The organism is Anaerocolumna sedimenticola, from assembly GCF_009931695.1.
Taxonomy (GTDB): domain Bacteria; phylum Bacillota; class Clostridia; order Lachnospirales; family Lachnospiraceae; genus Anaerocolumna; species Anaerocolumna sedimenticola.
The window spans coordinates 1,724,043-1,781,713 of sequence record NZ_CP048000.1; the positions used below are offsets into that span (position 1 = coordinate 1,724,043).

Below are 57,671 nucleotides of genomic sequence, written 5' to 3' on the forward strand. Positions count from 1 at the left end.
CAAACAATTTAATATTACAAAATTACGATGGATTACAGAAGGCGGAGAAAACGGACAGGCATCCATTTGTAATGGGATTAAGATATTGAAAGAAAATTGTGATATGCAAGATATGGTGTTAATTCATGATGCGATACGCCCCATGGTTTCACAGGAAATAATTTCAGACTGCATCAGTAAATGTAATCGGTATGGTTCGGCTATAACGGTTATTCCTTGCGTAGAAGCTGTGTTATACAGCGAAAATCATGTAAAAGCAGAAGAAACAATAGATAGAAGTGCATTAATGAGAACCCAGACACCTCAGGCATTTTATTTATCGAAACTTTTATGGGCGCATGAAGAAGCAAAATCAAGAGGAATAATGAATTCTGTTGCTACCTGTACGTTAATGATTGAATTAGGAGAACAGGTCCACTTTTCTACAGGTTCTGAAAAGAATATTAAGTTGACAACAACAGATGATATAGAGATATTTAAAGCTTTACTGCAGTCAAAGAAAGATGAATGGTTGAAGTAAATAGTACATAATTAGAAAAGAGACCATTATGTTAAAACATAAACTGTATATTGAGGATTTAGAACAAATTAATAATATTGATATTCCCTGGAAGCAATTAGAGAATCATTCTATTCTTATTACAGGTGGAACAGGTCTGATTGGTTCTGTGTTGGTTGATTCCCTAATTTACCGTAATGAAGAAAAGAATGCCGGAATAGATTTATGGGTATTGACACGAAATGAAGAAGTACTAAGAGAAAGATTCGGAGAATACCTAGATAAGGAATATTTTCATTATCTGATACAGGATGTATCTAACCAAATTGATATCGATGACCCGATTGATTTTATTATTCATGGTGCAAGTAAGGGAGATCCTTATTCATTCGCTCATGATCCGGTTGGCGTGATGAATGCTAACTATTTAGGGACATATCAGGTATTGGAATTGGCAAGAAGAAAAAATTGTACAAAGGTTTTATTTATTTCAAGTGGTGAAGTATATGGTATAGTAGATGTTAAATCTAGATCTATTATAGAAAATGGTGAAAGAGGTATTAAAGAAACTGAATATGGATATCTAGATGTATTAAATCCAAGATCCTGTTATGCTTCTTCAAAAAGAGCAGCAGAAACTCTTTGCCTTGCTTACATTAATCAATATAGTATGAATGTCTGCATAGCTAGACCTTGTCATACCTATTCAGCAACTATGTTATATTCAGATAAACGGGTGATTGGAGAATTTATCAGACATGGTTTGCAGAAACAGAATATTATAATGAAAAGTGAAGGAACCCAATTGAGGTCATACTGTTATGTAGCTGATACGGCTACTGGTGTATTCTGTATTTTATTAAATGGAGAAAGCTGTTTAGCTTATAATATTGCTAATAGAAATTCTATCGTTACAATAAAGGAACTAGCTTATATAATTGCAAAAAAATCAGCAGTTAAGGTTCGAATTATAAAACCTGGCGAGGTTGAAAAGAAAGGATACTCTGGTATCGAACATGCAGTCTTAGATCCTGCTGAACTTGAGAAATTAGGTTGGCAGCCCAGATATGATTTACCAAATGGTATCGACAGAATTGTACGGATATTATCAGAGGAAAATAAGCAAGAAAGATAAAGGGCTGAGAAATTATGAATGATATTGGAGTTATAATCTGTAATTATAATAAAGAAGAATATGTTATAAACTGTATACGGTCAGTTATGAAGTCTTCCATAAGTAATTTTGATGTATATGTAGTGGATAATGCTTCCACAGATAATTCGGTTGAAAGGATAAAGGAGGAATTTGGTAAAGAGGTTACTCTAATAGTAAACAAAGATAATTTAGGCGGTTCCGGAGGTTTTAATACAGGGCTTAGAGAAGCATTAAAACACGATTATAAATATATAATGTTGCTAGATAATGATATTGAGATGGATAAATATTCGATTGAAGAATTATATAAATTCATGGACTCACATGATGAAGTAGGAATGGTGGGTTCAAAGGTTTATTTTATGGATTATCCTGAACGTATCTGGGGCTATGGTGGAAATATTAATTTCAAATCATATAGACAAGAAGACAATTTTAAGAACTGTACGGATAGTGAAAGCATACCAGAGGTATTATATTGTGATTATGTTGCAGCATGTTCATTAATGGCAAGAGCAGATGCAATTAGAAAAGTAGGGCTGATGCCTGAAGATAACTTTATATATTGGGATGATATGGAATGGGGATATCGATTCAACCAGGCTGGTTATAAGGTGGCGGTCTGGGGAAAATCAAAGGTTTGGCATAAGGCTGGAGGAAGAAACGCTGGTAATACATTTATAAATTATTACATGTGGAGAAATAGAATTCTTTTTTTCTTAAAAGTTTTACCAATAGAAAAAAGAGATCATTTTTCAGAAATGATTTTATCAGATATGTTCCAATTGATTTACAGCTGTAATCTTAAAAGTGAAACAAACATCGTTAAATCGGTTATGTTTGCATTTGATGATGCGATACATAAGGTTTCTGGAAAAGCAGCTGATTATAAGATATTACCTCGAAATGGACAGTATGACCGTATGGAAAAGGCAATAGGTAGTGCTAAAAATGTGTTAATAAAGTTTAGTGGGGATTTTGAGGGATTAGGCAATATAATACGTAAAGTGGGCAAAATCGGCTCTGTTTCTAAAATTACTATTAGTACGATAGATATAAAAGATTTGACACAGCAAGTTAGAGCACAGTTCCCTAGTTGTGAAGTTATGGAAACGTATGAACCATTTAATTATGATTTTAATATGGAAATGTGTAGTCATATTTTTAATGCTGATTTGAATGCCAATACTGAAGTTTATGTTGACCCATGGTGTAATATCATTAATGGAAAAGAAGAGCATGCGTACTGCGAAAATTATGAAAATACAAAAAAGATTTTTACATTATTATTTAAAGAATTAATGCTCGTAAAGTAATTATAAATTGGAGTGGAACATATGGAAAAACCTATAGTTATATTTGGAGCTTCTGGTGCTGGCCGAAAAATATCTGAAGTAATAGATAAACTTAATAAAGAAATTGAGTTTTTTGTTGATAATGATAGTAATAAATGGAATACCTTGTTTTGCGGGAAAGTCGTGAAGTCGCCACAATCCTTATTGTTACATGATTATACAATAGTTATGGGTAGTACACATGTAGAAGAGATAGAAAATCAACTGGAGGAAATGGGCCTTATTAATAATCTTGTATATGGAGATTGTTTTAAATTAGAATATATAATAAAGAGTATTAAAGAATTTCAAGCTATGCCAGTTGGCATTAATAGTGCAGTCAGTCCGGAAGTTATTATTGATATTAGTACAGGACCACCAATGTGTGGTGTATGGACCTGGTCATTTCAACAGGCTGAGATGTTGTATAAAAGAAATCATAAAGTTGCTTTTTTTTATTCAAACGATAGAGATAATATACCTAAGAATGTTGCAGCTCATACTTACATTTTTGATTTTCCTGAAAAAGGATATATTGAAACTATTATGGACATGGCTCGCATCGTTATTGATAATTTACCATGTACAGTAATAATTAATTTTCAAGGCGAAATGATGTATGCGGCTATAGCTGCAAAAATTTTATATCCTAATGATATAAATATAATATCTATCATTCATAATGATGACCGAGATGTATGTTATAAAAATAAATTGATTGCAGAATATATTGATAAAATAGTAGCTGTCAGTATAGATATAAAGAATAAAATGATAATGGATTACGGAATTTCATGTGAAAAATTGTTTTATAAAGAAACCCCAATATTTTATAATAAAAAATTTATAAAACAATACAATATTAATGCATCACAACCTATTGTTATAGGATATGCGGCAAGATTGGAGATTTACCAGAAAAGAGCGGATTTACTTATCCCGTTTATTAATATTTTAGACGAAAATAAATGTAATTATCAGTTATTAATAGCAGGAGATGGTACATTTCATAAGAAATTAGAAGAATATGTTAACGGCAGAAAAGATAATTCAGTTCGATTATTAGGAAGAATTGAACGAGAAAATATGGAGGAATTCTGGGAAAAGTGTGATATATTCATTAGTCTATCAGAATTTGAAGGTTCTTCAATATCACTTCTGGAGGCCATGTCGAAGGGGGTAGTTCCTGTAGTAACAGAAGTAAGTGGGACAAATGAATTTATCATTAATGGAGAAAATGGATTTGTGTACCCAATAGGTAATATTGAGAGTATTGGGAAAAGAATTATAAAGCTTGACAATAATCGAAGTGCATTGATAAAATTGGGTGATTGTGCTAAGAAAGTTGTGAGGATGAAATGTAATCCGGATGATTATATTAATTTTATCGAACAATTATTATAAGGTATTATTGGAGGATGAACATATTGGACTATACACCACTTATATCAATAATTATACCTACTTATAATAGAGCTAAAACAATAGTAGCTGCTGTTAAAAGTGTGTTAGAACAAACTTTTATAGATTTTGAAATTATAGTTGTAGATGATGCTTCGATAGATAATACGGGAGAATTAATACAAGAGTTACAAGATCAGAGAATTCGATACATAAAAAATGATCATAATAAAGGGGCTAATGCTTCAAGAAACATAGGTATTTTACATTCAAAAGGTAGTTATATAGCTTTTCAAGATAGTGATGATGTTTGGCGAAAAGACAAATTAGAGAAACAGATAGATCTAATTATAAAAGCGGATAAAAATGTTGGAGTGGTATATACAGGATTTATGCATCATAGAGGAAAAAGAATTGATTATATACCATCAAAGAGTATATCGCTTTATGATAAGAATGGTGGTATATATCAATATTTACTGCTTACAAAGATTAATATTGTATCCACTCAAACAATATTAGTAAAGAAAGAGTGTTTTGATACTGTTGGGGTCTTCGATGAAAATATGCCTAGGCTGCAAGATTGGGAAATGTGTATACGATTAGCACAGAAGTATGAGTTTATTCTTATCGATGAACCATTGGTAGATGTTTATTTTACCAGTGAAAGTATATCTGCTAATCCATTAGCTTATATAAAAGCTAGATGTATAATGCTTAGGAAGTTTTATGATTACAAAAATAATCTAGAAATGTTTAATTACGTTTTAAAAGACATTTTATGTTTTTCTGCTGAAAATTTCTTAATTAGAGATTGTATAGACATTTTAGATGAGTATTTTAATAAACAGATTTTAAATACTGGGATTTTAGTTGATTGCATGATTTCTATTAATGAAAAAAGGGAAAAATTCAGAAGTAATTATTATACTATAAATAAATGGTTAAATTTAATCGAAAAAGGCTTACGTATCGACCAATATTTAATATCAAAAGGTTATAAAAATATTGCGATATATGGCTTAGGAGAGTTGGGCAGGCATATATATAATGGATTTAGGGATTCTGAAATTATAATAGATTATGCAATTGACAAATTAAAAGGAAATTATTCAGATATTAATATTAATGTTTATTCTTTAGAGGAAAAATTAAAACCAGTAGATGTAATCATAGTGAGTGTAATATATAATTTTAAACAGATTGAAAAAGAACTGCAGAAAAAAATTACATGTCCAATTTTATCATTTGATAGTATTATAGACGATATGCTAAACGAATATTAGGTGCAAGGAGGAAGAATTGAAGAAAATAGCATTAGTTATACTTAATTATTTGAATTATATTGATACCTTTGATTGTGTAAACAGTATTATGCAATATGATTATAATATATGTGGAATAGTTATAGTTGATAACGGCTCAAATAATCAGTCATATCACATTATAAAAAATAAGTATATACATAATCCATTAATACATGTATTAAGAGAAACTAGTAATTTGGGTTTTGCTAAAGGAAATAATATTGGCATCAATTATGCTAGAAAAAAATTACTGGCAGAATATGTATTAGTCGTTAATAACGATACTATTTTTATTAATAAAGATTTTATAAAAAATATGTTGCAAGAAGTAAAACCAGGAATCGGGGTATTAGGTCCGAAAATTTTACTTAAAAATAGACGTATACAAAATGAATATAGTATTTATACAAACTTTTCGGATATTTTAGCTTTTTATTTAGTATTATGGTCATATTACTTTAATGTGGATGTGATAGGACATATAATTGAAGAAAAAATGTTAAAAAATAAGACAAAAACTAAAGTTTTACATGGATGTGCGTTACTATTTACACCGGAGTTTTTTAAGTATTATAAAGGATTCTATCCAAAAACATTTTTATATAACGAAGAAGCCATTCTTTATAATATGTTGAAAAAAGTAAAACTTAAACAGGTATACGTTACAAATGCAATAATATTGCATAAAGAAGATAGATCATCAAAACTAAGTTATAAGAATGCCAATAATATAAGACTGAAACATAATATAAAGAGTTTTAAATATATATTTGTTACAATGTTGTTACCATATAGTAGATTAATACAAGATAATTAAAGGAGAATGTTAATATGAAAAAAGGAATAGTTGGTTTATTATCATTAATTTTAGGAACAGCATTTGGTGCATCGGGGGTTAATTATTTAAAAAATAAAACAATATTAGAAAAAGAAAAGAAAGTGGACAAGTTTAAAAGTTATTATAATATGCTAAATCAGTGGTTGATATTAAAACAAGAAAATAAATCTTTTGAAAAATATTTTATCGATAACGAATTTAAGACAATTGCCATTTACGGAATGGGGGAAATGGGTAATCGCTTATATGATGAATTGAAAAATTCCAACGTTGAGGTTAAATATGCCATTGATAAAAATGCAGAATCTACCTATTCTGAATTAAATGTAGTGAACTTGGATGATGATTTAGAAGAGGTTGATGTAATTGTTGTAAGCGCAATATTTGCTTTCGATGAGATAGAAGAGCAATTGAAGGATACGTTTGATTGCCCTATTGTCTCTCTGGATGATGTAGTTTTTGAATTATAGTAAAGTTTTTACCCATTACAATTAAAGAAGGGAAAAATGTTTTTAAAATGAAAATGAATAAAACTAAACTTATTGCATATTATTTGCCACAATTTCATGAGATTGAAGAGAATAATAGATGGTGGGGTAAAGGCTTCACAGAATGGTGTAATACAAAAAAAGCTAAACCCTTATATTGGGGGCATTATCAGCCTAAAACACCTCTAAATAAAAATTATTATGATTTATCAAAGCCAAAAGTTATGGAAATGCAGGCTAAAATGGCAAAGGAATATGGTATTTATGGGTTTTGTTTTTATCATTATTGGTTTAACGGTAAAAAACTACTTGAAAAACCTGTGGAGGATTTATTTAAAAACAAGGAGATAGATATTAATTATTGCTTGATGTGGGCTAATGAATCATGGACGAGGACCTGGGATGGTATTAATGGTAATAATAGTACCCTTATAAAACAGGAATATGGAAAGGAAGAAAACTGGAAGAATCATTTTTTATACCTAAAAGAATTTTTTATGATAAAAGATATATTTGTTGTGATGGAAAACCGGTTTTTTTGATTTATAAAGCAAAAGATATTCCCAATTGTGATGTCATGTTGGAATATTGGAATAGTTTAGCCATACAATATGGATTTCAGGGTATATACTATATCCAGGGAGATTCATTTAATGGTTATTGTAGAAAAAGTAAAAAATTTGATGCTATCGTAGAGTTTGAACCTAGAAAAACAGTTGCGGGAATCAAAGATAACAGATGGAATGAAATTATAAGAAAGGCTGCATACCCACTGCGAAAGTTACCTATTATCGCAAAACATTATTATATTCAAAGAAACTACGATGAAATTTATCATAATATAATAAAACGTAATTATAAGAGAAGAGGAAAAAAGGTATATCTAGGGGCATTTGTCAACTGGGATAACACACCAAGAAAAGGAGACAAAGGAGAGATATTTATTGGAGCATCACCATCTAAATTTAAAGCATATCTCTCTAAGCTTATTTCTATAAGTAATAAATATGATAATGAGTATTTGTTTGTTAATGCATGGAATGAGTGGGCTGAAGGTGCATATCTAGAACCAGATGAAAAAAATGGTTTTGAATATCTTAATGCAGTACATGAAGCTTTAAATAATAGAAAGAATTATAATTGTGAATCAATGAATAGATATGGCATATAGCGTAATTTTTTATTAATGGAGGAGTTATGAAAAAGAAGATTAATGTTTTATTGGTTTCTCATGATTCTTGCTTAAATGGAGCTCCAAGATCAATGGTTAATCTAGCTACATCGCTAAGGAAATATGGTGTAAATCCTTATATATTAATACCTTATCATGGGGACATAGAAAAAGAATTAATAAGACATCGACTTAAATATTTTATTATTCCGTATAATAAATGTTTTAGAGTGATTGGAAATAAAAACCTATTCTATGAGTGTTTTAAAGAGTTTAATAATTATGTATCATTAATAAAAATTATATCACTTATAAAAAAATTGAAAATAGATATAATTCATTCAAATTCCCTAGCGGTAGATGTAGGTGCTATGGCTTCTTATATTTGCAGGTGCAAACATATATGGCACATAAGGGAATTTATGGAAGAAGATTTTGGATTTGAACATTATTTTAAAAAGAAAATTGAATATCTAATAGGAAAATCAGATAAGGTTATTGCAATATCGGAAGCAATAAATAAAAAATATAGTAAGTTATACCACTTGTCTGATATTATAACAATATATAATGGCTTACCAGTTGATAAGTATGAGATTAAAAATAAAGAATTATTTCCTGAACCATATATAAATCTTATAATATCTGGAACCATATGTGAAGGCAAAGGGCAAATAGAAGCTATTGAAATGATGGAACAGTTAATGATTTTAGGATATAAAAATATATATTTATATATAGTTGGTTCGGGTAGTATAGATTATGTAAATCAGCTGAAAAATACAGTTAAAAATAAAGGACTTTTAAATAATATTAGATTTCTTGGTTTTAAAAATGATATGCAGCAAATAAGAAATAAAATGGATATAGAATTAGTCTGTTCCAAGAATGAAGCATTTGGCCGTGTAACGGTAGAAGCTATGCTAAGTAACCTATTAGTTATTGCTGCTAATACAGGAGGAACGAGAGAAATTGTTAAAGATAAAGTTAATGGATTATTATATAAACAGGGAAGTGTTACTGATTTAGAAAAGAAAGTACTCTTTGCTTTAGAAAATAGAAATTTAATCACTCAATATATTCATAGAGCAAAAGTCGATGCAAACAATTTATTTAATATCACTAATACTGTACAAAATGTAATAAAAGTATATGAAAGTTTAATAGGCAGGTAGTTATATGTATGGATAAAACGATTATTTTAATTCATATGTTAAAAATATATAGTGACTTATAAAATCAAATAAGTACTTGGAGATGGAAATAAAAATGAAACCTGATGAGACATTAGAGCAATTTATTAGATTTGAAGCGGAACAAGAATTTTTTAAATTGAAGATTAATGATATAAATTATTGGCATTATATTAGATTTTTTTTCTTTATGGCAATTTTAGAGGCTAAACATGGTATAATCAATAGAAATAATTATCAAAAGAATGCCAAGACTACTAATAATATAATTAAACAAAGTGATAAATTTATTTTTAAAAATCCTTTATTTGTAAGACATAAGGATGTTTTGGTATTTAACCATCCTAGACGAATTAAGCAGAATAATTTTTATAAATGTGTATATACGGATGAGTGGCTTAAGGAATGCGAATTCTCATATTATGTCTTTGAGGAACCCTATTTAGGAACAAATTTAGTACCTATAAAAACAAAAAATATAAAATATCTCGATATAAATTGGTATGGAAAGTTTATAAATCTAAAAAAATCAAAATTAGATTATAAAACATCTACTCCTCTTTCTATAATTTTTAATAAACTTGAAATTGAATTTGCTATTAAATTTACTAACCAACAAAAGAAAAATATTGCAAAGACAATGAATGATCAAATTGCAAATAGAGATTTTTTGAAGAAATGTTATAAACATATTTTAAAGAAAATTAGCCCCCAAGTCATAATATTAGTAGTTGCATATAATTTTGGACATATGATGATAATTGAGACTGCTAAAGAGATGGGAATTCCCACTATAGAACTGGAACATGGTATAATAGGGAAAGGGCATATTGCATACAATTTTGCTGAGAAATTAAACTTGGAATCATTTCCGGATTATATATTTGCATTTGGAAAATATGATATTGACACTCCAAGATATCCGATTAATAAAAAATATATAATTCCGGTAGGATCTACTGAATTAGAAATGCAGGCTTTGAACTATAAAAATAAAATTAAGAAAAGAAATAAAAAAGTAATTACTTTTTTATCTGATGGCACAACCGAATTGATGCAATGTGCTGCAGAGCTATCAAAAATCATAGATAATCTTGAACTTGAAATTATTATTAAATTACATCCATCTGAATATGCAAATTGGAGAAAAATATATCCATTTTTATTAAATACCAAAATCCAAGTTGCTGATGATTCTAATCATAATATTTATTATTATCTTGCTGTATCAGATTTTGTCGTAGGATGTGCTTCTACAACAATGTACGAAGCAACTATTTTTGACACTGAAATTTTAATATTCAAATCAGGTCAATATTATCGGTCTGCCGCATTGGTAGAGAATAATATGGCTATTTATGTTTCTTCGGCAGAAGAAATAATAGAATATATTATTGAACCAAATAATATTAAGAAATTAAAAAAACAAAATTATTTTTTTTGTAATAACAGTAAAAAATTAATATATGATGCGATAAAGTCTATTTTAGCAGAAAGAAAATAGAGGTTTGCCAGCATACATTTTAGTAAATAAGTATACTTAAAATATAAAACTTATAATATAAAACAAAATAAAGGAATTAAAAATGCCAGAACTTAAATTATACAGAGATTGTACAATAATGGAAAAACCTCCATTCCCTAAAAATATTATGATTGAATTAACAAACGCATGTAATCATAAATGTATTTTCTGTGCGCATGATAAAATGAAAAGAAAGATAGGAAACTGTGATAAAAATTTCATTTTTGACATCATGAAGCAAGCAAGAGATGCAGGAGCAGAAGAAGTGGGATTTTATATGACAGGAGAGCCTTTTTTAGTTAGTGCTTTGCCAGATTATGTCGAAAAAGCTAATCAGCTAAAATATTCATATATATACATTACTACAAATGGTGTTTTGGCTAATGCTAATAAAGTAATGGAGTTATATAAAAAGGGGCTGAAAAGTTTAAAAATCTCAATAAATGCTGGAACAAAAAAAACATATGAGATTATTCATGGTAAAGATGATTTTGATAAAGTTATCGAGAACTTAAAAAATATAAAAGGGTTAAAAAAAGATAATAATATAAATTTACCTATTTTTGTATCATTTGTTCGAAATAAATTAAATATGAATGAAATTGATAAATTAAGGAATCTAATAGAAGATTATATTGATCAATTCGTTATATATGATGCATATAATCAAGGCGGTAATATGTATGAATTGAACGACACTATAATGGTTGACGATTTTCATGGTGGGATTCAAATGCCTTGTAATATGATTTTCAATAGAATACATATTACATATGAGGGATATCTAAATGCATGTTGTGTTGATTTTGATAATTTTATGGCAACCTCTGATTTACATAAAATAAAATTAATTGATGCGTGGAATAGTGATCTTATGATTAATCTAAGAAGACAACATATGTCAGGAAATTTGAAAAGTAATATGTGTTACAATTGTATTAACAATAAAAATACAAAAATTGCACCATTAAATAAAGAACTCTATGAAAGAGAAATTGAAAAATGCTAAAAAATAAAGTAATTTTAATTACTGGCTGTGCAGGATATTTGGTAAAGAGTTTTTGAAATGATATTCGAACAGTATTCACCTAAAAAAGTGATAACATATTCAAGAGATGAGTATAAGCAGAGTGTAATGAAATCAGAATATGCTGATAAAATTGATATGAGCAAAGTCAGATTTTTTATTGGTGATGTACGAGATAAAGATAGATTATATAAGGCATTTGATGGGGGGGATTATGTTACACATGCTGCTATGAAGCAAGTACCTACATGTGAATATAACCCATACACCTATCAGTACAAACTATCCTATGCTTATTTTATACAGCATAATAGTTACTTTAAGATTATTAAATATGGTGAAGAGAAGGGGAAAAATTACCGATCATTAACATTTTCCTATATTCCGGCACTAGCAGAAAAAAACGATATATTAATGAAGTAGAAACTAAACATAGAGATATATTATTGTGGTATGGAGGAAGCATGAAAGTACTTATAACCGGAGCTGAGGGCTTTATCGGAAGCCATTTGACAGAGACACTATTAGATAAAGGATATGATATTAAGGCATTTACTTTCTATAATTCATTTAACTCCTGGGGATGGTTGGATACCTTGCCAAAGCAGAAGTTAAATCAGATTGAGATATTTGCAGGGGATATCAGAGATCCTAATGGAGTATATGAGGCAATGAAGGGAGTAGATCGGGTATATCATTTGGCTGCTCTAATTGCAATTCCATTTAGTTACCATTCTCCTGATTCATATGTTGATACGAATATAAAAGGTACATTGAACGTACTTCAGGCTGCGAGAAAGCACGAAACAAGTAAAGTATTAATAACGTCTACATCGGAAGTATATGGTTCCGCACTTTATGTACCTATTGATGAGAAGCATCCTTATCAAGGGCAATCTCCGTATTCGGCAACCAAAATTGGTGCAGACCGGTTGGCGGAAAGCTTTTATCGCAGCTTTAATATGCCTGTTACAATTGTTCGCCCCTTTAATACCTATGGGCCCAGACAATCTGCGAGAGCGGTTATTCCAACAATCATATCTCAGTTATTAGCTGGAAAAGAAGAAATTAAAATGGGCTCATTAACGCCAACGCGTGATTTTAATTATGTGAAAGATACTGCCAATGGATTCGTTGCCATAGCAGAATCGGATAAAACGACAGGAGAAGAGATTAATATAGCGACACAGCAGGAGATTTCTATTGGTGAGCTGGCGAATGAGATAATCATGCAAATAAATCCCAAGGCTAGAATTATTTGTGAAGAAGAGCGATTAAGACCGGAGAAGAGTGAGGTTAATCGTTTGCTGGGTTCAAATGAAAAGATTAAACAGCTTACAGATTGGACTCCTAACTATACACTTAAAGAAGGAATTAAAGAGACGATTGAATGGATTAGACAGAACTTAAATTCCTATAAAACAGATATTTATAACATTTAGGGAGATGGCCAGATGGGAAAGTTCATACCTTTATCAGTACCAAATTTAAAAGGAAATGAATTGGAGTATATAACCAATGCTATAGAGACAGAGTGGGTTTCTACGGCAGGGCCATATATCTCTGACTTTGAGAAAAACATAGCGTCTTATGTAGGGACGCAGGAGGCTATTGCATGTCAAAATGGAACAGCGGGACTCCATTTGGCTTTGCTTGTATGTGGTGTGACGGAGGAGGATATCGTTATTGTACCCACTTTAACATTTATCGCAGCAGTTAATCCGGTTAAGTACATAGGGGCAGAACCGTTATTCATGGATTGTGATGACAGCTTAACAATGGATCCTCTCAAGCTTGAGAAATTTTGTGATACAGAATGTGATTTTATTGAGGGGAAGTTAATTGATCGGTCTTCCGGTAAGCATATAAAGGCAATTGTTATAGTACATGTATTTGGTAATATGGCTGATATGGAGCGTATTGTGAACATAGCAAACAAATACCACATAAAGCTTATTGAGGATGCAACTGAGGCTTTAGGTTCTTACTATACAAGTGGATTATATCAAGGTAAATATGCAGGCACAATTGGCGATATTGGTGTTTATTCCTTTAATGGTAATAAAATCATTACCACTGGCGGAGGAGGAATGATTGTGTCTAACAATCAGGAATATCTTGATAGGAGCCGTTATCTCTCAACCCAGGCAAAGAATGATATTTTATATTTTGTACACGATGAAGTGGGGTATAATTATCGTATGACTAATCTTCAGGCAGCTCTCGGACTAGCACAATTAGAGCAGCTTGAGAAGTTTATCTCAACGAAAAGAGAGAATTATTTTGAATACAAAAAGCAGGGATTATTACTTCTTGGATTCCGTGAGGATATCCGCCCCAATTATTGGTTTTATTCTTATATAACAGATTATCGTGATGCTGTTCTTCAATTTATGGAAAGGAGTAGTATACAAGCCAGACCGATATGGAAATTAATTCATACCTTACAGCCATACAAAGGTGCACGAGCTTATAGGATAGAAAAGGCATATTACTACTATGACCATGTCTTAAATATACCTTGTAGCAGCAATCTCTCCAAGGAGGATGTTGAGTTTGTTGTTGACACAATTAAGGGGTATGGAGAGGAGAAACAATGAATCTTAATGATTTTATTGTTAAAGAAGAAGACACAGTATTGCAGGTAATGCAAGCAATTGACAATAACGGCAGGCGGATTGCTTTTATATGTAAAGATAAAATATTAATAGCAGTTATTTCTGATGGTGATATCAGAAGATATATACTAAAAAAAGGAAGCCTTGATGCTTCTATCAAGGAAATTGCCAATTATCATCCGCTTTATGTTACGAATGAGGAAGCAGTAGATTATCATGCGTTCATGAAAGAACGCCATATTACAGCACTCCCAGTGGTTAATAAAAAAAAGAAAATAATTACAGTGCATTTTTTAAATGAAAATTTACCTCTTAAAAATGAAAACCTGAATGTTCCGGTAGTTATTATGGCAGGAGGAAAGGGGACAAGATTATATCCGTACACCCAGATATTGCCCAAGCCATTAATACCCATTGGTGATAAGACAATTACTGAGATTATCATGGATCATTTTGAAGTATTTGGATGTAAGCATTTCGATATGATAGTAAATTACAAAAAGAATTTTATCAAATCTTTCTTTATCGATAATGAAAGAGTGAGAGATGTTGATTTTATAGACGAAGAGGAATTTTATGGAACTGGTGGTGGATTGAAATTATTATCAGGAAAATATCAGGATTCATTTTTTGTTACAAATTGTGATATTGTTATTGAAGAAGACTACGCTGACATTATGGAACATCATAAGCGGGAAAAAAATATTATAACAATTGTAGCTGCAATGAAAGAAACTACAATCCCATATGGAACAATTGAAATTGGTAATGAGGGTCAGGTTATAAAGTTAAAAGAAAAGCCAAGCTTTTCTTTCTTAACGAATACCGGACTGTATGTGCTTGAACCCCATTTTCTTGATTTAATTCCGAAGAATACCTTTATTCACATAACCGATGTTATTGAGGAGTGTATCACTAGAGGTGAAAAGGTAGGAATTTATCCGATAAGTGAACATGCATGGATGGACATGGGGCAAATGGAAGAACTGGAGAAAATGAGAGAGAGGTTGGGAATTGACTCAAGAGAATAATATAGCTCTAATGCTTGTATCAGAAGGAATGGTAAATAGGTATGGGATATCTTATGGTCATTTTTTTCATATTTCTAATATTATAGGAATGACAGCTGTGGGTGGCTCCTTTATTATGCTGGATAAAATATTTTATATGTTGCAATGGAAATGGTTACAACAATTGAAATAAATAGTTGAATAAACCAACACCATTATATCTTAAGGAAAGCAAGTAATATTATAAAAGGGGTTTTTGTATTGATTAAGAATAATACTGTAGTTTTAGGCTTCATATACCCCGGTATTGAGCCTTATATTGATGATTATTTTCATTCATTATTATTTCAGACATATGAATGCTTTGACTTATATTTATATAATGATGGAATGGATAATAGTATATTAAATTCATTGCTTATAAAATATCAAAAGTTAAATATTAAAATTATATGTATAGAAGAAAAATATACACCTGCCCAAATTAGAGAAATTGCAATTCTGGAGGTTGCTGACAAATATAACTATGTGATTTTTACCGATATAGATGATTTTTTTAGTGCCAATAGAATCGAAAAGAGCATTGAGGCATTACAATATTATGATTTTGTTATAATGAAATGTATTTAGTTGACAGCAATGGAGTCAATATTAGCCCAAAGTCATATTATGCTAGTAAGGACAATCCTAAGGAAGTTATTCAATATGAGCAATTGTTGGATAAGAATTTTTGTGGGTTGTCCAATACTTCCATTAACTTAAAGTCAATATGTTTAAATATATTAAAAATACCTCCTAAATTGATTGCTGTTGATTGGTGGATTTTCTCGATTTTGGTGATAAAGGGTTATCGTGGCTATTTTATTCATGATGCCTATACTTTTTATAGGCAGCATATGTCAAATACAGTTGGTGGACTAAATAGTATCAGCGAGAAACAATTAATTATGGGGATACAGTTGAAAAAAGAGCATTATAAATTGCTACTTGAGTACTATCCATCGAAATATAATGACATAATAAAAATGGAATATAGAAATATGATTAAGTTGGATGAGATGATTCTTAATAAAAAAATATTAGTTAATTATCTGTCTAATGTTAATGATGGAAATAAAGAATTTTTATGGTGGGAAAACATCAAATTAAATGAGAGGTGGATGCAAAAATGAAAGAAATAATGATTGGAAAAAGAATAATTAAAGATTATACTGAACCATATATTATAGCAGAAATAGGCGCAAATCATAATGGAAATATTGATTTAGCGAAAAAAATGATAAATGTTGCGAAGGAAAAAGGTGCTGATGCGGTTAAATTTCAATCTTGGACTAAAGACTCTATATTTGCCAGACAAGTGTATGATGATAATTATTTTCTTACTGATGACTATAGAAACAGAACGGATTATTCGCTTGAAGAAATTGTAGCTGCTTATGCATTAGGAAAAAATCAACAAAAGTTATTAAAAGATTATTGTGATGAGATCGGAATTACTTTTTCCTCAACCCCTTTTTCAGAGGACGAGGTGGATTTTTTAGTGGACGAGCTGGATGTAGATTTTATAAAGATTGCATCAATGGATTTAAATAATTACCCATTTTTGGAATATGTGGCTAAGAAAGGAAAACCCATTGTTCTAGCTACTGGATTGAGTACTTTGTCTGAAGTGGACGAAGCAATTAGAACAATATTAAAAACTGGAAATGATAAGATTATTTTACTGCATTGCGTATCAATATATCCCCCCAAAGATGAAGAAGTTAATATAAATAATATTGATATGTTACGTAATCTTTATGGATTCCCAACTGGTTATTCTGATCACACAATAGGAATTACAGCTCCGATACTATCAATCTCTAAAGGTGCTTGCATGATCGAAAAGCATTTTACCTTGGATAAAAATATGGAAGGATGGGATCATAAGGTATCCGCTGATCCCTATGAGCTTGATATCATTACCAGAGAATGTAAGAAAGCATATAAAATGTTAGGTTGTTATAATCGTACTGTTAATGAATCAGAAGAGAGGTTAAACGCCTTTCGAAGAAGTATCGTTACTACCAGAGCCATCAAGGCTGGTGAGGTAATTGAAAGAAAGGATATTTCTTTTAAGAGGCCGGGTAATGGTATAGAACCTAAGTATCTAGATTTTATCGTTGGAAAGACTGCAAAAAGAGATATTGGATTTGATGTTTTGATTAAAATGGAAGATTTTTAGGAGGGACTATGATAGCTATTATACCTGCGCGAGGGGGATCAAAAGGGTTACCAGGGAAAAATATTAAAGAATTAGCTGGCTATCCTTTAATATACTATACAATAAAAGCAGCAAAGGAAGCAAATAGCATTGATAGAATCATCGTGTCAACTGATGATAAAAAGATAGCAGATATAGCTTCAAACTTTGGAGCGGAAATTCCATTTTTAAGACCGGAAGAATTAGCCGCAGACCACTCAAAGGCAATTGATAATTATATTTATACTGTAGACAGGTTAAATCAGACAAGAACTATTGCAATTGATGAATTTATTGTTCTTCAACCAACCTCTCCATTAAGAACTTCTAAAGATATTGATAATGCTATTGAATTATTCTATAAAATGAAAGCTGAAACGGTAATATCTGTAGTAAAGGCAGAGCATCCTCCTACCTGGTATAAGAAAATATCACCAGATGGTATATTAATAGATTATTATACTTCAGTAGATAATAGCCAAAATCGGCAAGAAGAAGAAGTCACATTTTTACCGAATGGAGCAATTTTTGTATTTAATTTTAATGCTCTAAAGAAGAACTGTGGGTATTATAATTCAAAAACATATCCATATGTTATGCCTCAGGAAAATTCGGTTGATATTGATACACCCATTGATTTTCAACTGGCAGAATTATTATTAAAAAGTAAACGAAATGAATTAATATAAAAAAGAGGGGAATATGGAAGCAAAAAAGGATATTGTAATCATTGGAGCTGGAGGCTTTGCAAAGGAAGTTTTATGGCTGCTTAAAGAAAATAACAAAGTTTTTGAAGAATGGAATATATTGGGATTTGTTGATAAGTTATATAGGTCAGAGGATTACAGCATTCATGGATACCATATAATTGGTAATAATGAATGGTTGCTTGGTCGTAATGAACCTATTCATGCCGTTTGTGCTATTGGTAGCTCAGAGTTAAGAAAGAAAATAATAAGAACATTAGAGAATAATAAGAATATTATTTTCCCCAATATAATATCCCGTCATGCGACTATATCTGATGATATAGTTATAGGTAAGGGGTGTATAATCTGCGCAGGAAGTATATTGACAGTGGATATTCAGATGGGTAATTATGTTACAATAAACTTAGACTGTACTGTCGGGCATGATACCTATTTAAAAGACTTTGTTACCTTATATCCAAGCGTTAATGTATCAGGAGATGTATTTATTGATGAAGGGACAGAGGTCGGTACAGGAACCCAGATAATTCAAGGAAAATCTATCGGTTCATCTTCTATCATTGGTGCAGGTGCTGTTGTAATTAGGGATATCCCTGATTTTTGTACTGCTGTAGGAAATCCAGCTAAAGTTATCAAACAAAGGGAAAAAACTAATAATGAAGCATATTAATTATGCAACGGTACCTCTGATTTTATAGGTTCTGTCCCATCTTTATCTAATTTATCTTAGCAATCCGTTTACTAGAGAGAGCTGTTTATATGGGCTTTGGCGTTTTAAAATATATTATATAGAGAGGAAAGTATGATTAAGACTAATAAAATATATCATACAAAGTACATATGATAAAAACTATTACTGTTATTGGCGCAAATGGGACAATGGGTTATAATATATCTGGTATTTTTGCATCATTTGGTAATGCAGAAGTATATATGATATGCAGAAATTTGGATGATGCAAAAAGAGCAGTCAATATGGCAGCGAAGTCAGTAAAAGCCGAAGCGATAAAAAGTAATCTTATACCCGCAGATTATTCAATGCTAGAGAACTGTATTTCATCATCAGATTTAATATTTGAAAGCGTATCAGAAGATATTAAAATAAAAGAAATTATTAACAGTGAAATTGCAAAATATGCTAAAGTTGATGCAATTATTAGTACGGGAACATCAGGTCTGTCTATTAATAAGTTAGCCGAATCTTTGCCAGCTTCACTAAGAACAAATTATCTTGGAATACATTTCTATAATCCGCCATATAGTATGACTTTATGTGAGTTAATACCATCTAGCTATACGAATTCAAATATATTAAATAAAGTTAATAATTATGTCACAGAAATTTTATATAGAACAGCAGTAGTTGTCAAGGATTCGCCGGCTTTTCTTGGTAATAGAATAGGATTTCAATTTATTAATGAAGCTTTACAATATGCAGAAAAATATAAGGATAATGGTGGAATTGATTATATCGATGCTATACTTGGTCAATTTTCTGGAAGAAGTATGGCACCACTTATAACTTCTGACTTTGTTGGTCTTGATGTACATAAGGCAATTGTTGACAATCTTTATATAAATACAAATGACTATGCAAAAGATACCTTTATCTTGCCACAGTTTGCGTTCAATTTGATTAAGAATGGAAAACTTGGGAGGAAAACAAATGGTGGATTGTATAAATTAGAAGTATCTGATAGTGGACTAAAGAAGAGTCTTGTTTATGATATTAATACGAATAAATATAGAGATAAGTATAAATATAGTTTTCCATTTGTAGAAAATATGATACTTTCTTTAATGAATGGCGAATATGCGATTGCTTTTAGTATATTAATTAATAATCATTCTATTGAAGCTGAATTGTGCTTGGAATTTTTAATTAAATATGTCCTCTATTCTTTAAATTCAGCTATTTTTGTTGCTGATGATTTTCAAGCAGCGGATGATGTAATGGCTAATGGATTTAATTGGTGCCCTCCACTTGCAATCGTACAAGCATTATTTGGGGTTGATAATTTTAGATGTTTGGTACAGGAAAGAATTAATCATCAAATATTAGAGCATATAGATATGGATAGGTTATTTAATAACTTGAATACATCAACGTATGACTATCGTAGGTATTTTAAAGCGAAACATTAATTAACGAAAGAGGTGTATTATGAATAAGGTATATGTTTTAGGGGGGGCACAGACAGATTTTGAAAGGAATTGGACTAAGGAAGGGAAAGGTGTGATAGCATTACTTAGAGAAGTTATATCTGATGCTTTAAAATCTGTAGGCTTAACTTATCAGGATATCAATATTATAAATAAGAAAAATAAAATTGCTTGCTTTGTAGGTAATTTTATAGCAGAAGAATATATAAAGCAAGGCCATTTAGGGGCACTTTTAACAATGGTTAATCCTACATTTTACGGTGTTCCATCAGCCAGGTACGAAGCTGCGTGTGCATCAGGTTCAGTTGCATTAGATGCAGCAATAACCAAAATAAGAGCAGATGAATATGATTTATGTATTGTAATTGGTTGGGAATTGATGAAGACAGTTGACTCCAAAGTTGGAGGAGATATATTGGGAAGAGCAGCTTACTATCAAAGTGAAGCAAAAGGTATTGATTTTCCATTTCCAAAACTTTTTGGAAAACTGGCTGATGAAATTATATTGAAATATAAAATGGATGAGAACAGATTTTTAGATAGTTTAGCATTAATATCATATAATAATTATAAAAATGCAAAAAAGAATCCTTTAGCCCAAACACGTAAATGGTTTATGAGTCTAGAACAAGCAAAAATGAGAGGCAACGATACAAATCCATATGTCGGGGGAAGATTATCGGTATCAGATTGTTCACAAGTTACTGATGGAGCAGCTGTAGTTATATTAGCTTCTGAGAGGTTTGTTAAAGCAAATTATGATCAACAGTATCCTATTGTAAAAGGATATGGGCATAGAGTTGCACCAATGCTTTTTAATGAAAAGATTGAAGAGAATATCAAATCACCGTATTTATTATCATGGACACGTCAAGCAGTTCTAGATGCTTATCAACGGTCGGGCTTAAATGTTAGTGATATTGATTTTTTTGAAACTCATGATTGCTTTACTTCTAGTGAGTATGTTGCTATATCCTCATTTGGTATCACAGAACCAGGGAAGGAATATCAAGCTATTGAAGAGGGTATTATTTCAATAGATGGAAGTAAACCAATTAATCCAAGTGGAGGTTTAATTGGGTGCGGGCACCCAGTAGGTGCTAGTGGGACTAGGATGTTTTTGGATTTATTTAAGCAAGTAAGCTGTAAAGCAGGTGCTTATCAACTTGAAAAATCAAATAATGGTATGATGCTTAATATTGGTGGAAGTGCAACGACTAATTATGTTTTTATTGTGGGTAATGAATAATATTAATACAAAGAGATATCTCGCTTATGATACAATCTCAATTTCTTACCAATCCCAGTTTTTAAAGTAGGTTAAATACGGGAAGAATAAGGAATACGATCTCCTGCCGCAGATCGATCAATCTGGTACTTCTCTATGGTGAGGAATCAGGACTTATAAATGATCATTATAATCAGGAACACGAGAAGCAATACGCAAAAAATTTTGAGCAACATAAAACGCTAAAACAAGAAGTGATCGATAACATATTAAAAAACAGTGGATATTCTATACTTATTTCCAGTGAGATCAAAGATCCAATGGAAGCGCTCAGGACCTACCGTTCAGGGGATGTTCCTACTTTGTTACGGAAGCTTATTTAAGGAATTTAAGTGCCTTTACGACGACTCTATCTGGATGATATGGCTAACATTAGTTATCCGGTACATATGCTGCTTAACTATAACATATATGCAGGTATAAAAAACTTTGAGGACATCTATAGGTTTAAAAAACTGAGCGACTGAATAGTGATACTTATAATATCTTATAAATTTTTGGATTTATTTAAAGTTTAGGAGGAAGAAATGAAAATAACAATAGCAGGAACCGGTTATGTAGGACTGTCTAATGCTGTTTTATTAGCACAGAAAAATGAAGTGGTAGCTCTGGATATAATACAGGAAAAGGTAGACCTAATCAATAACAGAAAATCGCCTATTATAGATAAAGAGATTGAAGGATATTTAATTGAAAAAGATTTAAATCTAATTGCTACAACAGATACTTACAAGGCATATAAAGATGCGGAGTATGTTATTATTTCAACACCGACGAATTATGATCCGGAAAAGAATTATTTTAATACCAGAACTGTAGAAGCAGTAATCGCTAATGTACTATCAATTAATCCGGATGCTGTTATGGTAATCAAATCCACAGTGCCGGTTGGTTACACTGAAAAAGTGAAGTCCATGTTTGAAACGGATAATATCATATTTTCTCCAGAGTTTTTAAGAGAGGGACGAGCTTTATATGATAATTTATATCCTTCCCGGATCATTGTAGGGGAACAATCAGAGAGAGCTCATAAATTTGCTGATCTGTTGGAGGAAGGGGCTATTAAGAAAGATATACCTATGCTTTTTACCAATTCAACAGAAGCGGAAGCAATTAAGTTATTTGCCAATACATATCTTGCGCTAAGGGTTGCTTATTTTAATGAACTGGATACCTATGCAGAAGTAAGGGGGTTAAATACCAAACATATTATTGAGGGTGTATGCTTAGACCCTAGAATAAATAGTCATTATAACAATCCGTCTTTTGGTTATGGAGGGTATTGCCTTCCCAAAGATACAAAACAATTATTAGCAAATTACTTTGATGTACCCAATAATATAATAGCCGCAATCGTAGATGCCAATCGCACAAGAAAAGATCATATTGCAGAACGTATACTCCTTAGAAACCCTAAAATTGTTGGGATTTACCGATTAACAATGAAGATGAATTCAGATAACTTCAGGCATTCTTCTATTCAGGGCATAATGAAACGCTTAAAAGCCAAAGGTGTTGAAGTTGTTGTATATGAACCAGCCTTAAACGATGATAATTTCTTTAATTCTAAAGTAATTAGAGATTTAGAAGAATTTAAACAGTTATCAGACGTTATTGTTGCTAATAGATGGTCGGATGAAATCTATGATGTGGAAGATAAAGTGTATACAAGAGATTTATATGGTAGAGATTAATTTATTAACTTTATGTATAGTTCAAATCATTAAAAGTAAGTATACGACTAATTAAATGATTGATTCTGATAGTATGCCAATTTTATAAAAGCAATAGAATATTATACGTTGTATACTACAGTTTCATTAGTTAAAATGTTTTCTGCTTCAAAAGTTTAAACAATATATAATACAATGTTAATATATTAACTATTAAAAATTATCTATAACTAATCTTAAAATCGATATCTTTATTATATTGTTCAAGCTACTGGTAAAACCTATGCAAGTTAAGATAGTAAATGTATATGGATGGAACTGATCTATTAATACTTTAAAAGGTAATTTTATGGATAATGATTGGGTAGGTAATATTTGATTGGAGGAAAAACCTTGGAATATAAAGTGAAAAATGTATACGACCAAAACATTCAATTACTAAATAACATAAACAAATTAATATATCATTTCCACTCCCAGAATTATGATTATGCTCTAAGGCTAACTTCCGATATAATTAATCTCTTTACCCAACACCTTAAAGTATTAAAAGAATATCAGTCTTATTTCAATCAGGAAATTTTGATTTATGACATGCAATCCACAATGGAAATATTTGAAGGTATTCTTAACGCCCAGGAAAATAAAGACTATATCCTATTAGCCGATCTCTATGAATTACAGATAATTCCCCTTTTAACAAAACTCCAGGAAATCCTCATAAGCAAAGAGGGATTTTCATTATTAGAGGGTAATTACCAGGCTATGCTAGAGATTATTGAAAAAAATTATAGTAATATTACTACGGAATTGAAAAAAATGCCGGAACCCTCTACATACGATAACAGATACCAAATTGAATTTACTTCCGTGGGATTAATGACCTTGGCAATAATAGATGAAAATAGTAATAAATATTATTTCCACAGTAACAATAACCCATCTTCGGAAGCTATGACATTAGCACATTCCTGGTATAAGGAAGATAAGACAGAATATGTAATTTATGGGCTTGGATTAGGATATCATATCTTTGAATTATTTAATTTAGACCGGAGTATAACCATCGAGATCTATGAAAGTGACTTAAGGATAATACAATTAATGTGTGCTTACTCCAATATAGCGGGTGTCTTTAAGTTTAACAATATCAAGCTTGTGTATGATCCGGAATTCAAACAGTTGATAGATAAATTAAGCAACCTAACGGAGGATTCAGAGTTTGTTATTCATTACCCATCGCTTAGAAGTATACAAAATACGGTTATAAGAGAAAAATTAGATAATTATTTTATTCAATATAGTTCTATTAAAAATCAGTCCCATTTACTTAATTCTAATTATAGATCTAATGTTAATAACTATGATGGGTTTGTTGATGATTTAAAGGAGAAGTTTAAAGGGAAAGACCTATTTATCATTGCAGCCGGCCCTTCTTTAGATAAAAATTATTTAGAATTAAAAAAAGTATCTGGAAGAGGAGTTATATTAGCTACCGGTACTGTTCTTAAAAAACTGATAAATGCCGGTATAAAACCCGACTATTTTATTGTAACCGATGCGAATGAAAGGGTATATGCTCAGATTTCAGGTCTTGAGAATATGGAAATTCCTATGATTTTCTTATCCACAGCCTATAAGGGATTCGCAGCAAAATATAAAGGTAAACGTTATATGGTATGCCAGGAGGGTTATCCTAAAGCGGAAGAATTTGCTGCCGCTAATAATATTTCTCTTTATCAAACCGGTGGTTCTGTAAGCACTACAGCGCTGGATGTAGGTATCAATCTTGGGTGCAAACGCATCATCTTTTTAGGACTGGATTTAGCATATACAAATAACTTTGTACATGCATCAAATACTTCAAGAAGAAATCTTGCCAGTACGGAAGGATTAAGACAGGTGGAAGATATCGAGGGGAACCTGATTTATACCAGCAGAAGTCTGGATATGTATAGAGAATGGATAGAAAAAAGAATTGCAGGCGTTAAAGGAGTTGAGTTTATAGATGCTACCGAAGGGGGAGCTAGAATAAGGGGTATGAATATTCTAAAATTAAGTACTTTATTATCAGGTGACAAATTATAATTTTTTTACTTCATATAATAGCAGGGTCACATAATACAGACTAATAATACGAACTAATAATACAACTCATAATGCAGATTAACAATAGACTAACACTACAGAATAATAAACATACCTTATAACACTAATTCAAAATATAGCCTCATAATAGAGGTAAACATAGTGAATTAACATGGTATTAATGCTACGCTCATCTTATTAGAGTATCTGTACCAAAAAATTTAGCAGAATTGCATTAGTTATTCTTTTATAAAAAGTTACCGACAGAAAGGTGGCACAAGATGAAAACTATCTTGTTGTGCTTTATCAATGATATTAATCATGGCGATATTTTACAGTATATCGAAAAACTGGACAGCTTAGGTTTGGAAATCCATCTATACGATAATATTGTAGACTTAAAAATTCAACCTCATGATATTATTAGAGAATTGGATTCACTTGAAATTGATAAAAATGCAAATATTTTATTCTTAACAGATTGCGATATATTATTTTATTCCGTTTTTCGGCTTTATCATCAGATATTTGATAAGTTTATATATTTTCATATAACAAAAGAAATAAACTATGAGTTGGATAAATTATATGTTCAGTTATTAGATATAGCGATCGATGAGAAAGAAGCCCTCAGCAAACCAATATACACAAATAATTTTGATATATTACAGTTTTTTGAATCAAAGAATAAAAAGACTTTAGATCAGCTGTTGATTGATTATGATAAGAAAGAGTTAGTAAATAAAAATATAAAGAATAAGTATTATTACATGGAGGGTCGTTATTATTTCTTTGAACCTTTATATTCACCTGAGAAGGTATTTATTAATACAGCAGGGATAAACCAGTCCTGCAGTAATACTGAGTATATTTACGACTTAAATTATGAATTTATCTCTCTGGTATTTGAACATCTGCAGAATAAATTTAATATACTGGTAAATGAATTTCAAGCTTATTTTGAATCTGTCAGCAGATATTTAAATAAACTGCCAAATTTTCATCGGCAGATGTTTATCTCGATTTTTAATGACTGGGATTATATAGATGGTACAGATAAACCATATGAGGCTGTTCTATTACTATCTTTTCTGGCCAATTATACGAATCAATCAATGTATTATGAAAAAATTTTACGTATAGCTTTGAATTCAAAAACTTTAAAAAAGAAAGAATGTTATTTTCTGTACCAGCAAATTAAAACAGTTACATTCATGAAGCCCTATCTAGCAACAACAGCAATAAATGATATGCAGACGAAGATGTATAAGAATATTTATAAACAATATGAAAATATCTTTATTGATCAACTACAACCGGTTAAAAAAGAAGATAGAAATAAGGAATTGATAATCATTATAATTTACCAATTTCTCAATGAAGCACATCCTCCGACTCATACGGCGCTAGAAAGAGCGTATAACTTAACCAAATACATGAATAAAAAGGTAATGATTATAAATACGCATGAAAACATTACTTTACACGGAAAAGTACCTTATTATTATACACTGAAGTCTAATAATTTGGAGGAAAATATAACTAGTATCACCTATAAGGATTTGGATTTCCAGTTTTATCAGGTAGCAGAACCTATGCCCTCTGCAGAAGGAATAAGTAAAGTTTTAAATTTAATTAAGGATAGTAAGCCTTACTTTATATTAAATATCGGAGGAAGCAGTATAACAGCCGACATTTGTGGAAACGTGGTTCCGGAATTATCTATGGGAGTAGTATTTTCAAATTTACCCAGAACAGTGGGGGAAATTTCCATTATAGGGAAAAGGTTAAACCAGAATGAGTGGGACAAGCTTCTTAATGCAGGGTATCAGAAAGATAATATTATAGAAAGTACCTTTACCTTTGAACTGGCCAAACAAAAGTCTAAGATATCACGCAAGGATTTATCTTTACCTGAAAATAGTTTTATAATGGTGGTTGTTGGAAAGCGTCTAAATGACGATATAACAGAGGAATATATAGAAGCAATATCTAAGACATTTCAACATAATACCCATATTGTTTTTGCCGGAAACTTTAATAATTATGATAATCTATGTACCAAGTATCCTAACTTAAGGGATCATTCAACTAGCTTGGGACATTATCCGGATATATTGGCATTAATGGAAGTTTGTGATCTTTATGTAAATCCTAAGAGGATGGGCGGCGGCTTTTCAATCACGGAGGCCTTTTATAAGGGAGTGCCTGGAGTAACGATAAACTTTGGGGATATTGCATCGGCAGCAGGCAATGATTTTTGGGTAAAAGATTATGAGGAAATGATACAGATGATACTAAAATATATTAGTGATAAAGATTTTTATAGAATCATGTCCCAGAAAGCAAAAGAAAGAGCTGCTATTTTAACTGATTCACAGGAAGCGTTGAAAGAAATAGTGAGGAATGCGGAGAAGAGTAAATTCTTTTTCTGATTATTATGAATTTTATATATGGTATAATTTAACGCTAGCTATATTCAATTAATAAGTGAGGATATATGAAGAAAATTTTAATTCTTAAAGGGATTTCGCAATACAATGTACTAAGGTATGCAGCAGATGCCATAGCTTCAGGATTTAAAGACTTAGGTTGTCAGGTCAAGGTTATAGGGTTTCATGCAGCAGATGATTTTGATGTTGCATTAAGGGAAATTATGGGAGAGTATGACCTTATATTTTCCTTTCAGGCTCTGTTTTTTGATTATAAATTAGAAGACAATACATTTCTTTACAATAATATTTCAACTCCCGTATTTGGATATATAGTAGACCATCCCTCATATCATCATGAGAGATTATCTGCAGAACTAAATTCCAATGTATACCTGGGGTGTATCGATAATAAACACGTGAGCTATATAAGGAGATATTATCCTGGTATAAAAAATGTCTTTTATATTCCGCATGCGGGGTTTGAATCGAAAGAACGGATACCGTTCGAAAAGAAAGATATAGATCTTTTCTTCCCAGGTACCTATACACCTTCTTTATCATACGTTGAAGCAATTAACCAATTACCTGATATATTCTGCAAGACAGCATATAAAATAATCGAATATATGCAAAACGATTTAACAGTAACCTTAGAGGGTGCCCTTGAGGTATATTTTAATAGTATTGGATTTAATTGTTCCATAGATGAATTCAGAGAACTAATGGTTATGCTTCTTCCTGTTGATGGTTATATACGTTCTTTTTACAGAGATTTATGTATTCATACTTTACTGGAAAATGGAATCCATGTAACCGTGGCAGGAAACGGGTGGAGAGAATTTATTACATCCTATAGTGAAAATTTAAACGTAATTTCTGACAAAGGAATAGATATAGAAAATGTTATTGAATTAATCGGACGTTCTAAAATTGTTTTAAATGTAATACCCACTTATAAAGAGGGTCTGCATGAAAGACTGATAACCGGTATGCATTGCAATGCTGTCAGTTTGACACATTCCAGCACAAGTATAGAGAAATTTTTTAAGAATAAAGAAAATATAGTAATATTTGATTTAAACAACACCGATCAATTACCGTATATCGTTAATGATCTGTTGACAGATGTAAACAAATCAAAAGAAATTGCGATAAAGGGATGCTCCATAGCAGCTGGAAATCATAAATGGAGTGATAGAGCGCGAGATATTTTAAATATATGCTGTAATATTTAGCGGCATCTATTTCATAAAAAATGATTTAAATTAGTTAATTCACTAATTAGAAATTATTTAATAAATTATAAAATGAAAGGTGAACATAATTGTTCTTAGGAAAAATAATGGAGGAAAATACGCTTAAAGTTCAGCAAATGGAGGCATTGGAAGAATTACATAATTATCTGATTAAATTAGTACCGGCTGTTGAGGCTATAATTATTGAATTGCGGGGAGAAAAAAGATCAGATACAGACGAGCTCTTTAATGCTATTATAAATGGTATCAATTGGTCTATTGAAGTATTGAATAGAACTATGGATATTGTAAATGAAAATGATGAGGTTATAGAGAAAGAGAATATAAATGATACCATTAAAAAGTTTAGTTTTGCTATTAGAGAACATAATGAATTAGATATTGCAGATATTTTGGAAAAAAACATTCTGCCATTTCTGGTGACTGTAAAAAGCAGAGTCAGTGTAATAACAAATCGTACTAGTTAATAGCTAAAAGTAAAAAAATAGTAAAAAAAGAAATAGTAGAGTGTATAATGTATAAAGTTGATAAGTTATTTTCTCTTGGGCTAAAAATGTTCTAAAAAATTTAACGTTAATAAACAGATACTTTATATAGGGTTAATATGATATGTTTTGTAATAAAGATAGGTGGTTTTTAGATGAAATTTTCTAAAAACCACCTGGTAGAAATTACAGAGAATTGAATGTGATATTTCGATAATTATGACTTATTCGGTTTTACGAATAGAACCGTTTTTAATTTTCAATCATTTTAATTACCTTTCATCCAACCCATATAGAAAAAATAGATTTAATAGAAGTTTAATAGAAATTTTCTATAAATTTAGTATAACACGACATAATATATTATACAATATTGGTAAAACGACAATTTTCTCTACATAATTATGTCTATTATGCATACAAAATTTGATATTAATTTATAAAAGTTTTAATTTATGAGTCGAATTTTTAAACAAATAAAATGGAAAAAATTTGGCAATATGTCGATGGTATCTAGCCTATAAGTGCAGTATACTAAAATGTTGTATATATTTTTTACAAGGGAGATTTGTAAAATGATTACGATTAGTGCTTGCTTGATTGTAAAAAATGAAGAAAAGGTACTTGCCAGATGTTTGGAGAGCCTAAAAGATATTGTGGATGAGATTATAATTATCGATACCGGATCAATGGATGGTACAAAAGAACTAGCAAAATTATATACAGAAAAAATCTATGATTTTAAATGGGTGGATGACTTCTCAGCAGCCAGAAATTTTTCCTTTTCAAAGGCAGCTATGGACTATATTTATGTGGCAGATGCGGATGAAGTGATTGATGAGGAAAATAGAAAAAAGTTTTTGGACTTAAAGAAAGCCTTATTACCGGAGATTGAAATAGTGCAGATGTTATATTCCAATCAGCTAGCATTTAATACTACATATAATTATGATACAGAGTATAGGCCAAAGCTTTATAAACGAATCAGAAATTTTACATGGGTTGATCCAATCCATGAATCAGTAGCGTTACAACCTGTGATATATGACAGCGATATCACTATCATACATTTACCGGAAAATAATCATGCCGGAAGGGATTTTAAAACCTTTCAGTCAGTAATTAAACGAGGTGAAAAATTATCGGAAAAATTACTGAATCTGTATGCCAGAGAATTATTTATAGCGGGTACGGAATTTGATTTTTTAGAAGCCGAAACTTATTTTGAAGAACAGGCAGAAGAGAATCTGCCTTATGAAAGTTTAAAGGTAATTCATTGTGTATTGGCTAAGTGCGGACGTCTAAGACAAGACGAAGTACAAATGTATAAATATTCCTTAAAAAATATTGCTGGGGGGAAACCCAGTGCGGAAATATGTTATGAGGTAGGGGAATATTTTTATGAAAATGGAGATTATAAGGAAGCTATTATCTGGTATTACAACGCTGCTTATGAGACAGAATGTGACCTTAATATACATTTCTCCGGCGATTATCCTTTATTACGCCTTTCAAACTGTTACAATAAATTAGGGATGAAAGAACAGTCAGAAACTTACAAAAAGCTTGCTGATAATTGGCAACAAAGGTAAGATATTTATTATAAATTGCAGTACTGTTATTAGCGCTTTAAATGTATAGAGGTTACCGGTGACTTTTTTAAAAAAATTATTAATAAATACGCCGATTGTGAAGACATTTTCTCACAGACGGCGTTTTATTATATATATCGAATAAATACGCTAAATCAGAGTAAACGGTAAAATGTATTAAAGATTTTCGAGAGGTTATCTTGTCAATACAATTAATTATATGCATGAGATAAAATTACGAAATAATATATTTAACATTGTATGCCTTTGCGGTTTGTAAAGGTATGTTTCTGGAGTGAATATTACCAAGTACTTGCTGCTTAAGCTGTATGTACCCCCTCGAATATACCAATATTGTTTAGAAGTTATTTGGCTTCATTACAGTGATTTAAAATATATTATTTTAGGAGATAGAAATGAAAGATTTAAAAAGATATACAACTGTCCTGAAAATTATTATTTTCCTTTTAGTCATTAATATTATAGTTGGCGGAAATTTTGTCTTTACGGTTCTTGCTTACATATTTACCTGCCTGTTGATGATTATCCGTACGTTAATGGTACCATCGGAAAGTAAGATAAAAAAATACTTAATTCTATTATATATTGTTATCATGTCATTACAAATAACTTTTATTTCTCTCGCCACTTTCCAACCGGATCATTCGGAGCTTCAAAGATTTCTAGACAGACTTTTTGGCGCAGCTGTAATATGGTTTCCTTTCCTAATAGAACGATTTGTAACAATTAACAAATATTCCAGTTTTTATTTACCATCCGCGCAAGAAGTTTCAAGCATAAGTTTTGCTGATATTAAATCAGGCAGGGATAAAATAATCAATACCATGGAGACAGTAACCAAAGCCGGAAAAGCATTTTCAGTAGAAAACCTGAAAGAAATCAAAAATGATCTGCATCGCCATAATTCTTTTCAGTATATAAACAAAGGTGTGCTGACGAAAGAGTACTTTGAAGAGGCTGAAAAATGGCTTGAAGACAGGCATATATACATTATCCTGTCTAACACCGGAAGTCCGGCCAGTGAAATCATCTCCACTTTTACAAGAAAGCAGTATAATCATGCATCCTTATCCTTTGATCCGGAACTAAAGACCATAATCAGTTATAATGGCGGGGAACGAGTATATCCGCCTGGTCTGAATTACGAAATGCTGGATTTTTTCAATAAGAAAGCGGATGCCTCCATCCTTGTATATAAACTGCCGTGCACCCAGGAACAAAAAACAATCATACTGGATAAGGTGAAAGAAATCAACCGAGATGGAAGTGCGTACAATCTAATGGGATTAGTTTTGAGATATTCCCATAAACCCAATATTATGTTCTGTTCCCAGTTTGTCTATAAAATGCTAAACTTTGCTGGAATTGCCTATTTTGAAAAAAGGGATGGAGAAGTAAAACCTACGGATTTAATAGAAATGGATTATTATCGAAGACTGCAATTTGTATATGAAATGAAGCTGAACGAAAATTAAAAGGTGAGATTAGGCGGACAGGCGGGATAACTATTACAGATATGGGATTCGCACAGGTAATGCTAAATTAGATTAAGGTAAAAAATCAATTACTGTTCGCTTGTCTATAAATTATAATTATCTTAAGTTATTTCGTTCTTTTATGGGGAATACTTTTATTAAAAATTAACATGAATAATATTGATAAATCTGAAAATTTTCATTATAATGATTGATAAGTAAGATTTATTCACTATTTATGCTAAGTTATACTATAGTTCCTAATATAATTCAAACCAAACCGAGCGGAGGAGTATAATGATCTATATTCTTATTGTAGCGTTGATTTTTATCACTGAATATAAAATAAAGAAATATATTGAAGAAAATAAGGAAATGCATAAAAAAGAAGAAATACTAAATGGCAATATTATTTTGGAACGTTATCATAATAAAGGTGCAATGCTAAACTTTATGGAGGATAAGGTAGAGCTGGTAAAGAAGATAACCGTTGCTCTGGTGGGTGTTCTTATATTACTTTTTGCGATGCTTCTGCCTAAAAAAGGGAATCGTGTCTTGAAATTTGCATTAGCCCTTATATTAGGCGGTGCTTTAAGTAATGTACACGACCGTTTGATCAGAGGATATGTAGTTGACTATTTTAGTTTTAAGTTCCTGAAAAAGATAATATTTAATATTTCGGATATCTGTATCTTTCTTGGATCCGCACTTATTACCTTATTATCACTATTTAAAAAAGACTAAAAATAATAAAAAATAGTGATTACGATGAACAATTTGGTCAATATGATGATGTTGGGTCAAAAGCACTTTAAACATAGACATTATGAATACAGTGTATATATACTCTGGTATTCATTCAAATATTCAAAAAGCAAAATTGCCTTTCTGACACTCAACTCTATCAATAAATAAACAAGTATATAGCCATGAATTAAAGTAAGCCAGTCCTGTCGGCTTATTATTAATTCATGGTTATATGATTTATTTATTCTCTTATTTTAGTAGTTCCAATACGGTTTGGGGTATCTGGTTCGCCCTAAAGAAAAGAAGTGCCATAAAAATGGAGAAAGCTGAAAATATTAGCAAAAGATATAAAGTAATATTCCTTAAGGATTCCTATATTATGATTATAGAAGAGTGTTAATAAAGATAATAACAAAAAAAACAGGAGAAACGTAACCTTTATGTTTCTCCTGTTTTTTGAATTCTTTTTATAGAAAGAAATTGTATCTGAGTTATTGGTCGTTAAAAGCAGCTTTTTGCTGCTTTTTTTGTTGCGCAATATAGTGCGGTAACATGGGAAGATTTGTTGCTCAAGGTTGCTCAAAAATATGGAATATTTTGGCGGAATTATACAATACAGAATAAAATATATTTGGAATTATGCAAATTGAATTAAAAATGTTATAAGCGTATTATAAAAAAAGAGCTATTTAGGTAATAAATGCACTATAGGATCAGCTGTAGATAAGAGTAACTGTTAATAATGCACATTTTCCGAAAAACCGCTTTGACGGCGGTAGCGAAGTGAGAAAGAGAGGATGAGAAGTTACACAAAAAATAAAAAGAAAGGAAGAAAAAATGAGGAAAGTAACAAATAACAATCGGTATAAGGTGCCATTCTTTAAAACCGTAAGAAAACATTGGATGTTGCTGGCTATGCTGTCTCCGGCGCTTTTATATGTGATTATTTTCTCATATATACCTATGACGGGTATTGTGCTGGCATTTAAGAATTATCAGTATTCCGGCGGCATCTATGGGTCTCCGTGGACAGGGCTGGACAATTTTAGGGCGCTGCTGGTAGCGGGAAAGTTGGGACAGGTAACACGTAATACACTGTTGTACAATATTGCATTCCTTATATTGGGTGTAATTTTTGAAATGGGCAGCGCAATATTGCTAAATGAGTTGTTTGGCAGACAATTCAAGAAGATAGCCCAATCCTTTATGTTCCTGCCATATTTCATCAGCTGGGTTGTAGCTGGCGCAATTATGTATAACATATTCAATTATGAGAGGGGTGTATTCAACCACATTCTGAATATGCTGGGAATGAATTCTTTCGATTTATATAATACGCCCGGAGCATGGATTGTCGTCTTGATTTTCTTGAAGATATGGAAGCAGACTGGATATGGGTCCGTCGTATATCTGGCTGCCATAACCGGACTGGACCAGGAGATGTTTGAAGCATCTTCTATAGATGGAGCCAGCGTTTGGCAGAAAATCAGATATATCACGATTCCTTCCCTGATACCTACCATGATGATACTGGTGTTGTTAGGTATCGGCAATATTTTCAGGGGCGACTTCGGTCTGTTCTACCAGACAGTGAAGAGCAGTGCGCTGCTCCAGCCTGTGACGGATGTCATAGATACCTATGTGTTCCGGCTGTTGATTACTAACAGCGATATCGGCGTATCAGCCGCCGCCGGTTTGTATCAATCGGTACTCTGTTTTGTAACAATTACTGTCTGCAACAAGCTCGTCAAAAAAATGAACCCGGATTATTCCCTGTATTAATGGAAGGAGAGCAATGTTATGTCAAATAGAAAGATAAATCATGGCAGGCGTATGAGTAAGGATACCCTTGCAGTAAATGTGTTAGGTTATGTAATGATTGGTTTATTTGCCCTGATTTGTGTAATTCCCTTTTATCTGATCATTGTGGCATCCTTTACACCGGAAGCTTCTCTGATTCGTAACGGATATCCTCTGATACTTACCGAATTCAGTGTACAGAGCTATCTCCTGTGTCTGAAAAATCCGCTTTCGATATTAAAGGCTTATGGAACTACGATCGGTGTTACCGCTGCTGGCACAGTACTATCCGTATTTGTGGCATCTATGACAGGGTATGTGCTGTCACGTAAGGATTTCCCTTGGCGGAATAAGCTCTCATTTTTCTTTTTCTTCACCACATTGTTTAATGGAGGATTGGTGCCCTGGTATATGATGTGCATACGTTATCTGAATTTTAAGAATTCTTATCTGGGAGTTCTGCTGCCGTTAATGTTCTCCGTATGGAATATGATAATCGCCAAGTCTTTTATGAATGGTATTCCCAATGCAATCAGTGAATCAGCCAAGATGGACAGAGCAAATGATTTTGTGATCTTCACCCGTCTGATTCTGCCATTGAGTAAGCCGCTGCTGGCAACCTTAAGCCTGTTCTCCGCACTGGCCTACTGGAACGACTGGTACAATTGTATGCTGTATATTACAAATGAAAATATGTTTACCTTGCAGTATTATCTGCAAAGAATACTGGGAAGTGCAGAAGCTATGAGACTCGTGGCGGAGAAGTCGGGTATCGCACTTCCGTCCGTCCCTCTGGAGAGTATGAAGATGGCAATGACGGTAATTGCTACCGGACCTATCGTACTACTGTATCCTTTTGTACAGCGCTATTTTGTCAAGGGGCTTACGATTGGCTCAGTCAAAGGGTGAGGGAGCTCTTCGGTGTCAGGTTAATGTTAGTGTATCCGAAGCAATAATTGCTTCAGAACATAAATAAGAAGGAGAGAGAATAAATGAAAAAGAACAAACTAGTATCAATCATTTTAATTCTATGTCTGTTGGTTACAATGCTTGCTGGATGCGGCCGATCTTCAACAACTGCCACGGACAACAGCTCCGGTACTGCAAAAGTCACGGAGTCTGCAAAAACAGGGAGTGAGGCAACAGCAACGGAAACGTCGTCAGTTTCTCTGGATGGCCTGCCGGAATCCGTAAGTGCAGGCACTATTGCTGCATCACCGGATTTCTATTCGAATACTGATTTGAGTAAGGACTATACCGTTAACATGTATCTCATCGGCGATACCCCTAAAGCTTGGGACGAGGTGCTTTTGAAGGTTAATGAATATTTAAAACCCTATAACACACAGCTTGCAGTAACATTCATGAGCTGGAGTGATTATCAGACCATGTATTCCCTGGTGTTAGCAGGCGGTGAGGACGTAGATCTGATTTTTACAGCCCCCTGGTGTTATATGTATAATGAAGCAGCAAAGGGTTCCTTCTATGAACTAAAAGATGATTTTATCACAAACTATATGCCCCTAACCAGAAAATATCAGGCAGATGAGAGCTGGAGTGAAACCAATATTGCCGGAAAAACAGTTGCAGTTCCCTCTAATGTTGCTACGCCTATGGGTAAGATTGTAGCAGTACGTCAGGATCTGATGGAGAAATACGGAATGTCTGAGCTTAAGACTTGGGATGATTACAAGAAATTTATGCTCACCATTGCTGAAAAAGAAACCCCAGGCAGTGGTATCTATGCACTGGCAGCAGCTACCGATAATAATGAACTGTGGGATGTATACCGTCAGCAGTCCGACACTTTCCTGGCTTTGGACAGCAGCTATCTGGATATGATGTATCAATATAACGGCGGTATCCCTGCTAAGGAGGATATCAAGCTGGCTTATGAGTATGACAGCTTCCGCAATTTCGCCAAGGATATGAAGGAAATGGCTGATGCAGGATGCTGGAGCCGCAGTGCTCTGACCAACACAGTAACAGATGATGATGCTTTCGGCAATTTGCAGGGTGCTTCCATCGCATGGAATGCTTCCGTATTCACCTACATGGAGCAGGCAGAGAAGACGGCTGGTGTAAAATGTATGGCGTATGATCTCACCACTGACCATCTGGTAGGTGCAGAGGCATATTCCAACAATGATATGGCAATCGCAGCAGGTTCCAAAAATCCTGAGCGTGCCGCTATGATTCTTGATATGATGAAATTCGATACTTATTTGAACAGACTCCTTATTCTTGGTGTTGAAGGCGAGCATTACAGTATCGATGCTAAAGGCCAATATACAGAGCTGGATAAGGCCACTGATTTTGCGGCATCCGCAATCTCCGCTTCATGGGCAATCAAGAACGGTAATTTGACTGAAGCAGGTGTACCTGAGCGTGAGAAAGCCATCACCGATTCATGGCAGGATCGTGTGGTTATGAATCCCACCATCACCTTTGTATTTGATGATACGAAAGTTAAATCCAATGTCGCTGCTGTAACGGCTGTCCTTACGGATTATGTTCCTTCGCTTGAACTTGGTCTGGTGGATGATGTTGACGCCTCATTAAATGAGATGCTTCAGAAATGCAAGGATTCCGGTTTGCAGGAGATATACGATGAATTTTATAAACAGTATGATGCGTGGTTGGCAACCCGTTAACAGGCAGATTATAGGGGCAGGCATTCTGCCCTCTTCTATGGACAAGAAAACTACTCTGCAGTTTTCTATCGAAATATAAGAATTCTGCCGGAGAAACGAAATTCTTACTCCCTGTTTCAAGTAATATTTGCGGACGCTTAAGCGACCAAGTTGCGTTAGTATGAAAAGCTGGCAGGATCTTTATTAAAGAGGAGGAAGAAATATAACATACGATGAGATTGCAAAAAATCTGGGAGTATCCAAGAGCACTGTTTCCCGGGCATTATCCGGAAAGGGAAGAATTGGGGAAACTACCAGGATAAAAATACGCTCCTACGCCCAAAAGCATGGGAAATGGCAGGGAGATAAACAGGCAGCAGAGCATTCCAAAACAAAAAACATTGCAGTAGTAATTCCTACGGATGCGTATACTACAAGTATTCCTTTCTTTTATGAATGCCTGCTGGGAGTCAGTGAAGTGGCGTCAATGCTCAAGTATAGTGTACTGATTACAATTGGTGCACCAGGTGATATATCCGGTATTCAGGCACTTGTGGAGAAAAATGAAGTGGATGGACTGATCCTGTTGCGCAATATTGAGGATGACAAGCTTTTAAAGTATCTTGTTGAGAATCATTTTCCCACAGGTCTGGCTGGCACCTGTAATTATGAAGAAGTGATTCAGGTGGATATTGATAACAGGGCGGCTTCGGAAAGCCTGGTATCTCTGTTGATTGGCCAGGGATACCGCCGTTTCGCAACGGTGGTGGGGGACTCGGCCTATCATGTAAATAGGTGTCGGTGTCAGGGCTGTTATGATGCCTTTGATAAGCATGGACTGCCCAGGGAACAACAGATGTTTTATCCAAACTTTGTAAATATGGAGCTGATAGATAGTATCATCAGTGATATGTTTGCTAGAAAAATAGAGTGTATCATGTGCGGAGATGATGTAATCTGTACAAGAATTATGTCAAGACTGCAGGCAGAGGGGTATCGGATTCCCAGGGATATTTCCATTGCATCCCTGCATAACAGTACGAATTTGGACTGCTTCTCACCTGCGGTCACTTCAATCAATGTCTCTGGAAGACAGGTTGGTAATATGGTTAGCAAGCAGCTGATTAACCGGCTTAAGGGAGAGGCTTACAATGCCAAGACTAATCCGGGTTATGAGATTCTGTTGCGCAAATCAATAGGGAAAATGTATTCTGTATAAGAAAGATAGGAGAGGTAGGGAAAATGTATTTAACAGCGAAGAAAGTAAGACAGAGAGAAAATTTCAATCTGAACTGGTTCTTTTATCACGGAGAAGAAGACAGAAGACCAGGGGAAAGTGACACGGCCGCCTACAAACCGGTGAAGCTGCCCCATGACTGGAGTCTTGAGTATCCCTTTGATGAACACGCAGCTTCCTGCGGCTCGGGCGGTTATGCAGAGACGGGAATAGGATGGTACAGAAAATGTTTTCAGGTAAACCCTGACGTTTTGATTGGTGGCAGGGTAGTGCTGCAATTTGACGGAGCGTATATGTTGACTCAGGTTTGGATAAACGGACATTATCTGGGGCGTCATGTCTATGGCTATACACCTTTTGAATGGGATATCACAGAGTTGCTATACCGCGACGGCGGTGAGAATGTGGTGGACGTAAGGGTAGATAACTCTGCTCAGCCCAGCTCACGGTGGTATTCCGGTTCCGGAATTACAAGGGATGTATGGATATGCGGGGTAAGAGATCTTCATGTTGCTCCCTACGGTGTATGGGTACATAACCTCGAGGTAACTAAGGAAAAGGTGCGTCTTGCTGTGGAAACGCTGGTGTGTGAACAAAGCACTCCTGTGAGGGATAACAGTGCCGGTACAGTCAAGTCAATTACGGTGGGAACCAGTATATATGGGCCGGGCGGTAAACTTTGTATACAGGAACAGATAAAAGAGGAGATAAACGGAATTCAGGAAGCCGGAAGACGGTCAGGAGAAAACTGCAGCGGGCTGGTACATACTTTTCACCAGGAACTTGAACTTTCTTCTCCTACGTTGTGGAATGTGGATAATCCGGCACTGTATGAAGTAATTACCAGGGTCTATGCTGACGGAGTACTGCAGGATGAGGTACATACCGTGACTGGGTTTCAGAATGCCCGGTTCGACAGCAAACAGGGATTTTTGCTAAATAGCGTAAGGGTGAAGTTGAACGGTGTATGTATCCATCATGACGGCGGTTGTGTGGGTGCGGCGGTCCATCCGCAGATATGGGAGAGAAGACTTGAGAAACTGAAAAAAATGGGTGTAAATGCCGTGAGGATGTCCCATAATCCGCCGGATCCTGCACTTTTGGATTTGTGTGACCGGCTGGGGTTAATGGTGATGGATGAGGCCTTTGACGAATGGCGTATCCTCAAGGGTAAGGAACTGGGTAGCAATACCCATGAAAGCAGAGGTTATTCAGAGTGGTTCGACAACTGTCATGAGGAGGACATACGCACCATGCTTCTGCGTGACAGGAATCATCCAAGCATCATTATCTGGAGCATCGGCAATGAGGTGCCGGAACAGACAGTCCCGGAGGGTTATCTGACTGCAAGGCATTTAAAAAGTATTTGTAAAGAATTAGACCCGGAGCGGGCTGTGACCCAGGCGAACGATCAGGTTTGCGCTGAGCCGCATGCGGCAACAGAAGAGTTCTTAAATGAGCTGGATGTGGTGGGTTACAATTATGTGGACAGATGGCGTACCAGGCAGGAAACTCTCTATGATGATGACAAACGCGCCTATCCGAACAGGTGTGTGCTCGGTACGGAAAACAGCGGCCTCGGCGGAATCCGGGGAGAATATCTTATGACCCTGCAGGAAAGGGCGGGCTGGTGGAAGAGGCCATATTACAGTGCTCCGGTGGAAATCGGCAGGCTGCTGCGTTTTACTATGACGCATGATTATGTGGCGGGAGACTTCATGTGGACTGGGATCGATTATCTGGGAGAAGCCCACTGGCCGTTGCATTCCTCCTGTGCAGGAGTGTTGGATACCTGCGGGTTTGAAAAGGACAGTTTCTATTTCTATCAGAGTATCTGGAAACGCTCTGAACCTATGGTACATCTGCTTCCCCACTGGAACCTTAATGTAAAAGAAGGCTCAATTTTGCAGGTATTGGGCTATACCAGCTGTAACAGTGCAGAGCTTTTCCTGAACGGAAAATCTTATGGCAGAAAGGCTTACACCTATCCGGCTTATGGAATGACGGAGAAGTACGGACATTATGATAAGAACCCTACACCAATCAATACAAATGATTTATTTTTAAGTTGGGATGTGCCCTATGAACCTGGGTGCATTGAGCTGGTAGGATATGTGGACGATAAGGAGGCTGCCCGTCATGTAGTGAAAACAGCCGGAGCACCTGCGGCAGTACGATTGTCCTGTTACCGGCAGCAGATGAAGGGAGACGGCCTGGATATTGCCCAAATAGAGGCAGAGCTTTTGGACAGCCAGGGTAATCTGTGTGTGCAGGCAGATACGGAACTTATCTTCACAGTAGACGGTCCTGCCTGTGTGATAGCTGTGGATAACGGAAATCCGGAGGAGATGGAGAGCATGAAAAAAAATCATATCCATGCATTCCATGGACGGGCTCTGGCTATTATACAGTCATCAGGAGAAACAGATGAAGCTGGTCTGGTCAGGTGCAGCACAGCAGAGAAATGTTCTGCACAGACAGGGACAAAACAGTGCACCGTACGTGTCCGGGCGGAAGGTCTGACAGGAGATGGCATTCCCATTATAATAGTATCCTGACGTTACTGTCAGATGGTAATAAAGGTGATAATTGCGGATAAAAAAACAGTAGAAACTTAACATTTATGTTTCTACTGTTTTTTGACCAGAGTCTTGACAAAAATAGATGCTTAGATAACTATGTTGTTTCGCAATTACCTATTTATTTCTGATATTCCAACGCCGCCCCAACAAACCCTTTAAATAACGGATGCGGTCTGTTCGGTCTGGATTTAAATTCCGGATGGGCCTGCGTGGCAACAAACCATGGATGATTTGCTAGTTCCATCATTTCCACAATACGTCCGTCAGGGGATAAACCGGATAATTTAATGCCGCCGCGGACAAAATCTTCACGGTAATAATTATTTACTTCATAACGGTGTCTATGTCTTTCATGAATCACTTTCTCACCATATAATTCATATGCTTTTGAGGTTTCATCCAATACACAGGGGTAGGAGCCTAACCTTAAAGTTCCCCCGATATCTTCAACACCGTCCTGTTCAGGCATTAGATGGATAACCGGGTGTGTAGTACTTGGATCAAGTTCCACACTATGAGCATCTTTAAAGCCAATTACATGGCGGGAAAATTCTACGATGGCCAGCTGCATTCCTAAGCAGAGGCCTAAGAAAGGAATATTATTTTCACGGGCATATTTAATTGCGGAGATTTTACCCTCGATACCTCTGTCACCGAATCCGCCTGGAACCAGGATTCCGCTGACATCAGAGAGGATTCCGGCTGCATTTTCATCGGTTAAAGTTTCGGAAGGAATCCATTTAATATTAATCGATGCATTGTGGGCAACAGCACCATGTTTTAAAGATTCCACTACGCTGATATAAGCATCGTGGAGCTGCGTGTATTTACCAACCAAAGCAACGGTAACTTCTTTTGCGGGGTGCTTTAATGCTTCCACCATTTTCTCCCATGCGGTAAGATCCGGAGTCGGACATTCAAGAGCCAGGCATTCACAGGCAATATTTGCCAGATGTTCCTTTTCCATTGCTAATGGAGCTTCGTATAATGTTTCAACATCAAGATTCTGAATAACGTGGTTACTTGGTACATTACAGAATAATGCGATTTTTTCTTTGATACCGGGTTCTAAGGGGAGTTCGGTTCTGCATACAATGATATCCGGGCGGATACCCATTCCCTGAAGCTCTTTAACGCTGGACTGGGTAGGTTTTGTTTTCATTTCCCCGGAGGCTCTTAAATAAGGGATTAATGTTACATGGATAAGGATTGCGTTTTCATGACCAACATCATGCTGGAATTGACGAATTGCTTCAAGAAATGGCTGACTTTCAATATCACCCACGGTACCGCCTACTTCAATAATGGCAATCTGGGTATCTTCACATCCGTCATTATGATAAAAACGGTTTTTGATTTCATTGGTGATGTGAGGAATAACCTGAACGGTTCCGCCGCCGAAATCCCCGCGTCTTTCTTTGGATAAAACGGACCAATATATTTTACCTGTTGTAACATTGGACTGTTTTGTTAAGCTTTCATCAATAAAACGCTCATAATGACCTAAATCAAGGTCAGTTTCAGCTCCGTCATCCGTAACGAAAACTTCACCATGTTGAATTGGATTCATGGTACCCGGGTCTATGTTAATATAAGGATCAAACTTTTGCATTGTTACATGGTATCCGCGCTCTTTTAGCAATCTTCCTAAGGAGGCAGCGGTGATACCTTTTCCCAAGCCTGATACTACTCCTCCGGTTACAAATACATACTTAACTCCCATTCTTATGATTCCTCCTTTGATTATAATATTTATTGTTAGTTTATTTTTAACTGGTTTCTTTTCAGGGTAATATACTATATATAACGTATATTCTTTGTTTCATATATCTTCATATATCTTTAAGAAGCTGCTTTCCAAACTACTGATAAAAGACAATGTATTTACGTAATGTATTTGATTATAAGAATATTAAAATTGTCTATTAATTTTTATAATGAATAGAATATAAATAACATACATATTTAACGAGTCAAAGCTTTACTATATACAGGTATCACGATACATTGTCACCAATGTAGTTATAACTAATTATTCGTCATTACCGATATAATTATTAATAACTGTACTTCTGCTCATAAAAAAGTAGATATACGTAATTCACTGCTGTCTGATAACAGTAAAAGCAGTTATTCGCAATCCACCTAGATGCCTGCCTTTAGCCCCACAACTGCTTCCATTTGTGAGGTTAAATAATGAAAAAAGCCCTAATACAATCGATGGAAATTCGTATTCCATCGGTTTAAGGCATTTTAAACAAGGATAAAGCCTGTTTGTCTTCATACTATCATTTTAAATTCCTTAATCCCATTAATGTACTTAACATGTACAAAATCAGGATGGAGAAAGACACTTTATATTTTTTTTGCAATATCTTAAAAGTATATTTTTAAACAATCACAAGCTATTATACTATCATCTAATAAATAAATCCAGTATAATTTTAAAAAAATTAATATTTTTTTTATTTCCAACACAAAAATTTCATGACATATGTATTGATTTATAGTTGGAGTAACATTATAATGAATTGTATCTATTATAAATCTTTATTTATCCCCAGTTTAGCTTACAAGTAAGTCCCTCGCTGCTTATCGCAGCATAAGCGGTGTGTCCTGACTTGCTTGCTTCAGTCTGAGTTCATGCTCCGACTGTAATACCTGCGTTGCAGGTAAGGATAGAGCCAAGTAGCGTAGCGGACCTAAGAACATCCGCTTTGGCAACAATGCTTCGATAAATGTGATCCAGCTGTTAGCATGTTTTGCAAATAGATATGATTTATTTAGACCTATCATTACAAGTTTAAAAAATAATACGAAGGAGGTAGGGTATGGATAATAAAAAATTAAATAATAACAAACGCGGAATGAATAATAAGAAAACATTTTTCTATATTTTAATAGCTGCAATCGTTACTTTGGCATTATTTACTTTTATGACGAATCAGTTAAAAGCGGGCAGTAATATTGAGATTTCTTATGATAAATTTATCAATATGTTAGATAAAGGGGAAGTAAAATCTGTTCTTATACAGTCAGATAAAATCGTGATAGAGCCGGTTACGCAGCCAAATCAGCTTTATAAAATATCCTATTATACAGGTGTAATTAATGATGATAAATTAGCAGACCGCCTCTTGAATGCCAAAGATAAAGATGGTAACCAAGTTACGATAAAACCTGAGATTGTTGATACCAGAACGACTTTAATGGATATCATTGTTGTCTGGATATTACCATTTGTGTTAATTTATCTGGTAATGTGGTTTTTATTTAAGATGATATCAAAAAACGGCGGCGGTATGATGGGCGGCGTCGGAAAAAGTAATGCAAAGGTTTATGTAGAAAAACAGACCGGTGTAACCTTTAAGGATGTAGCCGGACAGGAGGAAGCAAAAGAATCCCTTACTGAACTTGTGGATTTTCTCCATAATCCTGGAAAATATACCAGGATTGGTGCTAAGCTGCCGAAAGGCGCATTATTGGTAGGACCTCCTGGAACCGGTAAGACCTTACTTGCTAAAGCAGTAGCCGGTGAAGCCAATGTACCGTTCTTTTCTTTATCCGGTTCCGACTTTGTAGAAATGTTTGTCGGTGTTGGTGCATCCAGGGTAAGAGATCTGTTTAAACAGGCCCAATCCATGGCACCATGTATTATATTTATTGATGAAGTAGATGCCATCGGTAAAAGCAGGGATTCCCATTACGGCGGCGGTAATGATGAAAGAGAACAGACATTAAATCAGCTCTTATCAGAAATGGATGGGTTTGATACTTCCAAAGGCCTTGTAATCCTTGCGGCAACGAACCGTCCGGAGGTACTGGATAAGGCATTACTTCGTCCGGGACGTTTTGACCGCCGTGTCATAGTGGATAAACCGGATTTGAAGGGACGTATCGATATATTAAAAGTTCATGCAAAAGATGTATTGATGCATGATTCTGTTGATTTAGAAGCAATAGGTTTAGCCACATCCGGAGCGGTAGGATCGGATCTTGCTAATATGATAAATGAAGCGGCAATTCTTGCAGTTAAAAAGGGCAGAACTGTTGTAACCCAGGAAGATTTATTTGAATCTGTAGAAGTGGTAGTAGCCGGTAAAGAGAAAAAAGACCGCATTCTTAATAAGGAAGAAAAGCAGATTGTTGCTTACCATGAAGTAGGCCATGCATTAGTAACCGCTCTTGAGAAGAAAGCGGAACCGGTGCAGAAGATCACCATTGTACCAAGAACCATGGGATCTTTAGGCTATGTAATGCAGGTTCCTGAAGAAGAAAAATACCTCATGAGCAAAGATGAATTAATAGCCAGAATCGTAACCTTATATGGCGGCCGTGCTGCGGAACAGTTAATATTCAATTCCATAACCACCGGAGCTTCCAATGATATTGAGAAAGCAACCCAGCTTGCAAGGGCTATGGTTACCCAATACGGTATGTCGGATAAGTTTGGTTTAATGGGATTAGAATCAATTGAAAACAGGTATCTGGACGGAAGAGCCGTATTAAATTGTGGTGATGCAACGGCAGCAGAGATTGATAAGGAAGTTATGGCAATCTTAAAAGAATGTTACAGTAAAGCGGAATCCTTATTAGCCGATAACCGTGAAGTGTTGGATAAGATAGCTGCTTTCCTTGTAGAGAAAGAAACGATTACAGGTAAGGAATTTATGGATATATTCCGTGAAGTAAAAGGTTTACCCGCCGAAGATGATTTAGATGGTGAGAAACCGGTAATTGAGGATAAAGAAATTCCTTCACAGCCGGTAATTTAAATATTTAAATTGAGTGACAAAACAAGTAGTGTTAATGAAAATATATAGTTACCAGATGAATGTGGGTTTATATTTCAATTAAAATGAAATGTAAACCCACATTCTGGACGAAAGGTAATTTAATCTATAATTAAAAAGGAGAAGCCATGTTTTTTAACATAGAAGAAGAATTAAAGAAGCTTCCTGCCAAACCCGGGGTATATATCATGCATGATAAGCATGATACGATAATATACGTCGGCAAGGCAATCAGCTTAAAGAACCGGGTCAGACAGTACTTTCAGAACAGCCGGAACCTGACTCCTAAGATTCAGCAGATGGTTGCCAGAATACAGTATTTTGAATATATCATTACGGATTCCGAGCTTGAAGCTTTGGTTTTAGAGAGCAATTTAATTAAAGAGCATAGGCCAAAATACAATACCATGCTTAAGGATGATAAAAATTATCCTTATATCAAGGTAACCGTACAGGAAGCGTATCCAAGAATATTATTTGCCAGGGAAAGGGGCAAAGATAAAGCAAAGTATTTCGGACCCTATACCAGTGCCAAATCCGTAAAAGATACCATAGAGCTAATCAGAAAGCTTTATTTTACAAGGAGCTGTAACCGTAACCTGCCGAAAGATATCGGCAAGGAAAGACCATGCCTGTATTATCATATAAAACAATGTAAAGCACCCTGCCAGGGTTATATCTCACAGGAAGATTACAGGGAATCCGTAAACCAGGTTCTGGAGTTCCTTAACGGTAATTTTTCTATGATTACCAAACAGCTGGAGCAGAAAATGAATGATGCGGCTATCAATATGGAATACGAAACGGCAGCAGAGTACAGGGATTTGTTAAACAGCGTTAAACAGGTATCGGAAAAGCAAAAAATAACCAGTGACGAGTCCCTGGACAGGGATATTCTTGCCAGCGCTACCGCGGGAGATGAAGCCGTGGTACAGGTATTTTTTATCCGAAACGGGAAATTAATCGGCAGGGACCATTTTTACTTAACCGGTGTGGAGCATGAAACAAAAAGCAGTGTTATGACTAGCTTTGTGAAACAGTTTTATGCAGGGACTCCTTTTATACCCAGGGAACTTATTTTAAGCGAGGCTTTAGAGGATCAGGAAATTATTGAAGAATGGCTGGCCTCCAAACGCGGGCAGAAAGTTTACATTAAAGTACCGGTAAAGGGTGAAAAGGAAAGACTTGTTGAACTGGCTAGAAAAAATGCCTCCATGGTTCTGCAGCAGGATGCGGAAAAAATTAAACGGGAAGAAGCCAAAACAGTCGGAGCCATTAACCAGATTGGTGAGATGTTAGACATTCCCGGACTTTGCCGTATCGAGGCTTTCGATATCTCTAATATCAGCGGTTTTGAATCGGTAGGTTCTATGGTGGTATATGAAAACGGCAAACCGAAACGGAATGATTACCGTAAGTTTAAAATAAAAGGGGTGAAAGGTCCGGATGATTATGCTTCCATGCAGGAAGTGCTTACCAGGCGGTTAACCCATGGACTAAAAGAAGAGCAGGAATTAAAAGATAAAAATCTGGATGCGGAATACGGAAGTTTTAACCGATATCCGGACCTGATTATGATGGACGGCGGGAAAGGTCAGGTAAATATCGCTGAAAAGGTGTTAAGTGAGTTAAAGATGAATATACCTGTTTGTGGTATGGTTAAGGATGACAACCATAGAACAAGAGGACTACTTTATAATAATGAGGAGATTCCATTAGATCATAACAGTGAAGCTTTCAAACTTATAACAAGAATCCAGGATGAAACACACCGGTTTGCAATCGAATATCACAGACAGCTTCGAGGTAAGACGCAGGTTCATTCCATATTGGATGATATTGTGGGAGTCGGAACAGCCAGAAGAAGAGCGCTTATGAAGCATTATCAGTCATTGGAAGCAATAAAAGCTGCAACAGTCGAAGAACTGGCTGCGGTTGAAACCATGAACAGCAGGGCTGCAAAGCAGGTATATGATTTTTTCCATTAAAATATAGATATTCAGGGCTATAGACATCCATGCAATTAACCTTATGTTTTACCCTGTATAAGATAAAGCTATTTACAGCATAGTAAGGTCTGTGATAGAATATGTCTAGATAAAAGTATATATTGGAAATAAAAACCCGCAAAGTGTGCTTTTTATGCGAAGTTGGTGTGATGGAGAAAGGACGTAATTATGTATACGGTACAATTATCAAAACTGATTGAAAAAATGAATCTTGAAAATGTTACACCGGAAATAGATATCAGGCATATTAAGTTATGTCAACCGGATGTTAACCGTCCGGCTCTGCAGCTGGCGGGGTTTTTTGACTACTTTGATTCCGAGCGTGTGCAGGTTATCGGACATGTGGAATATGCATATATGCAAAAGATGGAAAAGGATCACGGTCATGGGATTATGTCAAGACTTATGGACTATAAAGTACCCTGTATCGTGTTCTGCAGGAATATCGAGGTTGCGCCGGAATTGATACAGATGGCTACGGAAAAGGGAGTTCCTATTTTACGTACTGCAAAAACCACCTCTTCCTTTATGGCAGAAGTGATCCGCTGGCTCAATGTGGAATTGGCTCCCAGAATATCAATACATGGAGTTTTGGTCGATGTTTATGGCGAGGGTATTTTAATAATGGGTGAAAGCGGAATTGGTAAAAGTGAAGCAGCCCTGGAGTTAATTAAGAGAGGACACCGTCTGGTAACGGATGATGTGGTTGAAATAAAAAAAGTCAGTGATGACACCTTAATCGGTACCGCACCGGATATCACCAGACATTTTATAGAACTTAGAGGAATTGGAATTATTGATGTTAAAACTCTGTTTGGTGTTGAGAGTGTTAAGAATACCCAATCCATTGATTTGGTAATTAAACTGGAAGAATGGAATAAAGACCAGGAGTATGACCGATTAGGCTTAGAAGAACAATATACCGAATTCCTTGGCAATAAAGTTGTCTGCCATTCGATTCCTATAAGACCGGGCAGAAATCTGGCTATTATCTGTGAATCAGCTGCGGTTAATTACAGACAGAAGAAGATGGGTTATAATGCCGCACAGGAATTATATAACCGAGTAACAAATAATTTAATGAAAAAAGCAAAACAGGATGAAGATTAATTAATATACAATAGTCCTGAAGAATAGCTGTCTCTGCTATTCTTCTAATGGCTCGCATGTTCTTAGCGAGACTATTCACACTAACGCCCATGCTCTTTGGGCATAAATCGTGAAGAATAGCGTCTTTTGCTATTCTTTTAATGGCTCGCATGTTCTTAGCGAGACTATTCACATTAACAAATAAATAATAAAAGAGGATAAGAAAAATGGAAAGACTATGTTTTGGCATTGATATTGGTGGGACTTCAGTAAAATTAGGATTATTTACGGAAAACGGCAACCTGTTGGATAAATGGGAGATTCCCACAAGAAGAGAAGACAGCGGAAGCCATATCTTAGAAGATGTTGCAGCTACGGTAAAGAAAAAAATAGCAGATGACAATCTTGTAAGAGAGAATATTATTGGTATCGGAATCGGGGTGCCAGGACCGGTAACGGAAGACGGAACCGTAATTAATTGTGTTAATTTAGGCTGGGGTATTTTTAATGTATCGGAAGAGACGGAGAAGTTGACCGGTTTTAAAACCAGAGTTGGAAACGATGCCAATGTAGCTGCTTTAGGTGAAATGTGGCAAGGAGGCGGCAGAGGTTATAAAAATTTAATTATGGTAACATTAGGTACCGGAGTAGGCGGAGGCGTAATTTTAAATGGTGAAATCTTAACCGGAAGTAATGGAGCAGCCGGTGAAATCGGCCATATTACTGTTAATCCGTCCGAAGAAGATAAGTGCAATTGCGGAAGACCAGGTTGTCTGGAACAATTTGCATCTGCTACCGGTATTGTAAAAGAAGCCAAAAGACTTCTGGATAAATCGAAAGAACCTTCTAAACTCAGAGAGATACAGCATCTATCAGCGAAAGCTATTTTTGATTGTGCAAAAGAGGGGGATGCATTGGCTAATGAACTGGTGGAAGAATTATGCAGATATTTAGCACTGGCTTTATCCCATATTGCCCATGTTGTGGATCCGGAGGCATTTGTTATCGGCGGCGGGGTATCCAAAGCCGGAACTATGTTAACGGATTTAACTAAGAAATTTTATGAAAATAATGTTTTATTTGCATTAAAAAATAAAGATTTTAAGCTGGCTGAATTAGGTAATGATGCCGGAATTTATGGCAGTGCCAAATTAATAATCGGTAAATAAGTAACATATAAAAGTGAAGTTAAAGCATATACTAAATAGCATAGAAATGAATGAAACAGGAATGCGATGGGAGTAAATATGAATGAGGCATTTTATCAAAAATTACGAACGATATTAGACGACAATCAGATTATGATAGAAGAACCTCTGGCCAGGCATACTACTTTTTTAATTGGCGGCCCTGCGTGGTTTCTTGTTTTACCGGAAAGTGTTTCTGACGTGGCGGCTGTGGTAAAGTTATGCCTTGCAGAAAATATGCCTTATTATATTATGGGAAATGGCAGTAATCTTTTGGTCAGCGATAAGGGATACCGGGGAACCATAATAAAATTAGGACAGTCTTTCAGTAAAATTTCTATTGATGAAGAAAAATATATAGTAAGGGCTGAAGCCGGTGTTTTATTATCAAAATTGGCAAATGAGGTAGCCGATCACAGCTTAACCGGGTTTGAATTTGCCGCAGGTATTCCCGGAACACTTGGCGGTGCGGTAACTATGAATGCAGGCGCCTATGATGGAGAGATAAAACAAGCTATTTTAGAAGCTGTTCTATTAGATAAGGATGGCAATATACTAAGACTCAATAAAGAAGAGCTAAAAATGGGTTATCGTACTACCATTATTCAAGAAAACCATTATATAGTTCTTGAAGCTGTATTTGGCTTTCAACCTGGTGTTAAGGAAGATATTTTAAGTAAAATAAAGGACCTTAATGCAAGAAGACGAGAGAAACAACCTCTTGAATACCCCAGTGCCGGGAGTACTTTTAAAAGACCGGCGGGATACTATGCAGGAAAGCTTATTATGGATTCCGGGTTAAGAGGATATCAGGTTGGAAATGCACAGGTTTCGGAAAAACATTGCGGGTTTGTCATTAATAAAGGCGGTGCAACAGCCACTGAGGTTAAAACATTAATTTCTGATATAATAGAAATCGTTAATAATAAATTTGGAGTTGTGTTAGAACCTGAAGTAAAACTTTTAGGTGAATTCTAACGGATTGAGAGGTTGTTATGAGGATGGTTATTGTAACAGGAATGTCCGGTGCAGGTAAAAGTTCAGCTTTAAAAATGCTGGAGGATGCCGGATATTTCTGTGTTGACAATCTTCCAATCCAACTTATATATAAGTTTGTCCAACTCACTGTTAATGGTACTGAAAAATTTGATAAAGTAGCATTAGGTGTTGATATCCGAAGCGGACAGGCATTGGAAGAATTAGACGAAGTATTGGAACAGATGAAAAAGGATGGATATCATTACGAGATATTATTCCTGGATGCAAAAATGGAAGTTCTGGTCAAACGGTATAAAGAAACCAGAAGAATCCACCCATTATCCGGATCAGGCCGAGTGGAACAGGGTATTGAGGATGAACGGGATAAATTAGAATTTATTAAAAAAAGAGCAGATGTGATTATTGATACCAGTCAATTACTCATCCGTGAATTAAAAACTGAGATAGATAAAATCTATATTAAAAACGAAAAATACAATAACTTTTTTATAACCATCTTATCTTTTGGATTTAAATATGGAATACCAATGGATTCGGATTTGGTTTTTGATGTAAGATTCTTACCAAACCCTTTCTATGATCCGGTATTGAAAAGCCAGACCGGTAACGATCAACCTGTCAGAGATTATGTAATGAGTTCTGATATGGCCGGAGTTTTTTTGGACAAATTGGAAGATATGATAACTTTCTTAATACCCAATTACATTCTTGAGGGAAAAAATCAACTGGTTATCAGTATTGGCTGTACCGGAGGCAAACACCGTTCCGTTACCCTTGCCAATGAATTGACAGCCAGGCTTGAGAAATTAGAATACGGGTTAAAAGTGGAACATAGAGACATAGAAAAGGATGCTAAAAGAACGTTGTGACTGATTAGTCACATATAATTGGGTTTTCCTGTGAGGTGAATAAGGATGTCATTTTCTAAAGATGTTAAGGATGAATTATCAAAACAGATCAACCCTGCCAGACATTGTCAGATAGCGGAATTATCAGCATTAATCAGCTTATGCGGACGTATCATTATTACAGAGAATGACCGGTATATCTTAAAAATTCATACAGAAAATATAACCGTTGCAAGAAAGTACTTTACTTTAATCAAAAAAACATTTAATATAAATACAGAAATTTCTATTAGACGAAATGCTTATTTTAAGAACAGCATTATGTATAGTTTAATAATATTGGATAATGATATTGTAATAAAAATATTGCAGGCAACGAAATTAATAGATGATTTTAAGGAAATCGGTGAAAATCTTTCAATAAAGGATAACTTGGTAATTCAAAATGTCTGCTGTAAAAGAGCCTTTATACGAGGTGCTTTTCTGGCTGCCGGGTCTATGAGCGATCCTGAAAAAACGTATCATTTTGAGATTGTTGCCTCCAATGAACCAAAGGCAAAACAAATACAAGAGATAATCAATAGCTTTGATATTGATGCAAAGATTGTTACCCGTAAAAAATACTTCGTTGTATATGTAAAAGAGGGATCACAAATCGTTGATTTGTTAAATATAATGGAAGCTCATGTAGCACTTATGAATCTGGAAAATGTACGGATTTTAAAAGAAATGAGGAATTCCATTAACAGGCAGGTAAACTGTGAAGCTGCAAATATTAATAAAACAGTTATGGCAGCAACGAAGCAGATAGATGATATCCTATATATTAAGAATCAAATAGGTTTCAGTGAATTAACAGAGGGGCTTGAAGAAATTGCAACTCTGCGAATCGAATATCCTGAAAGCTCATTAAAAGAATTAGGAGCGCTGCTTAGTCCGCCGATTGGAAAGTCAGGTGTGAACCACAGGTTGCGTAAACTAAGCATTTTAGCAGATAACTTAAGGGAACAGAAGGAGGAAGTAAATTATGGTAACAAAGAAAATATTAATTAAAATCCCAACAGGATTGGAAGCAAGGCCGGTTGCTTTACTGGTTCAGGTTGCAAGTCAATATGAAAGTAATATTTATGTAGAATGTGATGAAAAGAAAGTTAATGCCAAGAGCATTATGGGGATGATGAGCTTGGGATTAGCCGCAGGAGAAGAAGTAATTGTATCTGCAGATGGTCCTGATGAAGAAGTAGCAATGGAAAATATAGAAAAATATTTAAGTAGTAAATAATTATAAAAATCTGCCACATGGAATGACATATGAGGCAGATTTTTTGTTTCAAGGACATTGAAACACTTAAATCTTACCAGTTAATAAAAAAGAATAAAATTCGCAATTTATTTGAAATATTAATTAATAAAATATTAAACAAATATAAAGTTGGATATGCTATAATATAACTTATCAGAAGTTGCATTTCCAAAGAAGTTGCAATTCAAACTTCTGATAAAAGGCGCTGCTCTTGCGCCGTACATCTGATTATAGAAACACGGGTTTTGTTTCTATAATATAACTTATCGGAAGTTGCAATTCAAACTTCTGATAAAAGGCGCTGCTCTTGCGCCGTACATCTGATTATAGAAACACGGGTTTTGTTTCTATAATATAACTTATCGGAAGTTTAAGTACATATTATTATTTTGGTCAGATGATTTTCTTATAAATTTATTTTTTTTATTTTTATGTATTATTTGGAGTATTATAAGTAGTAAGGATACAATTCTAATGAATTTGACATAATAACATAGAAATAAATCATATTAAATTTATTGAAAATATGAACAAAAGTGTAGAGGTAAAAAATAGGAGAAATGAAGATGGCTGATAAAAGCGGATTTGAACAAAAACCTAAAAACACTGGTTCTATTATGGATACAAATAATACGAATAGGTTAAAAAATAAAAAGTTTCGTAAATTATTAATTATTGAAGCTTTCATATTATGTATTGTAATTGCTGGTTATGCTTACCTGGTTATGCCGGGGTTTCACAAAAACAGTGGTAATAAACCGGATAAACCTGGAAGTACATTAAATACAACCGGTGATAATGACCAAGATGATACAAAAGACAGCACAACTCCTACACTGACTCCGGAACAGCAGGAGGCACAGAGAGCAGAGGAAGAGAAAAAAGAAGCAGAGAAAAAGATAACCGATTTAGTAGCGAAAGCGGATAAATTAGCATTAGGTTATGACTATGATGGTGCGATTAAATTAATAAAAAGCTTTGGTGATAACTATAAGGATTATGAAAAATTAACAAACGCGATAGCAGGTTATGAGGCCAAAAAACAAACTTTGGATCCATTGGGAGCATATGACTCAGTAGACCAGATTAATCATATTTTCTTTCATAGTTTGGTTGCGGATACCAAAAAAGCATTTGATGGGGACTATGAAGCTAACGGCTATAATTATTACATGACAACCATATCGGAATTCAAAGCTATGATGCAGCAGATGTATGATGATGGTTATGTACTTGTAAGTATTCATGATGTTGCTAAAAAAGTAAAAGGGGAAGACGGTAAAACAAAATTTAAGCCCGGTAATATAATGCTTCCTCCTGATAAAAAACCGTTTGTTTTATCCCAGGATGATGTAAACTACTATGAATATATGAATGATGACGGATTTGCCACTCGAATTGTTATTGATGAAAACGGCAGGCCATCAACGGAGATGACTTTAGATGATGGTACGGTTTCCGTAGGTGATTATGACATGGTACCTATAGTAGAAACATTTATTGCGGAACATCCTGATTTTTCCTATAAAGGTGCAAAAGGTATTATTGCTTTAACCGGTTATGAAGGAAGTATGGGCTATCGTACCAATGATCCTACCTCTCCAACTTATGAGAAAGATAGGGAAACAGTTAAAAATATAGTAAAAGTTATGAAAGAATGGGGCTGGGAATTTGCTTCCCACAGTTACGGACACCGTGATATGTACAAAGCCACCAATAGTTTTACAGTTAAAGATACAGACCGGTGGATGGAGGAAGTTGGATCGCTTATCGGTCCGACGGATATCTATATTTTCCCTTTTGGAATAGACATTGAAACTACATTGGACCACTATAGCAGTGATAAATTTAAATATCTTAAAAAGCTTGGTTTTGATTATTTCTGCGGTGTATATAAAGAACCTTGGATACAGGTCCACGATGATTATGTCAGAATGACCAGACGGCCCTTAGACGGACAGGCTATGCTTCAATTCCCGGAAAGATTAAAGGATTTGTTTGACTTAAGTAAGATAGTGGATCCCAGCCGGCCGGAATTAAAATAATTGTATATAAATTAAATACACTGTTATCTGTAGTTTAAATAGAATTAGTCTGTGTTTCAGATATATAATTTACCCTTAAGGGAATTAATAAATATCTGTTATTCAGACTAATTTTTTATTTATAAAACCGAACAAATTTTCTTTTTTATTTATTTACTTTTACGAAAACAAAATATTGTGTTATAATAAAAAAGGTTCATAGATAAATAATTGTATAACAAAGGGCAGTTTACGTTCGTCCGCATAATCGGACAGATAGGAGCCAGATATGAATTTTACACATTTACATTTACATACAGAATACAGTTTATTAGACGGTTCCGGCAAGATTAAAGAGATGGTGGCCAGAACCAAGGAATTAGGTATGGACAGTATGGCAATTACAGACCATGGTGTTATGTACGGCGTAATTGATTTTTACCGTGCCTGTCTGGCGGAGGGAATTCAGCCTGTAATAGGGTGTGAAGTCTATGTAGCACCGGGATCCCGTTTTGACCGGGAAGCTAATTCATCCGATGACCGTTATTACCATCTGGTATTGTTAGCCGAAAATAATACCGGGTATGCTAACTTAATGAAGATTGTATCCAAAGGATTTTTAGAGGGATTTTATTATAAACCACGAGTTGATTACGAAGTTCTCAAAGAGTACAGCGAGGGTATTATTGCCCTGAGTGCCTGCATTGGAGGCGAAATTGCAAGTAATATAAGGAAAGGTTTTTATGAGGAAGCTAAAAAAGCAGCCCTGCGGCTAAAGGATATATTCGGTGAGAATAATTTCTTTTTAGAACTGCAGGATCATGGAATACCGGAACAGAAATCAGTAAACCAGGGATTACTGAGAATGAGTAAGGAAACAGGAATCCCTTTGGTAGCCACCAACGACGTTCATTATACTTTGGAAAGTGATGCCGCCGCCCATGATATCTTGCTGTGTATCCAGACCCAGAAGAAAGTAACGGATGAAAACCGCATGCGTTATGAGGGCGGACAGTATTTCATAAAATCACCGGAAGAGATGTTAAAAATTTTCCCTTATGCCACAGAAGCATTGGAAAATACCCACAAGATAGCAGAGCGCTGTCACGTGGAAATTGAGTTCGGCGAGTATAAACTTCCGAAATTTGATGTACCGGCTGGGATTACCGCATTGGAGTATTTAAAAAAACTATGTTATGAAGGATTAAATAAAAGATACCCCAATCCCTCCCAGGAATTAATAGACCGCCTGGATTATGAAATTGAAACCATCCGCAGCATGGGATTTGTGGATTACTTCTTAATCGTAGGTGATTTTATAAAATATGCCAGAGATCATGAAATTATGGTCGGACCGGGAAGAGGAAGTGCCGCCGGAAGTATCGTATCTTACTCTCTGGGAATAACTAATATTGATCCGATCAA

General features: G+C 34.5%; 46 protein-coding genes and 1 pseudogene (2 of these 47 cut by a window edge). 46 read left to right on the top strand and 1 reads right to left on the bottom strand.

Annotation, left to right across the window (positions count from 1 at the left end):
- The 36 genes and pseudogenes from Ana3638_RS07750 to Ana3638_RS07930 form a co-directional block, all read left to right on the top strand.
- On the top strand, positions 1-520 hold the 3' portion of the coding sequence (locus Ana3638_RS07750; protein WP_161837515.1) for an IspD/TarI family cytidylyltransferase. Its footprint begins 191 nt before the window's first position; 520 of the gene's 711 nt are visible here — the last part of the coding sequence; the start codon falls outside the window, past its left edge; its stop codon occupies positions 518-520.
- Positions 521-548: 28 nt separating this feature from the next.
- On the top strand, positions 549-1,634 hold the full coding sequence (locus Ana3638_RS07755; RefSeq protein ID WP_161837516.1) for an NAD-dependent epimerase/dehydratase family protein: 1,086 nt from the start codon (positions 549-551) through the stop codon (positions 1,632-1,634).
- Between the two features lie 14 nt (positions 1,635-1,648).
- Positions 1,649-2,971, top strand: coding sequence for a glycosyltransferase family 2 protein (locus tag Ana3638_RS07760; RefSeq protein ID WP_161837517.1), 1,323 nt, complete (start codon positions 1,649-1,651; stop codon positions 2,969-2,971).
- A gap of 21 nt (positions 2,972-2,992) precedes the next feature.
- Positions 2,993-4,393, top strand: a complete 1,401-nt coding sequence (locus Ana3638_RS07765; RefSeq protein ID WP_161837518.1) for a glycosyltransferase — start codon at positions 2,993-2,995, stop codon at positions 4,391-4,393.
- 23 nt (positions 4,394-4,416) lie between these two features.
- Positions 4,417-5,676 carry a glycosyltransferase family 2 protein gene (locus tag Ana3638_RS07770; RefSeq protein ID WP_161837519.1) on the top strand — a complete coding sequence of 420 codons (1,260 nt, stop codon included), beginning with the start codon at positions 4,417-4,419 and terminating at the stop codon, positions 5,674-5,676.
- A 16-nt stretch (positions 5,677-5,692) separates the two neighbouring features.
- The gene (locus Ana3638_RS07775) at positions 5,693-6,514 is read left to right on the top strand and encodes a glycosyltransferase (protein ID WP_161837520.1); all 822 of its coding nucleotides are present in this window, start codon (positions 5,693-5,695) and stop codon (positions 6,512-6,514) included.
- A 14-nt stretch (positions 6,515-6,528) separates the two neighbouring features.
- On the top strand, positions 6,529-7,005 hold the full coding sequence (locus tag Ana3638_RS07780; RefSeq protein WP_161837521.1) for an NAD(P)-dependent oxidoreductase: 477 nt from the start codon (positions 6,529-6,531) through the stop codon (positions 7,003-7,005).
- A gap of 53 nt (positions 7,006-7,058) precedes the next feature.
- A pseudogene (locus tag Ana3638_RS07785) lies at positions 7,059-8,194 on the top strand (glycosyltransferase WbsX family protein).
- 26 nt (positions 8,195-8,220) lie between these two features.
- Entirely contained in the window at positions 8,221-9,369 is a 1,149-nt protein-coding gene (locus Ana3638_RS07790; RefSeq protein WP_161837522.1) for a glycosyltransferase family 4 protein, read from the top strand.
- A 94-nt stretch (positions 9,370-9,463) separates the two neighbouring features.
- The gene (locus Ana3638_RS07795) at positions 9,464-10,891 is read left to right on the top strand and encodes a hypothetical protein (protein WP_161837523.1); all 1,428 of its coding nucleotides are present in this window, start codon (positions 9,464-9,466) and stop codon (positions 10,889-10,891) included.
- Between the two features lie 82 nt (positions 10,892-10,973).
- Positions 10,974-11,921, top strand: coding sequence for a radical SAM/SPASM domain-containing protein (locus tag Ana3638_RS07800; protein ID WP_161837524.1), 948 nt, complete (start codon positions 10,974-10,976; stop codon positions 11,919-11,921).
- A gap of 57 nt (positions 11,922-11,978) precedes the next feature.
- A complete protein-coding gene (locus tag Ana3638_RS26125; protein WP_330587931.1) occupies positions 11,979-12,362 on the top strand; it encodes a polysaccharide biosynthesis protein in 384 nt (127 codons plus the stop codon).
- Positions 12,363-12,403: 41 nt separating this feature from the next.
- Positions 12,404-13,381, top strand: coding sequence for an NAD-dependent 4,6-dehydratase LegB (locus Ana3638_RS07810; protein ID WP_161837525.1), 978 nt, complete (start codon positions 12,404-12,406; stop codon positions 13,379-13,381).
- Positions 13,382-13,393: 12 nt separating this feature from the next.
- Entirely contained in the window at positions 13,394-14,539 is a 1,146-nt protein-coding gene (locus Ana3638_RS07815) for a LegC family aminotransferase (protein WP_161837526.1), read from the top strand.
- Entirely contained in the window at positions 14,536-15,588 is a 1,053-nt protein-coding gene (locus Ana3638_RS07820; RefSeq protein ID WP_161837527.1) for a sugar phosphate nucleotidyltransferase, read from the top strand. The genes Ana3638_RS07815 and Ana3638_RS07820 overlap by 4 nt, the downstream gene beginning before the upstream one ends.
- A complete protein-coding gene (locus Ana3638_RS07825; RefSeq protein ID WP_161837528.1) occupies positions 15,572-15,760 on the top strand; it encodes a hypothetical protein in 189 nt (62 codons plus the stop codon). Before Ana3638_RS07820 ends, Ana3638_RS07825 begins: the two co-directional genes overlap by 17 nt.
- Positions 15,761-15,828: 68 nt before the next feature.
- Positions 15,829-16,197 (top strand): glycosyltransferase family A protein, encoded by a 369-nt coding sequence (locus tag Ana3638_RS07830; RefSeq protein WP_161837529.1) that lies wholly within the window; start codon positions 15,829-15,831, stop codon positions 16,195-16,197.
- Between the two features lie 86 nt (positions 16,198-16,283).
- Entirely contained in the window at positions 16,284-16,739 is a 456-nt protein-coding gene (locus tag Ana3638_RS07835; RefSeq protein ID WP_161837530.1) for a glycosyltransferase family protein, read from the top strand.
- Entirely contained in the window at positions 16,736-17,791 is a 1,056-nt protein-coding gene (locus tag Ana3638_RS07840; RefSeq protein ID WP_161837531.1) for an N-acetylneuraminate synthase family protein, read from the top strand. The genes Ana3638_RS07835 and Ana3638_RS07840 overlap by 4 nt, the downstream gene beginning before the upstream one ends.
- Positions 17,792-17,799: 8 nt before the next feature.
- Entirely contained in the window at positions 17,800-18,498 is a 699-nt protein-coding gene (locus Ana3638_RS07845; RefSeq protein ID WP_161837532.1) for an acylneuraminate cytidylyltransferase family protein, read from the top strand.
- Between the two features lie 13 nt (positions 18,499-18,511).
- Positions 18,512-19,189, top strand: a complete 678-nt coding sequence (locus Ana3638_RS07850) for an acetyltransferase (protein WP_161837533.1) — start codon at positions 18,512-18,514, stop codon at positions 19,187-19,189.
- 170 nt (positions 19,190-19,359) lie between these two features.
- On the top strand, positions 19,360-20,664 hold the full coding sequence (locus Ana3638_RS07855) for a 3-hydroxyacyl-CoA dehydrogenase family protein (RefSeq protein WP_161837534.1): 1,305 nt from the start codon (positions 19,360-19,362) through the stop codon (positions 20,662-20,664).
- A gap of 19 nt (positions 20,665-20,683) precedes the next feature.
- On the top strand, positions 20,684-21,931 hold the full coding sequence (locus Ana3638_RS07860; protein ID WP_202621585.1) for an acetyl-CoA acetyltransferase: 1,248 nt from the start codon (positions 20,684-20,686) through the stop codon (positions 21,929-21,931).
- A gap of 566 nt (positions 21,932-22,497) precedes the next feature.
- A complete protein-coding gene (locus Ana3638_RS07865; protein ID WP_161837535.1) occupies positions 22,498-23,664 on the top strand; it encodes a nucleotide sugar dehydrogenase in 1,167 nt (388 codons plus the stop codon).
- Positions 23,665-24,036: 372 nt separating this feature from the next.
- Positions 24,037-25,731 carry a motility associated factor glycosyltransferase family protein gene (locus Ana3638_RS07870; RefSeq protein ID WP_161837536.1) on the top strand — a complete coding sequence of 565 codons (1,695 nt, stop codon included), beginning with the start codon at positions 24,037-24,039 and terminating at the stop codon, positions 25,729-25,731.
- 281 nt (positions 25,732-26,012) lie between these two features.
- Positions 26,013-28,166, top strand: coding sequence for a glycosyltransferase (locus Ana3638_RS07875; protein ID WP_161837537.1), 2,154 nt, complete (start codon positions 26,013-26,015; stop codon positions 28,164-28,166).
- 65 nt (positions 28,167-28,231) lie between these two features.
- A complete protein-coding gene (locus Ana3638_RS07880) occupies positions 28,232-29,401 on the top strand; it encodes a glycosyltransferase family protein (protein WP_161837538.1) in 1,170 nt (389 codons plus the stop codon).
- 107 nt (positions 29,402-29,508) lie between these two features.
- Complete coding sequence (locus tag Ana3638_RS07885; protein WP_161837539.1) at positions 29,509-29,889, top strand: molecular chaperone; 381 nt, start codon at positions 29,509-29,511, stop codon at positions 29,887-29,889.
- Between the two features lie 593 nt (positions 29,890-30,482).
- Positions 30,483-31,499 carry a glycosyltransferase gene (locus Ana3638_RS07890; RefSeq protein ID WP_161837540.1) on the top strand — a complete coding sequence of 339 codons (1,017 nt, stop codon included), beginning with the start codon at positions 30,483-30,485 and terminating at the stop codon, positions 31,497-31,499.
- 416 nt (positions 31,500-31,915) lie between these two features.
- A complete protein-coding gene (locus tag Ana3638_RS07895) occupies positions 31,916-32,995 on the top strand; it encodes a hypothetical protein (protein WP_161837541.1) in 1,080 nt (359 codons plus the stop codon).
- Between the two features lie 297 nt (positions 32,996-33,292).
- The gene (gene lspA, locus Ana3638_RS07900; RefSeq protein ID WP_161837542.1) at positions 33,293-33,739 is read left to right on the top strand and encodes a signal peptidase II; all 447 of its coding nucleotides are present in this window, start codon (positions 33,293-33,295) and stop codon (positions 33,737-33,739) included.
- Positions 33,740-34,579: 840 nt separating this feature from the next.
- Positions 34,580-35,524 carry an ABC transporter permease gene (locus Ana3638_RS07905; protein WP_161837543.1) on the top strand — a complete coding sequence of 315 codons (945 nt, stop codon included), beginning with the start codon at positions 34,580-34,582 and terminating at the stop codon, positions 35,522-35,524.
- A gap of 18 nt (positions 35,525-35,542) precedes the next feature.
- Entirely contained in the window at positions 35,543-36,451 is a 909-nt protein-coding gene (locus Ana3638_RS07910; protein WP_161837544.1) for a carbohydrate ABC transporter permease, read from the top strand.
- Between the two features lie 83 nt (positions 36,452-36,534).
- On the top strand, positions 36,535-38,196 hold the full coding sequence (locus Ana3638_RS07915; RefSeq protein ID WP_161837545.1) for an ABC transporter substrate-binding protein: 1,662 nt from the start codon (positions 36,535-36,537) through the stop codon (positions 38,194-38,196).
- Between the two features lie 217 nt (positions 38,197-38,413).
- On the top strand, positions 38,414-39,394 hold the full coding sequence (locus Ana3638_RS07925) for a LacI family DNA-binding transcriptional regulator (protein ID WP_408609517.1): 981 nt from the start codon (positions 38,414-38,416) through the stop codon (positions 39,392-39,394).
- 23 nt (positions 39,395-39,417) lie between these two features.
- Positions 39,418-41,970 carry a glycoside hydrolase family 2 TIM barrel-domain containing protein gene (locus Ana3638_RS07930; RefSeq protein WP_161837547.1) on the top strand — a complete coding sequence of 851 codons (2,553 nt, stop codon included), beginning with the start codon at positions 39,418-39,420 and terminating at the stop codon, positions 41,968-41,970.
- 142 nt (positions 41,971-42,112) lie between these two features.
- On the opposite strand, the gene Ana3638_RS07935 is transcribed toward Ana3638_RS07930, so the two are convergent.
- Positions 42,113-43,717 carry a CTP synthase gene (locus tag Ana3638_RS07935; protein WP_161837548.1) on the bottom strand — a complete coding sequence of 535 codons (1,605 nt, stop codon included), beginning with the start codon at positions 43,715-43,717 and terminating at the stop codon, positions 42,113-42,115.
- Positions 43,718-44,825: 1,108 nt separating this feature from the next.
- On the opposite strand from Ana3638_RS07935, the gene ftsH reads away from it, so the two are divergent.
- The 10 genes from ftsH to Ana3638_RS07985 form a co-directional block, all read left to right on the top strand.
- Positions 44,826-46,769 carry an ATP-dependent zinc metalloprotease FtsH gene (ftsH, locus tag Ana3638_RS07940; protein ID WP_161837549.1) on the top strand — a complete coding sequence of 648 codons (1,944 nt, stop codon included), beginning with the start codon at positions 44,826-44,828 and terminating at the stop codon, positions 46,767-46,769.
- A gap of 146 nt (positions 46,770-46,915) precedes the next feature.
- Positions 46,916-48,775, top strand: a complete 1,860-nt coding sequence (gene uvrC / locus Ana3638_RS07945; protein ID WP_161837550.1) for an excinuclease ABC subunit UvrC — start codon at positions 46,916-46,918, stop codon at positions 48,773-48,775.
- Positions 48,776-48,964: 189 nt separating this feature from the next.
- Positions 48,965-49,906: an HPr(Ser) kinase/phosphatase gene (gene hprK / locus Ana3638_RS07950; protein WP_161837551.1), complete on the top strand. Its 942-nt coding sequence runs from the start codon at positions 48,965-48,967 to the stop codon at positions 49,904-49,906.
- Between the two features lie 206 nt (positions 49,907-50,112).
- On the top strand, positions 50,113-51,054 hold the full coding sequence (locus tag Ana3638_RS07955; protein ID WP_161837552.1) for an ROK family glucokinase: 942 nt from the start codon (positions 50,113-50,115) through the stop codon (positions 51,052-51,054).
- A gap of 78 nt (positions 51,055-51,132) precedes the next feature.
- Positions 51,133-52,050, top strand: coding sequence for a UDP-N-acetylmuramate dehydrogenase (murB, locus tag Ana3638_RS07960; protein ID WP_161837553.1), 918 nt, complete (start codon positions 51,133-51,135; stop codon positions 52,048-52,050).
- Positions 52,051-52,067: 17 nt separating this feature from the next.
- Positions 52,068-52,940: an RNase adapter RapZ gene (rapZ, locus tag Ana3638_RS07965; RefSeq protein WP_161837554.1), complete on the top strand. Its 873-nt coding sequence runs from the start codon at positions 52,068-52,070 to the stop codon at positions 52,938-52,940.
- 45 nt (positions 52,941-52,985) lie between these two features.
- Positions 52,986-53,972 carry a DNA-binding protein WhiA gene (whiA, locus tag Ana3638_RS07970; protein ID WP_161837555.1) on the top strand — a complete coding sequence of 329 codons (987 nt, stop codon included), beginning with the start codon at positions 52,986-52,988 and terminating at the stop codon, positions 53,970-53,972.
- The gene (locus Ana3638_RS07975) at positions 53,947-54,201 is read left to right on the top strand and encodes an HPr family phosphocarrier protein (RefSeq protein WP_161837556.1); all 255 of its coding nucleotides are present in this window, start codon (positions 53,947-53,949) and stop codon (positions 54,199-54,201) included. The genes whiA and Ana3638_RS07975 overlap by 26 nt, the downstream gene beginning before the upstream one ends.
- Positions 54,202-54,788: 587 nt before the next feature.
- A complete protein-coding gene (locus tag Ana3638_RS07980) occupies positions 54,789-56,267 on the top strand; it encodes a polysaccharide deacetylase (RefSeq protein WP_161837557.1) in 1,479 nt (492 codons plus the stop codon).
- Between the two features lie 268 nt (positions 56,268-56,535).
- On the top strand, positions 56,536-57,671 hold the 5' portion of the coding sequence (locus Ana3638_RS07985) for a DNA polymerase III subunit alpha (protein ID WP_161837558.1). Its footprint extends 2,353 nt past the window's final position; the window shows 1,136 of its 3,489 coding nt (coding positions 1-1,136); it begins with the start codon at positions 56,536-56,538; its stop codon lies beyond the right edge, outside the window.

What these genes read in the sequence shown, in the direction of transcription:
- Ana3638_RS07755 (WP_161837516.1), top strand. Translation starts at nt 549, where the DNA reads ATGTTAAAACATAAACTGTATATTGAGGATTTAGAACAAATTAATAAT.
- Ana3638_RS07760 (WP_161837517.1), top strand. Translation starts at nt 1,649, where the DNA reads ATGAATGATATTGGAGTTATAATCTGTAATTATAATAAAGAAGAATAT.
- Ana3638_RS07765 (WP_161837518.1), top strand. Translation starts at nt 2,993, where the DNA reads ATGGAAAAACCTATAGTTATATTTGGAGCTTCTGGTGCTGGCCGAAAA.
- Ana3638_RS07780 (WP_161837521.1), top strand. Translation starts at nt 6,529, where the DNA reads ATGAAAAAAGGAATAGTTGGTTTATTATCATTAATTTTAGGAACAGCA.
- Ana3638_RS07790 (WP_161837522.1), top strand. Translation starts at nt 8,221, where the DNA reads ATGAAAAAGAAGATTAATGTTTTATTGGTTTCTCATGATTCTTGCTTA.
- Ana3638_RS07795 (WP_161837523.1), top strand. Translation starts at nt 9,464, where the DNA reads ATGAAACCTGATGAGACATTAGAGCAATTTATTAGATTTGAAGCGGAA.
- Ana3638_RS07800 (WP_161837524.1), top strand. Translation starts at nt 10,974, where the DNA reads ATGCCAGAACTTAAATTATACAGAGATTGTACAATAATGGAAAAACCT.
- Ana3638_RS26125 (WP_330587931.1), top strand. Translation starts at nt 11,979, where the DNA reads ATGATATTCGAACAGTATTCACCTAAAAAAGTGATAACATATTCAAGA.
- Ana3638_RS07810 (WP_161837525.1), top strand. Translation starts at nt 12,404, where the DNA reads ATGAAAGTACTTATAACCGGAGCTGAGGGCTTTATCGGAAGCCATTTG.
- Ana3638_RS07815 (WP_161837526.1), top strand. Translation starts at nt 13,394, where the DNA reads ATGGGAAAGTTCATACCTTTATCAGTACCAAATTTAAAAGGAAATGAA.
- Ana3638_RS07820 (WP_161837527.1), top strand. Translation starts at nt 14,536, where the DNA reads ATGAATCTTAATGATTTTATTGTTAAAGAAGAAGACACAGTATTGCAG.
- Ana3638_RS07840 (WP_161837531.1), top strand. Translation starts at nt 16,736, where the DNA reads ATGAAAGAAATAATGATTGGAAAAAGAATAATTAAAGATTATACTGAA.
- Ana3638_RS07845 (WP_161837532.1), top strand. Translation starts at nt 17,800, where the DNA reads ATGATAGCTATTATACCTGCGCGAGGGGGATCAAAAGGGTTACCAGGG.
- Ana3638_RS07850 (WP_161837533.1), top strand. Translation starts at nt 18,512, where the DNA reads ATGGAAGCAAAAAAGGATATTGTAATCATTGGAGCTGGAGGCTTTGCA.
- Ana3638_RS07855 (WP_161837534.1), top strand. Translation starts at nt 19,360, where the DNA reads ATGATAAAAACTATTACTGTTATTGGCGCAAATGGGACAATGGGTTAT.
- Ana3638_RS07860 (WP_202621585.1), top strand. Translation starts at nt 20,684, where the DNA reads ATGAATAAGGTATATGTTTTAGGGGGGGCACAGACAGATTTTGAAAGG.
- Ana3638_RS07865 (WP_161837535.1), top strand. Translation starts at nt 22,498, where the DNA reads ATGAAAATAACAATAGCAGGAACCGGTTATGTAGGACTGTCTAATGCT.
- Ana3638_RS07875 (WP_161837537.1), top strand. Translation starts at nt 26,013, where the DNA reads ATGAAAACTATCTTGTTGTGCTTTATCAATGATATTAATCATGGCGAT.
- Ana3638_RS07880 (WP_161837538.1), top strand. Translation starts at nt 28,232, where the DNA reads ATGAAGAAAATTTTAATTCTTAAAGGGATTTCGCAATACAATGTACTA.
- Ana3638_RS07885 (WP_161837539.1), top strand. Translation starts at nt 29,509, where the DNA reads ATGGAGGAAAATACGCTTAAAGTTCAGCAAATGGAGGCATTGGAAGAA.
- Ana3638_RS07890 (WP_161837540.1), top strand. Translation starts at nt 30,483, where the DNA reads ATGATTACGATTAGTGCTTGCTTGATTGTAAAAAATGAAGAAAAGGTA.
- Ana3638_RS07895 (WP_161837541.1), top strand. Translation starts at nt 31,916, where the DNA reads ATGAAAGATTTAAAAAGATATACAACTGTCCTGAAAATTATTATTTTC.
- lspA (WP_161837542.1), top strand. Translation starts at nt 33,293, where the DNA reads ATGATCTATATTCTTATTGTAGCGTTGATTTTTATCACTGAATATAAA.
- Ana3638_RS07905 (WP_161837543.1), top strand. Translation starts at nt 34,580, where the DNA reads ATGAGGAAAGTAACAAATAACAATCGGTATAAGGTGCCATTCTTTAAA.
- Ana3638_RS07910 (WP_161837544.1), top strand. Translation starts at nt 35,543, where the DNA reads ATGTCAAATAGAAAGATAAATCATGGCAGGCGTATGAGTAAGGATACC.
- Ana3638_RS07915 (WP_161837545.1), top strand. Translation starts at nt 36,535, where the DNA reads ATGAAAAAGAACAAACTAGTATCAATCATTTTAATTCTATGTCTGTTG.
- Ana3638_RS07930 (WP_161837547.1), top strand. Translation starts at nt 39,418, where the DNA reads ATGTATTTAACAGCGAAGAAAGTAAGACAGAGAGAAAATTTCAATCTG.
- Ana3638_RS07935 (WP_161837548.1), bottom strand. Translation starts at nt 43,717, where the DNA reads ATGGGAGTTAAGTATGTATTTGTAACCGGAGGAGTAGTATCAGGCTTG.
- ftsH (WP_161837549.1), top strand. Translation starts at nt 44,826, where the DNA reads ATGGATAATAAAAAATTAAATAATAACAAACGCGGAATGAATAATAAG.
- uvrC (WP_161837550.1), top strand. Translation starts at nt 46,916, where the DNA reads ATGTTTTTTAACATAGAAGAAGAATTAAAGAAGCTTCCTGCCAAACCC.
- hprK (WP_161837551.1), top strand. Translation starts at nt 48,965, where the DNA reads ATGTATACGGTACAATTATCAAAACTGATTGAAAAAATGAATCTTGAA.
- Ana3638_RS07955 (WP_161837552.1), top strand. Translation starts at nt 50,113, where the DNA reads ATGGAAAGACTATGTTTTGGCATTGATATTGGTGGGACTTCAGTAAAA.
- murB (WP_161837553.1), top strand. Translation starts at nt 51,133, where the DNA reads ATGAATGAGGCATTTTATCAAAAATTACGAACGATATTAGACGACAAT.
- rapZ (WP_161837554.1), top strand. Translation starts at nt 52,068, where the DNA reads ATGAGGATGGTTATTGTAACAGGAATGTCCGGTGCAGGTAAAAGTTCA.
- whiA (WP_161837555.1), top strand. Translation starts at nt 52,986, where the DNA reads ATGTCATTTTCTAAAGATGTTAAGGATGAATTATCAAAACAGATCAAC.
- Ana3638_RS07975 (WP_161837556.1), top strand. Translation starts at nt 53,947, where the DNA reads ATGGTAACAAAGAAAATATTAATTAAAATCCCAACAGGATTGGAAGCA.
- Ana3638_RS07980 (WP_161837557.1), top strand. Translation starts at nt 54,789, where the DNA reads ATGGCTGATAAAAGCGGATTTGAACAAAAACCTAAAAACACTGGTTCT.